At 60.8% G+C, this 55,951-nt stretch carries 56 protein-coding genes (2 of these 56 cut by a window edge); 19 read left to right on the plus strand and 37 right to left on the minus strand.

Annotation, left to right across the window (positions count from 1 at the left end):
• The 3 genes in view from AC097N_RS08835 to AC097N_RS08845 are tightly spaced (at most 51 nt apart) and all read right to left on the minus strand, a layout consistent with a single transcriptional unit that may run on beyond the window.
• Window positions 1–361, minus strand: the beginning of a protein-coding gene (locus AC097N_RS08835; RefSeq protein ID WP_479580568.1) for an NYN domain-containing protein. 563 nt of this gene lie to the left of the window's left edge; only the first 361 of its 924 coding nucleotides appear in the window; the start codon lies at window positions 359–361; its stop codon lies beyond the left edge, outside the window.
• Between the two features lie 51 nt (window positions 362–412).
• A complete protein-coding gene (gene pyrC / locus AC097N_RS08840) occupies window positions 413–1,447 on the minus strand; it encodes a dihydroorotase (protein WP_479580571.1) in 1,035 nt (344 codons plus the stop codon).
• A 21-nt stretch (window positions 1,448–1,468) separates the two neighbouring features.
• Complete coding sequence (locus AC097N_RS08845) at window positions 1,469–2,443, minus strand: LysR substrate-binding domain-containing protein (protein WP_479580573.1); 975 nt, start codon at window positions 2,441–2,443, stop codon at window positions 1,469–1,471.
• A 149-nt stretch (window positions 2,444–2,592) separates the two neighbouring features.
• Here AC097N_RS08845 and AC097N_RS08850 point away from each other — a divergent pair, with 149 nt between their 5' ends.
• Window positions 2,593–3,285: a hypothetical protein gene (locus tag AC097N_RS08850; RefSeq protein WP_479580575.1), complete on the plus strand. Its 693-nt coding sequence runs from the start codon at window positions 2,593–2,595 to the stop codon at window positions 3,283–3,285.
• A 22-nt stretch (window positions 3,286–3,307) separates the two neighbouring features.
• Here the strand turns inward: AC097N_RS08850 and AC097N_RS08855 are convergent, their stop codons facing one another.
• The gene (locus tag AC097N_RS08855; protein ID WP_479580577.1) at window positions 3,308–3,979 is read right to left on the minus strand and encodes a hypothetical protein; all 672 of its coding nucleotides are present in this window, start codon (window positions 3,977–3,979) and stop codon (window positions 3,308–3,310) included.
• A 121-nt stretch (window positions 3,980–4,100) separates the two neighbouring features.
• Entirely contained in the window at window positions 4,101–5,927 is a 1,827-nt protein-coding gene (locus AC097N_RS08860) for an ABCB family ABC transporter ATP-binding protein/permease (protein WP_479580579.1), read from the minus strand.
• Between the two features lie 40 nt (window positions 5,928–5,967).
• Here AC097N_RS08860 and AC097N_RS08865 point away from each other — a divergent pair, with 40 nt between their 5' ends.
• Window positions 5,968–6,420, plus strand: a complete 453-nt coding sequence (locus AC097N_RS08865; protein WP_479580581.1) for an acyl-CoA thioesterase — start codon at window positions 5,968–5,970, stop codon at window positions 6,418–6,420.
• An 81-nt stretch (window positions 6,421–6,501) separates the two neighbouring features.
• On the opposite strand, the gene AC097N_RS08870 is transcribed toward AC097N_RS08865, so the two are convergent.
• Together AC097N_RS08870 and AC097N_RS08875 are read right to left on the minus strand one after the other, a co-directional pair.
• Window positions 6,502–6,990: a thioesterase family protein gene (locus AC097N_RS08870; protein ID WP_479580583.1), complete on the minus strand. Its 489-nt coding sequence runs from the start codon at window positions 6,988–6,990 to the stop codon at window positions 6,502–6,504.
• Window positions 6,990–7,658: a TetR/AcrR family transcriptional regulator gene (locus AC097N_RS08875; RefSeq protein ID WP_479580584.1), complete on the minus strand. Its 669-nt coding sequence runs from the start codon at window positions 7,656–7,658 to the stop codon at window positions 6,990–6,992. Before AC097N_RS08875 ends, AC097N_RS08870 begins: the two co-directional genes overlap by 1 nt.
• 218 nt (window positions 7,659–7,876) lie before the next feature.
• On the opposite strand from AC097N_RS08875, the gene AC097N_RS08880 reads away from it, so the two are divergent.
• The 6 genes from AC097N_RS08880 to AC097N_RS08905 all read left to right on the plus strand — a co-directional run bounded on the left by AC097N_RS08880 (window position 7,877) and on the right by AC097N_RS08905 (window position 12,546).
• Window positions 7,877–8,266 (plus strand): nuclear transport factor 2 family protein, encoded by a 390-nt coding sequence (locus AC097N_RS08880; RefSeq protein WP_479580585.1) that lies wholly within the window; start codon window positions 7,877–7,879, stop codon window positions 8,264–8,266.
• Window positions 8,267–8,294: 28 nt separating this feature from the next.
• The gene (locus tag AC097N_RS08885; RefSeq protein WP_479580586.1) at window positions 8,295–8,774 is read left to right on the plus strand and encodes a VOC family protein; all 480 of its coding nucleotides are present in this window, start codon (window positions 8,295–8,297) and stop codon (window positions 8,772–8,774) included.
• Between the two features lie 252 nt (window positions 8,775–9,026).
• Entirely contained in the window at window positions 9,027–9,428 is a 402-nt protein-coding gene (locus AC097N_RS08890; protein ID WP_479580587.1) for an XRE family transcriptional regulator, read from the plus strand.
• Window positions 9,425–10,717 carry a type II toxin-antitoxin system HipA family toxin gene (locus AC097N_RS08895; RefSeq protein WP_479580588.1) on the plus strand — a complete coding sequence of 431 codons (1,293 nt, stop codon included), beginning with the start codon at window positions 9,425–9,427 and terminating at the stop codon, window positions 10,715–10,717. Before AC097N_RS08890 ends, AC097N_RS08895 begins: the two co-directional genes overlap by 4 nt.
• A 282-nt stretch (window positions 10,718–10,999) precedes the next feature.
• Window positions 11,000–11,875 (plus strand): DUF6920 family protein, encoded by an 876-nt coding sequence (locus AC097N_RS08900; protein ID WP_479580589.1) that lies wholly within the window; start codon window positions 11,000–11,002, stop codon window positions 11,873–11,875.
• 149 nt (window positions 11,876–12,024) lie between these two features.
• Complete coding sequence (locus AC097N_RS08905) at window positions 12,025–12,546, plus strand: hypothetical protein (protein ID WP_479580590.1); 522 nt, start codon at window positions 12,025–12,027, stop codon at window positions 12,544–12,546.
• A gap of 113 nt (window positions 12,547–12,659) precedes the next feature.
• Here the strand turns inward: AC097N_RS08905 and AC097N_RS08910 are convergent, their stop codons facing one another.
• The 18 genes from AC097N_RS08910 to AC097N_RS08995 form a co-directional block, all read right to left on the minus strand.
• A complete protein-coding gene (locus tag AC097N_RS08910; RefSeq protein ID WP_479580591.1) occupies window positions 12,660–13,049 on the minus strand; it encodes a thiol-disulfide oxidoreductase DCC family protein in 390 nt (129 codons plus the stop codon).
• Window positions 13,046–13,576 carry a DUF4166 domain-containing protein gene (locus AC097N_RS08915; RefSeq protein WP_479580640.1) on the minus strand — a complete coding sequence of 177 codons (531 nt, stop codon included), beginning with the start codon at window positions 13,574–13,576 and terminating at the stop codon, window positions 13,046–13,048. The genes AC097N_RS08910 and AC097N_RS08915 overlap by 4 nt, the downstream gene beginning before the upstream one ends.
• Before the next feature lie 11 nt (window positions 13,577–13,587).
• Entirely contained in the window at window positions 13,588–14,703 is a 1,116-nt protein-coding gene (locus AC097N_RS08920; protein ID WP_479580641.1) for a saccharopine dehydrogenase family protein, read from the minus strand.
• A gap of 168 nt (window positions 14,704–14,871) precedes the next feature.
• Window positions 14,872–15,105 (minus strand): hypothetical protein, encoded by a 234-nt coding sequence (locus AC097N_RS08925; RefSeq protein WP_479580592.1) that lies wholly within the window; start codon window positions 15,103–15,105, stop codon window positions 14,872–14,874.
• Between the two features lie 44 nt (window positions 15,106–15,149).
• Complete coding sequence (locus AC097N_RS08930) at window positions 15,150–15,641, minus strand: hypothetical protein (RefSeq protein WP_479580593.1); 492 nt, start codon at window positions 15,639–15,641, stop codon at window positions 15,150–15,152.
• Window positions 15,642–16,039: 398 nt separating this feature from the next.
• On the minus strand, window positions 16,040–16,804 hold the full coding sequence (locus tag AC097N_RS08935; RefSeq protein ID WP_479580594.1) for an enoyl-CoA hydratase: 765 nt from the start codon (window positions 16,802–16,804) through the stop codon (window positions 16,040–16,042).
• A 36-nt stretch (window positions 16,805–16,840) separates the two neighbouring features.
• Window positions 16,841–17,647: an acyl-CoA thioesterase gene (locus AC097N_RS08940; protein ID WP_479580595.1), complete on the minus strand. Its 807-nt coding sequence runs from the start codon at window positions 17,645–17,647 to the stop codon at window positions 16,841–16,843.
• 95 nt (window positions 17,648–17,742) lie between these two features.
• The gene (locus tag AC097N_RS08945) at window positions 17,743–18,939 is read right to left on the minus strand and encodes an acetyl-CoA C-acyltransferase (RefSeq protein ID WP_479580596.1); all 1,197 of its coding nucleotides are present in this window, start codon (window positions 18,937–18,939) and stop codon (window positions 17,743–17,745) included.
• A gap of 12 nt (window positions 18,940–18,951) precedes the next feature.
• The gene (locus tag AC097N_RS08950; RefSeq protein WP_479580597.1) at window positions 18,952–21,351 is read right to left on the minus strand and encodes a 3-hydroxyacyl-CoA dehydrogenase/enoyl-CoA hydratase family protein; all 2,400 of its coding nucleotides are present in this window, start codon (window positions 21,349–21,351) and stop codon (window positions 18,952–18,954) included.
• Between the two features lie 18 nt (window positions 21,352–21,369).
• Complete coding sequence (locus tag AC097N_RS08955) at window positions 21,370–21,804, minus strand: DUF2147 domain-containing protein (RefSeq protein WP_479580598.1); 435 nt, start codon at window positions 21,802–21,804, stop codon at window positions 21,370–21,372.
• A 46-nt stretch (window positions 21,805–21,850) separates the two neighbouring features.
• Window positions 21,851–23,647 (minus strand): acyl-CoA dehydrogenase C-terminal domain-containing protein, encoded by a 1,797-nt coding sequence (locus AC097N_RS08960; RefSeq protein ID WP_479580599.1) that lies wholly within the window; start codon window positions 23,645–23,647, stop codon window positions 21,851–21,853.
• A 5-nt stretch (window positions 23,648–23,652) separates the two neighbouring features.
• On the minus strand, window positions 23,653–24,372 hold the full coding sequence (locus AC097N_RS08965; protein WP_479580600.1) for a TetR/AcrR family transcriptional regulator: 720 nt from the start codon (window positions 24,370–24,372) through the stop codon (window positions 23,653–23,655).
• An 83-nt stretch (window positions 24,373–24,455) separates the two neighbouring features.
• Window positions 24,456–25,166: a nucleoid occlusion factor SlmA gene (gene slmA / locus AC097N_RS08970; RefSeq protein WP_479580601.1), complete on the minus strand. Its 711-nt coding sequence runs from the start codon at window positions 25,164–25,166 to the stop codon at window positions 24,456–24,458.
• Window positions 25,167–25,228: 62 nt separating this feature from the next.
• Complete coding sequence (locus tag AC097N_RS08975) at window positions 25,229–26,668, minus strand: sensor histidine kinase (protein WP_479580642.1); 1,440 nt, start codon at window positions 26,666–26,668, stop codon at window positions 25,229–25,231.
• Window positions 26,669–26,686: 18 nt separating this feature from the next.
• A complete protein-coding gene (locus tag AC097N_RS08980) occupies window positions 26,687–27,394 on the minus strand; it encodes a response regulator (RefSeq protein WP_479580602.1) in 708 nt (235 codons plus the stop codon).
• A gap of 58 nt (window positions 27,395–27,452) precedes the next feature.
• Entirely contained in the window at window positions 27,453–28,343 is an 891-nt protein-coding gene (argB, locus tag AC097N_RS08985; protein ID WP_479580603.1) for an acetylglutamate kinase, read from the minus strand.
• A 68-nt stretch (window positions 28,344–28,411) separates the two neighbouring features.
• Window positions 28,412–28,786: an H-NS histone family protein gene (locus AC097N_RS08990; protein ID WP_479580604.1), complete on the minus strand. Its 375-nt coding sequence runs from the start codon at window positions 28,784–28,786 to the stop codon at window positions 28,412–28,414.
• Between the two features lie 240 nt (window positions 28,787–29,026).
• Window positions 29,027–31,024, minus strand: coding sequence for an SDR family oxidoreductase (locus tag AC097N_RS08995; protein ID WP_479580605.1), 1,998 nt, complete (start codon window positions 31,022–31,024; stop codon window positions 29,027–29,029).
• Window positions 31,025–31,240: 216 nt separating this feature from the next.
• Between AC097N_RS08995 and AC097N_RS09000 the strand changes: the two genes are divergently transcribed.
• The 4 genes from AC097N_RS09000 (at window position 31,241) to AC097N_RS09015 (ending at window position 34,709) form a co-directional block, all read left to right on the plus strand.
• A complete protein-coding gene (locus AC097N_RS09000) occupies window positions 31,241–31,837 on the plus strand; it encodes a phasin family protein (protein ID WP_479580606.1) in 597 nt (198 codons plus the stop codon).
• 158 nt (window positions 31,838–31,995) lie between these two features.
• Window positions 31,996–33,249: a patatin-like phospholipase family protein gene (locus AC097N_RS09005; protein WP_479580607.1), complete on the plus strand. Its 1,254-nt coding sequence runs from the start codon at window positions 31,996–31,998 to the stop codon at window positions 33,247–33,249.
• Window positions 33,243–33,905 carry a TetR/AcrR family transcriptional regulator gene (locus AC097N_RS09010; RefSeq protein ID WP_479580608.1) on the plus strand — a complete coding sequence of 221 codons (663 nt, stop codon included), beginning with the start codon at window positions 33,243–33,245 and terminating at the stop codon, window positions 33,903–33,905. The genes AC097N_RS09005 and AC097N_RS09010 overlap by 7 nt, the downstream gene beginning before the upstream one ends.
• Before the next feature lie 30 nt (window positions 33,906–33,935).
• Window positions 33,936–34,709, plus strand: coding sequence for a hypothetical protein (locus AC097N_RS09015; protein WP_479580609.1), 774 nt, complete (start codon window positions 33,936–33,938; stop codon window positions 34,707–34,709).
• Between the two features lies 1 nt (window position 34,710).
• Here the strand turns inward: AC097N_RS09015 and AC097N_RS09020 are convergent, their stop codons facing one another.
• On the minus strand, window positions 34,711–36,102 hold the full coding sequence (locus tag AC097N_RS09020) for a wax ester/triacylglycerol synthase family O-acyltransferase (RefSeq protein ID WP_479580610.1): 1,392 nt from the start codon (window positions 36,100–36,102) through the stop codon (window positions 34,711–34,713).
• A 242-nt stretch (window positions 36,103–36,344) separates the two neighbouring features.
• Between AC097N_RS09020 and AC097N_RS09025 the strand changes: the two genes are divergently transcribed.
• Window positions 36,345–36,599, plus strand: a complete 255-nt coding sequence (locus AC097N_RS09025; RefSeq protein ID WP_479580611.1) for an acyl-CoA-binding protein — start codon at window positions 36,345–36,347, stop codon at window positions 36,597–36,599.
• A 37-nt stretch (window positions 36,600–36,636) separates the two neighbouring features.
• On the opposite strand, the gene AC097N_RS09030 is transcribed toward AC097N_RS09025, so the two are convergent.
• Window positions 36,637–36,960: a polyhydroxyalkanoic acid system family protein gene (locus AC097N_RS09030; RefSeq protein WP_479580612.1), complete on the minus strand. Its 324-nt coding sequence runs from the start codon at window positions 36,958–36,960 to the stop codon at window positions 36,637–36,639.
• A gap of 19 nt (window positions 36,961–36,979) precedes the next feature.
• On the minus strand, window positions 36,980–38,035 hold the full coding sequence (locus tag AC097N_RS09035; RefSeq protein WP_479580613.1) for an aminopeptidase: 1,056 nt from the start codon (window positions 38,033–38,035) through the stop codon (window positions 36,980–36,982).
• A 63-nt stretch (window positions 38,036–38,098) separates the two neighbouring features.
• Between AC097N_RS09035 and AC097N_RS09040 the strand changes: the two genes are divergently transcribed.
• Together AC097N_RS09040 and AC097N_RS09045 are read left to right on the plus strand one after the other, a co-directional pair.
• Complete coding sequence (locus tag AC097N_RS09040; protein WP_479580614.1) at window positions 38,099–39,082, plus strand: sulfurtransferase; 984 nt, start codon at window positions 38,099–38,101, stop codon at window positions 39,080–39,082.
• On the plus strand, window positions 39,048–39,893 hold the full coding sequence (locus AC097N_RS09045; protein WP_479580615.1) for a PA4780 family RIO1-like protein kinase: 846 nt from the start codon (window positions 39,048–39,050) through the stop codon (window positions 39,891–39,893). The genes AC097N_RS09040 and AC097N_RS09045 overlap by 35 nt, the downstream gene beginning before the upstream one ends.
• Window positions 39,894–39,944: 51 nt before the next feature.
• Here AC097N_RS09045 and AC097N_RS09050 read toward each other — a convergent pair whose 3' ends face one another.
• The 8 genes from AC097N_RS09050 to AC097N_RS09085 all read right to left on the minus strand — a co-directional run bounded on the left by AC097N_RS09050 (window position 39,945) and on the right by AC097N_RS09085 (window position 49,415).
• Entirely contained in the window at window positions 39,945–40,931 is a 987-nt protein-coding gene (locus AC097N_RS09050) for a tripartite tricarboxylate transporter substrate-binding protein (RefSeq protein WP_479580616.1), read from the minus strand.
• A gap of 105 nt (window positions 40,932–41,036) precedes the next feature.
• Entirely contained in the window at window positions 41,037–42,293 is a 1,257-nt protein-coding gene (locus AC097N_RS09055; RefSeq protein WP_479580617.1) for a phenylacetate--CoA ligase family protein, read from the minus strand.
• Window positions 42,294–42,350: 57 nt separating this feature from the next.
• A complete protein-coding gene (locus AC097N_RS09060) occupies window positions 42,351–43,160 on the minus strand; it encodes an ABC transporter ATP-binding protein (protein WP_479580618.1) in 810 nt (269 codons plus the stop codon).
• Window positions 43,161–43,271: 111 nt separating this feature from the next.
• On the minus strand, window positions 43,272–44,600 hold the full coding sequence (locus tag AC097N_RS09065; RefSeq protein ID WP_479580619.1) for an ABC transporter substrate-binding protein: 1,329 nt from the start codon (window positions 44,598–44,600) through the stop codon (window positions 43,272–43,274).
• Between the two features lie 39 nt (window positions 44,601–44,639).
• Complete coding sequence (locus AC097N_RS09070; protein ID WP_479580620.1) at window positions 44,640–45,716, minus strand: branched-chain amino acid ABC transporter permease; 1,077 nt, start codon at window positions 45,714–45,716, stop codon at window positions 44,640–44,642.
• A gap of 9 nt (window positions 45,717–45,725) precedes the next feature.
• On the minus strand, window positions 45,726–46,655 hold the full coding sequence (locus AC097N_RS09075; protein ID WP_479580621.1) for a branched-chain amino acid ABC transporter permease: 930 nt from the start codon (window positions 46,653–46,655) through the stop codon (window positions 45,726–45,728).
• Between the two features lie 10 nt (window positions 46,656–46,665).
• Window positions 46,666–47,451, minus strand: coding sequence for an ABC transporter ATP-binding protein (locus AC097N_RS09080; RefSeq protein WP_479580622.1), 786 nt, complete (start codon window positions 47,449–47,451; stop codon window positions 46,666–46,668).
• A gap of 17 nt (window positions 47,452–47,468) precedes the next feature.
• Window positions 47,469–49,415, minus strand: coding sequence for an AMP-dependent synthetase/ligase (locus AC097N_RS09085; RefSeq protein WP_479580623.1), 1,947 nt, complete (start codon window positions 49,413–49,415; stop codon window positions 47,469–47,471).
• Between the two features lie 223 nt (window positions 49,416–49,638).
• On the opposite strand from AC097N_RS09085, the gene AC097N_RS09090 reads away from it, so the two are divergent.
• The 4 genes from AC097N_RS09090 to htpG all read left to right on the plus strand — a co-directional run bounded on the left by AC097N_RS09090 (window position 49,639) and on the right by htpG (window position 54,818).
• Complete coding sequence (locus tag AC097N_RS09090) at window positions 49,639–50,349, plus strand: Crp/Fnr family transcriptional regulator (RefSeq protein WP_479580624.1); 711 nt, start codon at window positions 49,639–49,641, stop codon at window positions 50,347–50,349.
• A 57-nt stretch (window positions 50,350–50,406) separates the two neighbouring features.
• Entirely contained in the window at window positions 50,407–51,357 is a 951-nt protein-coding gene (locus AC097N_RS09095) for a pseudouridine synthase (RefSeq protein ID WP_479580625.1), read from the plus strand.
• Between the two features lie 118 nt (window positions 51,358–51,475).
• Window positions 51,476–52,756: an esterase/lipase family protein gene (locus tag AC097N_RS09100; protein WP_479580626.1), complete on the plus strand. Its 1,281-nt coding sequence runs from the start codon at window positions 51,476–51,478 to the stop codon at window positions 52,754–52,756.
• A gap of 91 nt (window positions 52,757–52,847) precedes the next feature.
• The gene (gene htpG, locus AC097N_RS09105; protein ID WP_479580627.1) at window positions 52,848–54,818 is read left to right on the plus strand and encodes a molecular chaperone HtpG; all 1,971 of its coding nucleotides are present in this window, start codon (window positions 52,848–52,850) and stop codon (window positions 54,816–54,818) included.
• A 110-nt stretch (window positions 54,819–54,928) separates the two neighbouring features.
• On the opposite strand, the gene AC097N_RS09110 is transcribed toward htpG, so the two are convergent.
• A protein-coding gene (locus AC097N_RS09110; RefSeq protein ID WP_479580628.1) for a hypothetical protein crosses the window boundary here: on the minus strand, window positions 54,929–55,951 show its 3' portion. Its footprint extends 123 nt past the window's final position; 1,023 of the gene's 1,146 nt are visible here — the last part of the coding sequence; its start codon lies off the right edge, out of view; the stop codon is at window positions 54,929–54,931.

Here is a 55,951-nt window from a genome sequence, read left to right on the forward strand (position 1 = left end):
TCTTGCCCCGCTCCGACACACACACCACGCGGATACCGCGTTCACGCAGGCGCACCACCAAGGGCACAAAGTCGGCGTCGCCCGACCCGATGACCATCATCTTCGGGGCCGGGCTTTGGCAGGCGAATTCCATGGCGTCAACCGCCAGGGCGATGTCGGTGGTGTTTTTCGTCAAAGACAGGTTGACGAACGGGCGCACCGCCCAGGCCCGCAGCACGTCGGCCAGGCCTTTCAGGTTTTCGGCGCTGCCGTAGGCGCGGCGCACCGGCATGAGGCCTTCGGATTCATCCAGGATGCGAAAGGCCTCATCCACCCAGGCGCCCGAGTTCAGGTTGTCGGCATCGATCAAAAAGATGTTCACGGCAAATCCTTTCTGGCGTCGGGGCGGGGCGGGCGTTGGGGCAACGTGGGATCAGGGAAGCAGTTTCCAGGGCAGGTCTTCACCCGAGCGCAAGGGCTTGAGTTGCGCTTCGCCAAAGGCAAAACTCTCGGGTGGGGTCCAGGCTTCGCGCTTGAGGGTGATGGTGCCGGTGTTGCGTGGCAACCCATAAAAGTCAGCGCCGTAAAAGCTGGCAAAACCTTCGAGCTTGTCGAGCGCGCCCACGGAGTCAAACGCCTCGGCATACATCTCGATGGCCGCATGCGCGGTGTAGCAACCGGCGCAACCGCTGGCGTGTTCCTTCAGGTGCGCGGGGTGGGGTGCGCTGTCGGTGCCCAGGAAGAACTTGGGGCTGCCGGAGGTGGCGGCCTTCACCAGCGCCACACGATGCGTTTCACGCTTCAGGACCGGCAGGCAGTAGTAGTGCGGGCGAATGCCGCCGGTGAAGATGGCGTTGCGGTTGTAGAGCAAATGGTGCGCCGTGAGCGTGGCCGCAGTGAAACGGTCCGCCTCAGCCACGTACTGCGCGGCCTCGCTCGTGGTGATGTGCTCGAACACGATTTTGAGTTCAGGAAAATCACGGCGCAAGGGAATGAGCTGGGTGTCGATGAACACGGCTTCGCGGTCAAACAGGTCGATGTCGGGCGAGGTCACTTCGCCGTGCACCAGCAGCAGCAGGCCCTCGCGCTGCATGGCTTCCAGCGTTTTATAGGTCTTGCGCAGGTCGGTCACGCCAGCGTCGCTGTTGGTGGTGGCGCCTGCGGGGTAGAGCTTGGCGGCGACCACGCCAGCATCGCGGGCACGTTTGATTTCGTCGGCGGGCAAGTTGTCGGTGAGGTAGAGCGTCATCAGCGGCTCAAAGCGCACACCGGGCGGCACGGCGGCCTGGATGCGGGCCTTGTAGGCCAAGGCTTGGGCGGCCGTGGTCACGGGCGGGCGCAGGTTGGGCATGATGATGGCGCGGCCGAATTGGGCGGCGGTGTGCGGCACCACGGTGTTCAGGGCATCGCCATCGCGCACATGCAGGTGCCAGTCGTCGGGGCGGGTGAGGGTCAGGGTGTTGGTCATGGGACGTATTTTCTCAAATGCTCACGGGGCAACCGTCTGGGCCACCAAAAAATCCCACAGTGCCTGCGCGTTGCGTTTGGGGCCGGGGCTCGCGGCCCGGTTGGTGTGCACGCCGGATTTGCCCGGCTCCTTGCCGGACGGCCGCTCGCGGTAGGCCCGCACGTCCATGGTGATCTGGAAGCCCTTCATGCCCTCGGGCACGGCGCTGACCAGCTTTTTGGCACGCAAGTCTTTCTTGACGGCGCTGTAGGGCAGAAAGGCCACGCCATGCCCCTCCAGCGCCATGGCCTTCAGGCCTTCGGCCATGTCGGTCTCGTACACGCGGTCAAAGTGAATCGCGGTGCCGGCCTGCTTGAGGATGAGTTCGACCATCTGCCCCAGGTAGGCGCCCGGTGCGTAACTCAGGTAAGGCAGGGGCTGGCCCACACGCCCCGGCAGCGGAAACAGGGGCGCCCCATCCGCATCGGGCCTGGAATACGGGGCGATGACCTCTTCGCCCAAGCTCACCATCTCGTAACGGTCCGCATCAAGCTGGTAGGGCTGCGAGGGATGGTGGTAGGCAATCAGCAGGTCGCAACTGCCCTCCACCAGGCGCATCACGGCGTCGTGCACGTTGAGCGCAATCAGGCGGCTTTTGATGGGGCCGAACTTCTCGCGCAAGGCCGACACCCAGGCCGGAAAAAACGTGAACGCCAGCGTGTGCGGCACTGCAAACTCGATCACATCCTGCCCCGCCGCGGTGTGGCCGCGCATCATGGCGCGCGTGCTTTGCAGTGACTGCAACACCTCCAGCGATTGCGAGTACAGCGTCTCGCCCGCGGGCGTGAGCCGTGTGGGGTAGCTGCTGCGGTCCACCAGGTCGGTGCCCGCCCAGCCTTCCAGCGACTGGATGCGCCGCGAGAACGCCGGTTGCGTGACGTGGCGCAGCTGGGCCGAGCGGCTGAAACTGCGGGTTTCAGCCAGCGATACGAAGTCTTCAAGCCATTTTGTTTCCATCGCAAGATTATGCGCGGATTGCATATCCGGAACAGGCTTGACCGGTTGACGCATTGTCGAGTTCAGTGGTGCGGTGGCACACAGACAGACCGTTCACTCATGAAGATGATCAGGCATCCGATCCTGGCCACACCTCAAGGAGTGTCGACATGCTGAATCAAACCCAAACCCAATACCTGGTCATTGCACTGGGATCGTCGCTACTCGTGGCTTGCGGCGGGGGTGGAGGTGGAGGTGGAGGCTCTGCGGCCCCGACAGCGGTATCCGTCACAACCATCCCAGCCGTCTCGCTCGCCATACCGGCACTCGCCAAATACGAGGGGGTGTGGCGCCAGGACTGTGTAGCCCACATACGCATCACCACCACCCTGACGGCCACCAACGGCAACACGTTCACTGCCACCCCCAAAGAAGAACACTTTGCCAACGCCGACTGCACAGGGGCGGTGGTGGCCACCGGCAGCTACGGCGGACCCCAAGAGACGGTGCAATATGCGCCAGAAATGGCCAACACATCCGTCAGGATGATCAACGGCGACCTCATCACCGCAGATATCAATCCGGCCACTTCCACCCTGGCGGTAGCGAACTTCACGTTCACCGGTAGCGGTGTGAGGTCCAGCTCCGATATCAGAGACGTGACAACAAACAAGATTACGGGTACCTTGACTTTCATAGAGTACCCCGACCGAACGGTGGTGCCCATCACACGGCTTTCGATGGACGGCAGCACCACACAAGGCGGCCTGCTCCTGCGCAATGATGAATTGCTGGCGCTGGTGTCGATTGCCCCATCCACCACCGACTTTCAGGTCAACCAACGCTACGTTCGATCGCCTTAAATGAAGCCTTGCCCGGTCAGCGCTATTTGAAGATGGTGTAGACGCCGGGCAGTTGTGTGACCCCGGGCTGGGTAACCAGAAAATCGCGCACAAACTCCATCAGCTTCAACCGGCACAGGGCGCGGGTGGCCTCTTCAGCGGCCACGGTGGGGGCGTACCACTGAGCCAGGTTGGGGAGCTTGTCATGCACCTCTTTGATGGCCGCGCGCTCGTCGAGCAGCACGCCAACACCCGAGATATCTTGTGACAGCGGTTTGACCACGGGTGTGCCGACGAGAATGGGCCGGCCCATCTGGATCTCGACTCCAGCGGTGGTGGGAAGAATCTCAAAGTTGCCGGACCTCAAATCAGAGCCAAAGGTGAACTCCACCGAGTACCAGACGATCACGCTGGTGTCCGAATCGTGCTTGAGCTTGTCCTTCGTGATTTTCTCCACGTGAACGTATTCACGCACCACTTTGCCAACCAGGGACTTCGAGTGGTCGGCCACCGCCACCTTGCCCGCCGCCAGGTAATCCAGGTACTTGCTGTAGCCCTCCAGTTTTTTGTTTTTGGCGGCAACTTCGGCCTGAACGCGCAGCATGTTGGCAAGCGCCTTGTCGCGTTCGCCGTGGGCGCGGTATTCCATGAACAGATAGACCACACTGGCGCATAAGACGCAGGCTGTGATGGAGAAAAACATGACGGTATCCATTGGGTTTCCTTAAAACCAATCCAGGCGAGGCTGCACAGGTGGAACAAACGAGGAATTGCTATTAATAATATAGCTATCTGCGAAGGTACCACCGGGGCTAGAGCCCCAAAACATCTTAAATTTACTCGGCACTCTGCTGCAGCGCCCACATCGACGCATAACGCCCGTTGGCGGCCAGCAGTTCGGTGTGGGTGCCGCGCTCCAGGATGTGCCCGGCGTCCATCACCAGAATCTCGTGCGCGTCCACCACGGTGGACAAACGGTGCGCAATCACCAGCGTGGTCTTGTTCTGCGCCACGCTTTGCAGCTCGGCCTGAATGGCGCGCTCGTTGGCGGAGTCCAGCGCGGAGGTGGCTTCATCGAAGATCAGAATCGGCGGATTTTTCAGCAGTGTGCGGGCAATCGCCACGCGTTGTTTTTCACCACCCGAGAGTTTCAGCCCGCGCTCACCCACCATGGTGTCGTAACCCTTGGGCGTGGCGCTGATGAAGTTGTGGATGTGCGCGCTGCGCGCGGCCTCCTCCACCTGCGCGCGCGTGGCGCCGGGCTTGCCATAGGCGATGTTGTATTCCACCGTGTCATTGAACAGCACGGTGTCTTGCGGCACGATGCCAATGGCCTGGCGCACCGAGGCTTGCGTGACCTGTTTGATGTCCTGCCCGGCAATCAGGATCTGGCCCTGCTGCACGTCGTAAAAGCGGAACAGCAAGCGGGCCAGCGTGGACTTGCCCGAGCCCGACGGCCCGACCACGGCCACGGTTTTGCCTGCAGGAATCTCGAAGCTGATGTCGTGCAGGATGGGCCGCGCCGGGTCGTAGGCAAAGCTGACGTGGCTGAACGTGACGCTGGCGCCCTCCACGCGCAGCGGCTGGGCGCCCGGCACGTCGGCAATTTCGCGGTCGCGCTCCATCAGGGTGAACATCTTGTCCAGGTCGGTCAGGCTCTGCTTGATCTCGCGGTACAGCACGCCCAAGAAACCGAGCGGAATGTAGAGCTGGATCATGAAGGCGTTGACCATCACCAGGTCGCCCAGCGTCATGCGCCCGTCCACCACGCCTTGCGTGGCGCGCCACAACATGGCAATCAGGCCGGTGGCAATGATGAGCTGCTGCCCGGTGTTGAGCAGGCTCAGCGTGCGCTGGCTTTTGAGCGAGGCAATGCGAAAACGCTCCAGGTTTTCGTCGTAGCGGTGCGCCTCGAAGTCTTCGTTGTTGAAGTATTTGACGGTCTCGAAGTTGAGCAGCGAATCAATGGCACGGCTGTGGGCCTTGGAGTCCAGCTCGTTCATCTGCTTGCGAAACTGGGTACGCCATTCGGTCACCATGACGGTGAAGCTGATGTAGAACACCAGCGCAATCAGCGTGATCCACGCAAACCAGACGTCAAACTTGACGGCCAGCAGCGTGAGCACCATGGCCACCTCGATCAGCGTGGGAATGATGCTGTAGAGCGAATACGAGATGAGCGAGTTGACCGCCCGCGTGCCGCGCTCGATGTCGCGCGTGAGGCCGCCGGTCTGGCGCTCCAGGTGAAAACGCAGGCTCAGGGCATGCAAATGGCGAAACACCTGCAGCGAGATGGTGCGCGAGGCGCCCTCGGTGGCCTTGGCAAACACCAGCTCGCGCAACTCGGCAAACAGGGTGGTGGACAAGCGCAGCAGCCCGTAGCCAAACAGCAAAGCCACCGGCACCACCAACAGGGTGCTGGCGTCAATGCCGGGCTTGGGGTTCATCGTGTCGACCAGCTGCTTGAGCAGCAGGGGCACGCTGACGTTGGCCATCTTGGCCCCAATCATGAACGCCAGCGCGGCCATCACCCGCCACTTGTAGTCCCACAGGTAGGGGAACAGGCGGCGCAGGGTGGCCCAGTCAGAACGGGGGGTGGCAGCGGTAGGCGCCGAGGGGGCGCCGTGGTGGAGGGAGGAGGCGGATTCGCCAGAGCGGCGCATGGGTGACAATCTCAAAGCTTGAACAACCCTGATTGTGCCCATGTCTGACCTCCCCAGCCCGAACACCTCCGCCCACCCCGGCGCCAACCCCGCCACGGCGGGCGTGCAACTCCCGACCGACCAGGAACTGGTCCTCAAGGTCATTCCCATGCCAGGCGACTGCAACGCCAACGGCGATATTTTTGGCGGCTGGGTGATGGCCCACGTGGACCTGGCCGGTGCCGTGGTGCCCGCGCGCTACGCAGGCGGCCGCATGGCCACGGTGGCGGTGAACGAGTTCGTCTTCAAGCACCCGGTGCGGGTAGGCGATATTTTGTCGTTCTTTGCCAAGCTGACCCGCATTGGCCGCACCTCCATCACGGTCAAGATCGAGGTCTTTGCCGAGCGTTTTGGCTCACAGGGCGAGTACACCAAGGTGACCGAGGCCTCCCTGACCTACGTGGCCATTGACGAAAACGGCAAGCCGCGCGAGGTACCGCGCAAATCAATCTGAAAACGCTATATTTTTAATAGCTGCCTGCGCACGTTCTACCTGGGCTACAGCCCGATTCTCCATAAATCAAGCCGCCCACGGTCAGGACACGATGTAAGCAGCTGCCCCGGTCGACAGCAGCTTGCCGTCGGCCCCCAGAAACTCCATGCGCGTAGACGCCACGCGCGAGCCCAGGCGCATCACTTCGGCGCGCAATTCAAAGTGCTCGCCAATGCCGGGGCGCAGGTAGTCCACCCGCAAATCAATGGTGCCAAGTTTGCCAAACCGGTGCAGGCGTTGCGCGGGCGACTCGTCCATGTGCCGCGCGCCAATCGCGGCCATCACGGCCAGACCGCCCATGGCATCCAGCCCGGCGCTGATGACGCCGCCGTGAAGGCGGTTGTGGCCGTAGTGGCCAATCAGGTCATGCTTCATGTCGATACGCGCCCGGACCTGTGTGGGTTTGAGTGAGGTGATCTTGAGCCCCAGCACGTGGTTGAAGACGATCAATTCCTCAAATATCTTTTTAAGACCGGCCACGAATTCGTCTTCGAATTCCATTTCCGCTTCAGCGGCAAGGAGTTGTGTCATCAAGGTTCCTGAAAAAAGAGGGACATAGCGGCGTCGGTCAGTTCGTCCAGCGACGCGCTTTTATCGGCATCAAACCACTGCACGGACCAGTTCAGCGCGCCCAGAATCAACAGCCGGGACAGACCGACCGGCGCACGCAAATGGCCTGTTGTGTGCAGGACCTCCAGCACCGGCGTCCAGACCGATTCGTAGTCCGCCTGCAGCCGCGCCAGCGCCAGCCGCTGCGTGGCGTTCAAGGCGCGGGCCTCGTACAGCATGACGGGGACAAAGTCATTGCCCGGCCCCAGCAAGGTGTCAAAGTGCGCGCTGACCAGCCGCCGGATCAGCGCCAGGGGGTTCTGCGTCGCGCTGAGGGTGTCGTTTGGCGCGCGTCCCGCCACCGCATCGGCTTGCCGGGCCAGCGCAGCATGCATGCCCTGCTCCATGACGGCAAACAGCAGGGTGTCTTTGCTTTTGAAGTGGTAGAACGGCGACCCGCTGTGCATGCCCACCGCCGCCGCAATGTCACGCGTGCTGGTGCCGTCAAAACCTTTTTCGCGAAACAGGCGGGCCGCGACCGCCAGCAAGGGCTGGCGCCGATTGCCGTCGTCACGCTCAAGCTCGGTCTTGGGAGGCCGGCCACGGGGGCGGCGAAGGACTGGGTCGGGGGGCTCGTCAATGGCGGTCATTGACCCCGAGCATACCCAGATTGCCTATTTATGACAAGCATATGCTTGGTGTAAATAACAAGCCCTGTTCTGGACGAATCAAGTCGTCAACAGGCGGCCCGCGCCGTCCGCCAACGTGCAGGTGTCGGCGGATTCCTACAACCGCATCAGCGCAGTCCGATAGACGGAAGTCCCTGCGACGAGGACGATGGGAGCCCTCTCATTGCAAGGAGACCGAAATGCAGAACCCAAGCGCGACCCTGGTCGACCTCGAGACCAAGTTTTGGCAATCGATGGTGGACCAAGAGACCGATGTGGCGCTGAACCTGCTCTGCGAGCCAGCGCTCATGGTCAGCTCCCACGGCGCAATGAAATTCGACCATGCGGGCTACCGCCAGATGGCGGACCACGGCTCCAGGGGGGTCACCTCGTTCGAATTCAGCGACATGGAGGTCCTGTTTCCGAACGACTCGACGGCGATCCTGTCCTACCGCGTCAAGCAGGGTGTCGCGCCGCGCGGCAAGGGCGCCACCACGGAACAGGAGATGCGCGACACCTCGACCTGGGTCAAGACCGACCACGGATGGCGCTGTGCCATGCACACGGAGACGCCGATCGCTGCTCGCTGAGCATCTTCAACTTTTCAGGAGAAACGAAATGGTCAGCAAGAACACGATCTGTCTCTGGTTTGAGGGCACCGCCGTGGACGCCGCAAAGTTCTATGCCGAGACCTTCCCTGACAGCGCGGTTGGCACCATCTACCGCGCGCCGGGCGACTATCCCGATGGCAAGCAAGGAGATGTCCTCACGGTCGAATTCACGGTGACCGGCATCCCCTGCCTCGGGCTGAATGGCGGCCCACAGTTCAAGCACAACGAGGCGTTCTCGTTTCAGATCGCGACCGACGACCAAGCCGAAACCGACCGCTTGTGGAACGCGATTGTCGGAAACGGCGGCCAGACGAGTGCCTGCGGTTGGTGCAAGGACAAGTGGGGACTGTCGTGGCAGATCACGCCACGCGCCCTGACGGCCGCGATCGCCGATCCTGATCAAGCGGCGGCCAAGCGCGCGTTCGAAGCGATGATGACGATGGAAAAGATCGACATCGCAGCGATAGAGGCGGCGCGGGCGGGTTGACGCCTCATTTCAACGCCAGTGACTTCGATCTAGTCACTATCAAAACAATAGCAATATACGTAGACAGGACGTTGGCTACAGCCCGTTTTTCCTTAAACAACCGAAAAATCAGGTTTGCGCTTTTCCATGCGTCGCCTCGGGGCACAAGCCCAGGTTGACAAACGGCATGGAGAACTGCGCGTTGTCGCCCGCGTGAACCACATAATTAACATATACTTTACTGAATTAGCTAAAAACGCTAAACTATATGTTATGACAAAAGCATCTTCCGCCCTCACGCAGCTACCGCCATCGACGGTTGCGGCGCTTGAGCAGCTCGGGGCCGACCTGGCCGTGGCCAGGCTTCGCCGCAAGGAATCGCTCAAAACCTGGGCCAAACGCATTGGAATAAGCGTCCCTACGCTTCTGCGCCTGGAGGCCGGCGAACCCGGCGTGAGCCTTGGCGTGCTGGCGACCGCCCTGTGGCTCATTGGCCGCGACGGCGCGCTGGCAACTTTGGCAACGCCCAAGGAAGACCGGGGAGCGCTTGAGCTGGATGTGCGTCAGGCAGAAGCACTTGGCAAGGCCAGGGTACGCGCCACGGCAGAGGCAAAAATGAAAAAGGCCGCGATGCGGCAGAACCAGCAAGCTGACGCGGCCCGAGAAGGTACATGAGACACAACGACCTGACCCTGTGGTTCCTCTCAAACCCGGTTGCGCCGCGTTACGTGGGCAGGCTGCGGCTGGTCGACGCTGGCAAGGGCGTCTCCCTTCAGTATGGCGCCGATTGGCTGGCCAGTGGATTTCCCCTCAGCGAAGACTTATTTCTCGTTGACATCGAACAGCTGCCGCGATGGAAGGGCATGGCGGTCGGTGCCGTTGACGACGCCCGACCCGACCGCTGGGGGGAGCGCGTCATCCAATACCTCGACAAGCCTGCGCGCTTGTCCATCATGGAGTATTTGTTCTATGCGGGCGACGACCGCTTCGGGGCACTCGGCGTGTCGACGTCGGCTGACACCTACGTCCCGCGCACCCAAAGCCCGCTGCCGCGGCTGGCGCAGGCACAATACTTGAGCGAAATCGTCCGCAAGGTCAGCGCCAAGGAACCGGTCAACGACATCGAGCGAAAGATGTTGGCCGCTGGCGGCAGTTTCGGGGGGGCCAAACCCAAAGCACTCATCGACATCGCCGGTGAGCAATGGATCATCAAGTTTTTCAACAACGAGCCCATCGACGTGCCACTCATTGAGCACGCGTCGATGACGCTTGCCCAGTTGGCTGGCATCCAGGTAGCCGAGACGCAAGTGGTGCCGCTCGTCGGTGAGCACGCGCTGGCGGTGCGCCGTTACGACAGGAACGGCGTCATGCGCATCCATTGCATCTCGGCAGGTACCGCCCTGCGCGCAGAGACCGTCGCAGGGCAGGAGCCGGTGCTGGGCTACCCAGGCCTTGCGCAGCTGCTGCGGCGCGCTGGCGTAGCTGAACAGGGCCTCAACCTGCTCGACATGCAGGAGCTTTTTCGCCGCATGGTGTTCAACATCCTGATCGACAACACCGATGACCACGAGAAGAACCACGCGCTGATGGTGGTCGCGCCGACGCGGCAGGGAAAGTATCGGCTGGCCCCCGCTTACGACGTGCTGACCACGAATTCAGGTCAGGGGTACCAGGAGTTCATCGTCGGAACCGACCTGCGGGACTCAACGCTCTCCAATGCCATGTCGCAGTGCGAACTTTTCGGCTACACCCCGGCCCAGGCCGCCTCCGAAGTCGTACGCGTTATCAAGGTGGTGGACGGGTGGCGCCAGCACTTCAGGCAATGTGGCGTCTCGGACGCCGACCTTGAGAGCCTGGCAGAACGCATAGACGGCGACCCATTGCTTGGCCAAAGGCAGAGCTTCAATCCCGCAGACTATGCGACCCCTGCGCGCCCACGGCGTCGCAGCCCGTTTGCCACATAGCGGACCTTTAGAAAAAGATTTGGAACCCCGAGGCGCGGGAGCGCCTGACGCATCACTTGGGTATGTCCCCAGGTCTGGGAGCGTCTGTTGCGGACCGGGCTATGTGTGGTGGACTGAAGCGGCGGAGCCTTCCTGGAAGGCTAACCGTCCTGGGGAGAGGCGGATGATTCAGCTGTATTGGGAGCTGGTCTTTGATGAGTGGTACCTCTGTTCGCAGGCGAACAGACCGCGCGACAAATAGCGCCCAAAATCAAGGGAATGGTTAAGGACAAAGGAACTCGAATGACATGGCTGCTATGGCTTGGACTGGTTCTATGCTCGCTGGCAGTCGTTGCTGTTGGCCTCGCTGCCTATGGGGCCACACGGTGGACCGAGGCCAGGCGGACACTGGCCAACGGGCTCGATACCGCCCGAATCACTGAGAAAACTCAGTCGCAGTCCCCGGCCCACTACGACTCGCGCGAACTCGAAGGCTTGCCCGCGCCGGTACAACGCTACTTTCGGGCTGTGCTCAAAGATGGCCAACCCGTCATAGCCGCCGCCAATATAGACCTCGCCGGTACTTTCAACATGTCCACTACTGATGAGCAGTGGAGGCCCTTCACGTCACGGCAATGGGTCGTCACCCGACGCCCGGGGTTCCTGTGGGACGCTCAAGTGTCCATGCTGCCCGGTTTGACGGTGCGAGTGGTCGACAGCTACATCGCTGGCAAGGGCCTGTTGCACGCGGCAATCCTGGGCTTGTTCACCATGGCCGACATGAGTGGAGGCGGCGAGATTGCCCGTGGCGAATTCATGCGCTTCTTGGCCGAAGCGGCGTGGTACCCAACCGCACTGCTGCCCAGTCAGGGCGTGCGATGGGAGGCGGTCGATGACCGTTCCGCGAACGCCACCATCGTGGATGGCCCGCTCACGCTGACGCTATTGTTCAGGTTCAACGATGCCGGCCTGATTGACTCGTTCCGCGCCGAAGCGAGGAGCGCCACGACTGGCAAGGAAACAGTCGTGCTCCCCTGGGAAGGTCGCTGGTCCAATTACCAGATGCGTGATGGAGTGACTGTGCCGTTCAGTGGCGAAGTTGCTTGGATGCGCCCGGATGGCCGTAAGCCGTACTTCCGCGGCACCGTCACCTCGTTGACCTATGAGTTCGCACCATGATATTGGTCACTCCACTGCTGCGGCGACCTTGATATACCTATGTATTTGAGTTGTGACCCCTGTAACACCATGTTGTCAAATAGATTTCTCCGTTTCGATGAGTCATATGATTCAGTAGTTTTGCGGGACATAGCAAAGATAGTCATCCTATGCTGACGCCGCTGCTTGCTCGAATGCCCGTCGCACTAATCGCTGCGGCATTTGCACTGCTGTCGCCGGTTGCGCGCTCAACGTCCATATGTCGCTGGGTGGACGATACCGGGCGGACGCAAATGTCAGACGTCGTTCCGGAAAAGTACAAGAACTCGTCGACCTGTAGTGACTCGCGAAAGTACGAACTCTCGACGGAGCAAAAACGCGAAATTGAACAGCGAGCAGCCGAGGAGAAAATAAGGAAACGCCACGAAATGGCGGCCCCGCCTAAGAAAACGCCTTCAAGCCCAGCTGATAGCACGAAGGCCGCGACTCAGCCCAGTGAAAAGAGTGCGAAGCGGCCAACAGAGGTCATCACCGACGAAACGGACTGCCCAACGCGGTGGCGCATCTACGATGAGAGCGTCGAGTGCTTCGGCCCGTACAGAACGACGCGAGGGGCCACCAAGCCAGAAGCCTTCGATAAATGCATCGACATCCCCAGTCCCGAAATCATGTGCGGACCACGAAGGAACTGAGGCGAAGACGGTCATGTCAATGGGTGAAGGGACGCTTTGGGCTTGGTTCTGGTAGGCACTTGCCGACCAGGAGCGGACATTCGCACGACGACACCCCGCCGTACCCTGCTAAATCAATCCAGGAATCGTGCGGAAAAATTAGGCGCTGGTAGGAGGCACGACTCAGAGCGACCAAAAAGCCAGTACCGGTTTCGGGCAACCAAGCGATACATTGCATTGCGTACGGGTGCGGGAACCAACCAACCTATCCAAGCGAGCCGCCAAGGCCAGCCAAGCGCGTGCAGCACCCGAAAAATTGCTGCAGTATGCTGCCAAGTAGTTGGCCCATCTACTAAGAGCAGTGTCTGTAGACCTTCCACCTGCAACCCGGCGTCGCTGAGCAATGACTGACCCGTCGCGCCCTGAATGGAGGCAAACTGAAACAAACCCTCTCGGTCATGTTTCAACAAAAACTTCACCCATCCGTTGCAGAGAAGGCACTTGGCATCGAATACGACAATCACGGACGGTCCTCGCTGGGCATATTAAGGTACCCACTGTAACTGGCAACTGTACCAACGAGGGGAAGCGACGCCTTCACTTGGAAATTGAGCGAATCAGCCATGCCTGACTCCAATGCGACGACCTGGGGCATCAACCACAAGGGGCAACGGATTCCTAAAAAATGGAGGCACTCCAAACGCATCTCAAGCGCTCCCGCAACCTCTATAAGCTCAAAAGTCAAGCGAGCCAAGCCAAGACGTTCAACAACCCGGTCACTTTTTTTCGTTAAAGTTGAGGTCATACGCTTGGAGGGAAAGAACCGGGTCCAACTCTCGGACTCGGGCCCTGCGTTGAGTTCAAATCGAATCGTCCCGCTTGAGGCACTCAAAGGTGTCCCAAGACAAAGCGCCATTAGTTTGGCAAGGACTGCCCCCGGGGCATGCACCTCGACCCAGCCGTCAAACTCGTGCCGACCCGAAAGGCTATGAAATTGTTGGACAGAATGGTCTAGCCGATTGAAAGCTGGGCCCATCACATTTCGGTACATGGACAAGGATTTCACTCAGCGCTTTCAGAGGTCACTATGTCGAGACCTTGCATCTCAACAGTGAAGTCTTCAAGGGACAACAAACCAAGGCAAGGCATTGCCCCCAATGTCTGGAGACTGCGGTTTGAGATTTTTCGAATCAGCGCTGATGCTGCCAATGTTGGAACATACGGCCCATCACCGCGCGTAGCCAATAGCTCCCAGGACCGCCATATCATGTGCCCGTCGTCAGCTAGCCCCTTAACCGAGACATGCATTGCCCCCGCGTCAGTCCCCCATGTTTTGAATAGGTCAGCTGCACGTTTGAGCCATTGCGCATACTCGGACCAGTCTTTTACTAGACGATGATGAGCCATCCATGCCATCAAATTCATGCCGCGATGCAGGGCTTCCAACTCAAGACCAGCAGCAAATCTGACCTCTGGTTGCCCCGGGTACCTGCTTGGAAGCAATGCCAGATCGGGCACATCACAAGGTGAAAGCAGTCGTGAGCCCACCGGGCTCGAATAGGAGTGTCGGTACGAACCGAGCCAACCTATGGTTGCGTTCGGAGAAGATGTTGGCAACGCCTGGCCGCAATAGCTGAGGATACCCCGCACGGTCGAAAGCCCTCGTTCTGTGCGGTTACCTGGGCTAATTCCGATTTCAATCGAATGCACCGAGCAAAGTCCGCGTACGAGATGGTCCGTAACTGCACTGGAGAAGGCTGGTACTGAGCTGGCGCCACTTGCCACCAGGACGCCAGCAGTTTCTGCAGCCTTGTTCAAGCTGCCAACTCCGGTCACAAATTCACGCCCGTCCGCCAGGTCAATGTAGTGGGCACCCACAGTAATGCAAGCCTCCGCTACCCGATAATCCTGGCCTTGAAACGGGCCGGACGCATTGACAACCACCGTTGGGCTTAAGCGCCGCAATTTGCTCACGAAAGCTGGCGACATCGCATCCATGGTTGCGCTATGCAGTTCCGAACTGCTCGAGGGCTGTAAAGTTTTCACCAAGGACTCTCCCGCCTCCCGGGAGCGCCCAGCAACTGTTATGTCCAGGCCAGCTTGCTTGGAAAGGCGTTCTACGAGCCTGCGCCCGAAAAAGCCATACCCCCCCACCACCAATACTCGTGTCTTCTTCATACTCAAGTCTAGCGAATCGTGTTTAGTCTTAGATGTTCGCGTTGACTATCAATCGGGCCAATTGAACGCCATCCTTGCTTACAGACATTTCACCATCCCGGCCCGCGCGAGGAACTCCCGACAATGAGCGGACGGTCAGCATGCGCTGCGCGGCCCCGCCTACGACAGTTATGCATTCTTACCTGGCATTTTTTGCGCCAAGAATCTGTCGAATGACCCGTACTTGTGAAACGACTCCAGGACTTCATCTTTGTCAGCTACCGAGCCATTTGTGACCATTGTTTCAAGAAATTCAACTATCTCTTTGCCTGCTGGGTCATCCGTAGTTAACTTTTTCAGGTCGACAAGATGTGCCAGCGCAGCCGCGGTAAGCTCTGCCCTTTTTTCAGTATCCAGTGCCATACGGCTCCTTGGTTCACCCTTGTGAAAGGGGCGTTGAAATCAAATTACCTTGGGGTTTTGGCCGCTGATTTGGCAGCTTTCTGGGTTTGCTCACGCTGAATATCAAATAACTCGCGGATACGGTCTGCCATTGCGGAGTAAGTCACGGAATCTGCTTCGTCTGCATCTGCGGCATTGATGAATGCATTGAAGTGCCGGTCGTTGACCCAGAACGTTCCTTCGTCCGCGTACTCATCAAGTGCGTCGGCAAAGTTTTGCACGTCTTTATCCGTTGCAAAGAAGTCTTTGAGAAAAGTTGCTGGTGTTCCCAAGCCGGCTTCCACAGCTGCGGTCAGGCTGTCGAGCATTTCGTTTATCAGGCTCTCATCAAAATCATTGCTGATGTTTTTGAAGGGCGTCAACTTGCCGGTCCGTGGGTCATAACCACCCCTCGTCTCATGCCTGTCTAGGAGCTCAGGCAATTCCCCCGAAGGAGTATTGCTGTCAATGCCGTCGTAAGAGATGGGCGTAAATTGTGGCTTGTATGCTGCGACCATGGGGGCCTTGGTGAATTGTTGACAGTCCATAAACATTGAGCGACCGTGCCCAGTTGTCGTGGCCGAGGGGATGCCTCAACTGTAACCACTGAAAGGGGCACCGTCCCTAGGCCACGTTCGAATCTTTCCTCGCGCTCTGGAACCCCAATGGAAACCGTAAACCCTAGACTTCACCCGCTTCAGTAAACAAAATGCATGGCCTCGTGGTCAACACTCGACCTTGGGCGAATCGCGCCGACAGCCTGTTGCCAGGCTGAACGGGCTATTGGAATCAGCCTTGCAATCCAATGGACATCCGTCAAATTGAAGCGGTTGACGACGATAACAACTCCGACCCAACCACTATCAAAACAATAGCATTTTCCGAAGGCAGGACGTGGGCTACAGCCCGTTTCACCTTAAACCGTTGAAAAATCAGGTTTGCGCTTTTCCATGAAGGCCGTGAAGGCCTCGCGTGCCGCCGGTTCGCGCAGCATGCGCCCGAAGCTGGCGCCCTCTTCCACCATGCGCTCGGCCACCACCGTGGCCTGGCCTTTTTTCATCAACCGCTTGGTCTCGATCAACGAGCTGATCGGTTTTGCCGCCAGTTTTTGCGCCTGGCGCTGCGCCAGTGCGGCGGCCTCGGACGGCGGCACGATGCGGCTGATCAGCCCCATCTCCAGCGCCGCCTCGGCCATGAAGGGGTCACCCAGCAACAAGGCCTCAGCCGCCCGGCCATAGCCCATGCGCTGGGGCGCCAGGTAACTGGACGCCGCCTCAGGGCACAAGCCCAGGTTGACAAACGGCATGGAGAACTGCGCGTTGTCGCCCGCGTAGACCAGGTCGCAGTGGAACAGCAGGGTGGTGCCGATGCCTACCGCCGGGCCACACACGGCCGCCAACACGGGCTTGCTGAAGGTGCTGATGCCCCGCAAAAAGCGGAACACCGGCGCGTCCTGCGTGGCGGGCGGTGCGTTCAAAAAATCGCCAATGTCGTTGCCGGCGCTGAAGATGGTCTCGTGCCCCTGGAATACCACCGCACGGACGGACGCGTCCGCCTCGGCCTGCGCCAGCGCGTCGGCCATGGCGGCGTACATCGCCGCGGTAAGGGAGTTTTTCTTCTCCACGCGGTTCAGGGTGATGGTGGTGACGCCACCGTCGATATGAATCAGGATGTCTTGCATGGTCTGTATCTCAAGAAAAGGTGTGCCCGAAGGGGGTCACTGTTTGTAATAGACGATCTGGTGGGTCGTCACCAGCAGCACGCCCGCCTCATTCCAGAGCTGGCTGCTCTGGTCGAAAAAGCCGTTGCGAAATGCCTGCGCCTGGGCTTGGCCCAGCAGGTAGCCCGTGCCTGTGGCGGCCAGCTGCGCGGCACTGGCGTGGAAGTACACCGTCAAAGACACGGTGCCCACCGGCACATGGGTGGCACGCCGGATGAACACCCGCGGAAAAAAGATGTCAGAGATGCAGGCCAGCGAAGTGAAGTCCAGCGGACGCGGCGGGTTGTCGCGTATCCATATTTGCGACAGGCTGCTATGGCCCGAACCGTCCCATACGGACGGGATGTTACCCATGATGGCACGCTGCTCGTAGCGCTGCACAAAAGCCATGGGCGCGGTGAGGGTGGGCAGGGGCACCTCATGCGGCGGCGGGCACACGGGCATGGGCTCTTCATCCACACCCCAGGTGTCGCGTCGCACAGCGGTCACGGCCGTGGCGGTGGCCACGGTCTGGCCGTCCTGCAGCATCTCAAGGGCCCAATGCTGGGTGGAGCGGTTGGTGCGCGCAGGCCGGGCCTGCAGCGTGAATACGCCGTCAGCCACTGCCGCGCAGAAGTTGACGGTGAGCGAGATCGGCTCGCCCAAAAGGTCCGGGTGCTGGAGCACGGCGTTGAGCATCTGCGCCGTAGTGATGCCACCGAAGGGGCCCACCATATTGGCATAGGGCGCGCTGGTTTGGCCCAGCCAGCTGCCATCAGCCTGCGGCTGCAAGGCAATGGCGGTATCAAAAACATGTGAAGTCATGCCATCTTTCCTGGGTTGCAGAGATCGCTCTGCAAAGCGCAACGTAGCGCAAAGCAAAAAAAGACCACCCGAGGGTGGCCCTTGACAGTCAGCGCCTAGACGCGCTCAAAGATACCCGCTGCGCCCTGCCCCATGCCCACACACATGGAGACCATGCTGTAGCGCAGCTTGTTGCGGTGCAACGCATGGATGGCGGTGGCCGCGCGGATGGCGCCCGTGGCGCCCAGCGGGTGGCCCAGCGCAATGGCGCCGCCCATGGGGTTGACCTTGGCCGGGTCCAGGCCCAGCGTGTTCATCACGGCCAGGCTTTGGGCGGCAAACGCCTCGTTGAGCTCGATCCAGTCGATGTCGTCCTGCTTGAGTCCCGCGTAACGCAGCGCGGCGGGAATGGCCTCGATCGGGCCAATGCCCATGATATGCGGCGGCACGCCTTTAGAGGCAAAACTCACAAAGCGGGCCAGCGGCTTCAGGCCGAACTGCTTGACGGCTTTTTCGCTCGCCAAAATCAGCGCGCCCGCGCCGTCGGAGGTTTGCGAGCTGTTGCCCGCCGTCACGGAGCCGCGTGCCGAGAACACAGTGCGCAGCTTGCCCAGGCCGTCCATCGACGTGTCAGGGCGGGCGCCTTCGTCCAGGCTGACCACCCGCTTTGTCTCGATGACTTCACCGGTCGCCAGATTCGGCGCACGGTCAATCACCTCCACCGGGGTGATCTCATCCGCAAAGTGGCCCGCCGCCATCGCCGCCAGCGCCTTCTGGTGGGAGGCGACGGCGAACTGGTCCTGCGCCTCGCGGCTGACCTTCCACTGCGTGGCCACTTTTTCGGCGGTCAGGCCCATGCCGTAAGCAATGCCAATGTTCTCGTCGTTGTTGAACATGGCGGGCGACAGCGAGGGCGCGTTGCCCATCATCGGCACCATGCTCATGCTCTCCACACCGGCGGCGATCATCACGTCGGCTTCCCCGACACGAATGCGGTCGGCCGCCATCTGCACGGCACTCAGCCCCGAGGCGCAAAAGCGGTTGACGGTGATGCCGCCCACGCTGTTGGGCAGGCCCGCGAGCACGGCGCCAATGCGGGCGATGTTCAGGCCTTGCTGGGCTTCCGGGATGGCGCAGCCGCAGATCAGGTCTTCAATCGTCTGGGGGTCCAGCGTCGGCACCTGGGCCAGCGCCGCCTGCAGCGCCTTGACCAAGAGGTCATCCGGGCGCGTGTTGCGGAAGAACCCGCGGTGCGAACGCCCGATGGGGGTGCGCGTGGCGGCAACGATGTAGGCTTCTTGAATTTGTTTCATGTGGATCTCGAATCAGTTGCGTACAGGTTTGCCGGTGGACATCATGCCCATGATGCGTTCTTGCGATTTGGGGTGCACCAGCAGTTCACAAAAGGCACGGCGCTCCAGCGTCATCAGGTAGTCCTCGGTCACGAGGCTGCCCGCGTCGACGTCACCGCCACAGACCACGTGGGCAATCAGGCTGGCAATGTGAAAATCGTGCGCGCTGATGAAGCCACCGTCCCGCATGTTGACCAGCGAGCCCTTGATGGTGGCCACGCCACTGCGCCCCGCCACCGCAAACGTGCGTTTGTGCGGTGCGCGGTAGCCCGAATCAAACAGGGCTTTGGCCTCGTTGATGGCGACAAACAGCAACTCATCCTTGTGCGGCACCACCACATCGCTCTCCAGCAGGTAACCGAGCTTGCGGGACTCCAGTGCGCTGGTGCCCACCTTGGCCATGGCCGCGGCGGTAAAGCCTTCGGTCAGGAAAGGCAGCAGGTCTTTGCCGGTCGAGGCTGCGGCGTTTTCGGCCGCGCGCCGCGCAATGTAGGTCAGGCCACCGGCGCCGGGCACCAGGCCCACGCCCACTTCAACCAGCCCCATGTAGCTCTCCATCGCCACCACCCGTTTGGCCGAGTACACCGCCAGTTCACAGCCGCCGCCGAGTGCCAGACCGCGCACGGCCGACACCACGGGCACGCTGGCATAACGCAGGCTCAGCATGGCCTGCTGCATTTCGGCCTCGGCGCCGTCAATGGCGCTCACGCCCGCCATCATGAAGGCGGGCAACATGGCCTGCAGGTCCGCACCCGCCGAGAACATGTCGTCGGGCGACCAAATGACCAGCCCCTTGTAGTCGGCCTCGGCCAGCGCCAGGCCCTGCATCAGGCCTTCCACCACCGCGGGGCTGATGGCGTGCATTTTGGTCTTGATGCTGGCAATGAGCACCTCTCCATCCAGCGTCCACAAGCGAATGGCGGCGTCCTCGTGCACGGTCGTGCCCGCCACTTCGGCCTTGGGCGCATTGGCACCCAGCACGCTCTCGGGGAAATGCTGGCGCGCGTAGACCGGCAGGCTGCGCGGTTGCACAAACGTCTGCAGCGTCGGGTTCCACGAACCTTGCGGAGTGTGCACGCCGCCAGCATCGGCCACGGGGCCTTTGAACACCCACTCGGGCAAAGGCGCCTTGCACAGGGCTTTGCCGGCGTCAATATCTTCCTGGATCATGGTGGCTACGGTCAGCCAACCGGCTTCCTGCCACAGCTCGAACGGGCCTTGCTGCATGCCAAAACCCCAGCGCATACAGAAATCCACATCCCGCGCGTTGTCGGCAATCGAGGCCAGGTGCACGGCGGCGTAATGAAAGCTGTTGCGCAGAATGGCCCACAAAAACTGCCCTTGCGCGCCTTCGCTATTGCGCAGCAAGGCCAGGCGTTCGCCCGCGGACTTTTTCAGCATGCGGCCATAGACCTCATCGCCTTTTTCGCCACCGGGCACATAGGCTTTGGTGGCCAGGTCAAAGCGCAGAATATCGCGCCCTACCTTCTTGAAGAAACCGGCCTTGGACTTTTGCCCCAGGTTGCCCATCTCCAGCAAGGTCTTGAGCACCTCGGGGGTGGCAAAACTCTCGTAAAACGGGTCCGTCTCCAGGCTCAGCGTGTCCTGCAGGGTCTTGATGACGTGCGCCATCGTGTCCAGCCCCACCACATCGGCCGTGCGGAAGGTGCCCGAACTGGCGCGGCCCAATTTCTTGCCGGTGAGGTCATCGACCACGTCATAAGTCAGACCGAAATTGGCGACCTCTTTCATGGTGGCCAGCATGCCGGCGATGCCCACCCGGTTGGCGATGAAGTTGGGCGAGTCCTTGGCCCGCACCACGCCCTTGCCCAGGTTGCGGGTCACAAAGGTTTCAAGATCGTTCAGAATTTGAGGCTGCGTGGTGGGGGTGTTAATCAACTCCACCAGCATCATGTAGCGGGGCGGGTTGAAGAAGTGAATGCCGCAAAAGCGCGGCTTGAGGGCTGAAGGCAAGGCTTCGCTCAGCTTCGTGATCGACAGGCCCGAAGTGTTGGACGCGATGATGGCGTGCGGCGCCAGGAACGGCGCAATCTTTTTGTACAGGTCCAGCTTCCAGTCCATGCGCTCGGCAATGGCTTCAATCACCAGGTCACAGTCCTTGAGCAGGTCCATGTGCTCTTCGTAGTTGGCCTGTTGAATCAAATCAGCATCCTCGACCACTCCGAGCGGCGCGGGTTTGAGCTTTTTCAGGCCCTCAATCGCACGCGTGACGATGCCATTCTTGGGGCCTTCCTTGGCGGGCAGATCAAACAGAATGACCGGCACCTTGACGTTGACCAGATGGGCCGCAATCTGCGCCCCCATCACACCGGCGCCGAGCACGGCAACTTTTTTGACTTGAAAGCGGGACATGTTGTTTCCTGAAAAATATTACTGCGCGCGAACCCAGGTCTGGGTCCGCCCCAGCAGGGCAAAGCCCACGAAGCCACGGACTTCGAGCTTCTTGCCTTCGTCCACCGGGGTCAACTTGAGTTTGTAGACGGTGCCACTGTCGGGGTCGACAATGCTGCCGCCCTCCCAGACGTCCTTGCCCTCGGCCTTGTGCGCACCGCGAATGATCTCCATGCCGAGCTTGGGCTTGCCCTTGCGGTCATCGGTGCATTTGTCGCAATTGGGCTCCGGGCTGGTGACCAGGGCTTTTTCGACCACCCCGGTGAGCACACCGGCCGTGTCGATGATGCGCACTTCGGAGCGCACGGCACCGGTTTTGTCGTCGATGGTTTTCCACAATCCCACAGGGGACATTTGCGCCATGGCAGAGACACACGACACACCCAACACAATGGCAATAGCGGTACGGAACATGAGAACTCCTCGTTGTTAAATAAAGCAGACTGACAGGAATGACTATTTACGCGAGCGCGGCGTCGGTATCGATCAACACCTTGCTGCCGGCCCGGGCCGTGCGCATCAGCGTGGCGGTCTCGGGGAACAGCTTGGCAAAGTAAAAGCGCGCGGTCTGCAGCTTGGCCAGATAGAACGGGTCGGTGTTGCCCGCTGCCATTTCACGCAGGGCCACTTGCGCCATGCGCGCCCAGAAGTAGCCAAACACCAGGTGCCCGGCCACGCGCAAGTAATCCACCGCGGCAGCGCCCACTTCGTCGGGGTTCTGGAAGCCCTTGAACCCGATCTCGGTGGTGAACTTGGTCATCTGCTCACCCAGGATGGCAATGGGCGTGATGAACTCGGCCATCTTTTCGTTGACGCCTTCTTCAGCCACCAGTTTGCCAATGAGCTTGCCAAACTTTTGCAGTGTGGCGCCGTTGTTGCCCAGAATCTTGCGGCCCAGCAGGTCCAGCGACTGGATGGTGTTGGTGCCTTCATAGATCATGTTGATGCGGTTGTCGCGCACATACTGCTCCATGCCCCATTCCTTGACAAAGCCGTGGCCGCCAAAGACCTGCATGCAGGCGTTGGTCGAGATGTGACCGTTGTCCGTGATGAAGGCCTTGACGATGGGCGTCAGCATGGCCAGTAGTTCACCCGAATCCTTGCGCACTTTTTCATCGGAGTGGCTGTGTTCTTTTTCAAGCAGCATGGAGCTGAAACACATCAGCGCGCGGCCGCCTTCGGCGTAGGCCTTGGCCGTGAGCAACATCTTGCGCACATCGGGGTGCACGATGATGGGGTCAGCAGGCTGGTCCTTGGACTTGGGGCCGGACAGGGAACGCATCTGGATGCGGTCTTTGGCGTAGGCCAATGCGTTTTGGTACGCCACTTCGGTCAGCCCGAGCGACTGATTGCCCACGCCCAGGCGGGCTGCGTTCATCATCACGAACATGCCGTTCATGCCCTTGTTGGGCTGGCCCACCATCGTACCGACCGCACTGTCGAGTACGATCTGCGCCGTGGCGTTGCCGTGGATGCCCATCTTGTGCTCCAGACCACCGCAGTACACGCCATTGCGCGCGCCCAGCGAACCATCGGCATTGACCATGAACTTGGGCACGATGAACAGACTCACCCCCTTGATGCCGGGAGGCGCATCGGGCAGGCGGGCCAGCACCAGGTGGATGATGTTGCCGGCCATGTCGTGCTCACCGGCGCTGATGAAAATCTTGTTGCCGGTGATCTTGTAAGTGCCGTCCGCCTGAGGCTCGGCCTTGGTGCGCATCAGGCCCAGGTCGGTGCCGCAATGCGGCTCGGTCAGGCACATGGAGCCGGTCCACTCCCCGCTGGTCATCTTGTGCAGGTAGGTATTCTTCTGCTCGTCCGTGCCGTGCGTGTGCAGCGCGGCGTAGGCGCCGTGCGTGAGGCCGGGGTACATGGTCCAGGCCTGGTTGGCGCTGTTGAGCATTTCATAAAACATCTGGTTCACCACCAGGGGCAAGCCCTGCCCGCCAAAAGCCGGGTCGCAGGCCAGGGCCGCCCAGCCGCCTTCGATGTACTTGGCATACGCCTCTTTGAAGCCGGTGGGCGTGGTCACGGCGTGCGTGGTTTTGTCGAGCTGGCAACCCTCGGTGTCACCGCTGATGTTGAGCGGGAAAATGACCTCGGACGCGAACTTGCCGCCTTCTTCGAGCACCGCATTGATGGTGTCCACATCCATGTCAACGTGCTGGGGCATGGCCTTGAAGTCGTCAGTGACCTTGAACACTTCGTGCATCAAAAATTGCATGTCGCGCAGGGGCGGGTTGTAGGTAGGCATGCTGATTAGTCCTTAGAGTGGGTTTTTGATTGTGGGGAAGAAACCGTACGGGGCGCGATCGTGCCGGACTGGCCGTAACGCAGGAGAATGTTTTCAAAACCGACGTTGGCGCGGGCCATGGAATTCGGGTTGTTCAGAAAGCGGGCTTCGTAGTGCAGGGCCAGAATGAGGCCGTGAATCTCGAAAGCCATCTGCTCTTCGCTGGCATCAGCATCCAGGTGGCCTTCTTCTTTGGCCTGCACCACGGCGCGGTACATGGCGGCCAGCCAGGTCTTGACGGAACTGGCCAGGGCGTCGCGCACGGGACCGGGGCGGTCGTCAAACTCCGCTGCTCCGCTGATGAAGATGCAGCCCGACTGGATTTCAACCGCAACGCGCTTCATCCAGTTGGCAAACAGGGCGCGCACGCGCGGCAAGCCCCGAGCCTCCTCCATTGCCGGAAAAAAGACTTCTTCAGAGAAACGTGCGTAGTACTCCCGGATCACGGAAATTTGCAGTTCCTCGCGCGATCCGAAATGGGCAAAGACACCAGACTTGCTCATCTGGGTGACCTCCGCGAGGACACCAATACTGAGACCCTCCAACCCAATTTGCTCCGCCAGACCCAAAGCGGCGTCGATGATGGCCTGTTTGGTCTGTTGGCCTTTTTGCAGCGCCCGCCCGCCCCGTGAGGCGGTGCGGCTGCTGGGCGCGTTGGGTTTGGCGGGTAATTCGGAAATGGTCATGGCACACAAAAAAGAACGATCGTTCTATTTTGCCGTACTTTTGGCCGGCCACCCGGTGGCGGGGTGCCTCTAGGGGCATTTTTCTAGGATGACCTAGGGTTTACCCGCGAAAAATCAGTCAGCATCAGGGCCAGGCTGGCGTCCAGGTGTTCCGAGGGCAGGCGTTTGAACGCCGTGCGCGCAAACCGCTGCAGCCGCCCGACCACAAAAGCCGTGAGCACCGACGCACGCACCTGCGCATCAACGCTGGGCGTGGCCGAGCCGCTGAGTTCTGCCGCGCCGCGCAGGCTTTGTTTCAGGGTCGCCTCGATCTTGTCAAAAAACAGGTTCATGCGCTGCTGCAGGCGTTCGTTCTCAAACACCAGGGCATCGCCCACCATCACGCGGGTCATGCCGGGGTTTTTCTCGGCAAACTGCATCAGCATGGCAATCACCTTGCCCGCCTGGCGCGCCCCCGCGCTGGCATCCGGCGTAGCGCCTGCCGTGTCCCGGTCGATGATCTGGTTGATGAGCGAGAACACCGCGTGTTCGATGAAGTCCAGCAAGCCCTCGAACATTTGCGCCTTGCTGGCAAAGTGGCGGTACAGGGCGGCTTCGCTGACCTCCAGCCGCGCCGCCAGGGCCGCCGTGGTGATGCGCTCGCTGCCGGGCTGCTCCAGCATAGCCGCCAGCGTCTGCAAAATCTGCACGCGTCGCTCGCCGGGCTTGGGTCGTTTACGCACGGGCGCAGCCACTTCATCGCCTGAAAGCACGTGGGAAGCGGAGGATGAAAAGGCGGGATCAAGGTCGGACATGGTGCGCAGTGCAGGAGGTTAAATTTGATTCTCGCACAGCGAACCCAAGGGTTTTGGCAGGGTCAGGCAGGGAATATCAGCCTGATGCGGGTGCCCTTGTTGCCCCGCCCACTGTCCACCACCAACTGGCTGCGATGCACCCGGGCAATCTCTTCGGCGATCGCCAAACCCAGCCCGTTGCCCTCGCCCCGGGTGCCCGGCACGCGGTAAAACCGCTGCAGCACCCGCACACGTTCCTGCTGCGGCACCCCCGGCCCGTCGTCCTCCACCTCCAGAAACGCCAGCCCGTCGTCCGGCGTGTGCGCGCAACGCAGCGTGACGCTGCCGCCCTCAGGGGTGTATTTCAGGGCGTTGTCCACCAGGTTGCCCAACAACTCGCGCAACAGCCATTCATGACCGGTGACCTGCACCGCCTGCGCATCGAGCCCCAGGTCGATGTGTTTGGCGAAAGCAGCGTCCAGGTGCTGCTCCAGCAGGCTTTCGCACAAGGCCTTCAGGTCCACCTGCTGCAGGGGTTGGGCGTCGAGGCTGCGGGCATCGGCCCGGGACAGCGCCAGCAACTGGTTGGCCAATTGCGAGGTACGGCGCACGGCATTGCGCATGTGGTTGACCTGATCTGCTCCTAAAATAATAGCTGCTTGCACACGTTCTGCGGGGGCTACAGGCATTTTCTCTATAAAAACCGGGTGAATCGAACCGGCGGCGGTGGTGTTGACCGCCTGCGCCCAGGCCTCCACCTGCGCCTGCAGGCCGGCCAGCGGGGTGCGCAACTGGTGAGCGGCATCGGCCACAAAGCGGCGCTGGCTCTCGGCCTGCGCGTTCACCAGGTCAAACAGGCGGTTGAGCGATAGCACCAGCGGGCGCACCTCTTCCGGAGAGGCCTCCACGTCAATCGGACTGAGGTCGCGCGAGGCCCGGTGCTCCACCGCTTCGCGCAAGGCCAGCAACGGCCGCAGTGCCCGCCGGACCGCCCAGTTGACGACAAATACGGCCGCCACCATCAGCACCACGTTGGGCAGCAAGACCTTGAACAGCACGCCTTTGACCCATTGCTGGCGCGGATCAGACCCGTCCGCCAGACGCACCACCAGTTCACCCGCCGCCGTGTGCACCCGCTGGGAGACGATGCGGTACGTCACCCCGCCCTCTTCTTCGCTCAAAAACTCAGGCTCGCGCGTGGTGGGGGGCACGGCACTCAGCCAGGCATCGCCCAGCAGCACCTGACCGTCCAGGCGGGCCACCGCAAAGGCCGACAGGCCGACCCGGTCCTTGAGGAATTCATCGATGGCCGGTGCGGTCAGGAGTACCGGCGCGTCCTCGGGCCGACTGCCCGCGGCCACGACGGAATCCGCCATGAGGGGCACCAGCTTGAGCAACTGCCGGTCCTGTTGCAGGGCCGCGTCGTCGGCGGAGCGGTAGTCAACCCAGGTATTGACGCTGGCCAGCAGAAACAAGGGGATGAGCAGCAGCAGCAGCAGGCGCCGCTGCAGCCCGGAGGACATGGCGGCCAGCGGCATCGGTCAACCGGCGGTGGGGACGGGATCGATCGCGCCGTCGAGCGCCATCTCCAGACGGTAACCAAAGCCGCGGATGCAACGCAGCGCAATGCCATGGGGTTCGAGCTTGCTGCGCAGGCGGGAGATATAGACCTCCACCGCGTTGGGCGTGATCTCCTTGTCCCACCCGGTCAGGGCCTGCAACAACTTGTCTTTGTTGGCGGGCTTGGGCGCGTTGATGAGCAAATACTCCATCACCGTCCATTCGCGCGGGCCCAACTCAATGGGTGCGCCATGCGGGCGAATGCAGGCCAGCCGGGTCGAGGTGTCCAACTCCAGCGGACCAAAACTCAGCACGGCCGAGGTGGCCGCCTGGGAGCGGCGCAACAAGGCGCGCAAGCGGGCCAGCAACTCGGGCAGCTCAAAGGGTTTGATCATGTAGTCATCGGCCCCGATGTCGAGCCCCTGCACCCGGTCATTCAGGGCGTCGCGCGCGGTGAGGATGAGCACTGGCATGGCATGGCCCTCCTTGCGCAGGCGCTGGGTGAGCGCCAGACCATCCATGCCGGGCAAGCCAATGTCGATGATGGCCGCATCAAACGCCTCCCGCACGGAGACCTCTAGCGCACGTTCGCCACTGCCCACCCAGTCCACCGCATAACCGGCGTCCGTGAGGCCCAGCTTGATGCCGCTGGCCACCATCACATCGTCTTCCACGAGCAGGAGTCGCATAAAAAATCCCTCTAGCCCTTGTACAGCGTACGCAAGCAGCTATTAAATTAATAGCAAATCAATGAGAGCGGATCATCGTGCCAAAGGCCTGATCCGTCAAAATTTCCAGCAGCAAGGCATGCGGCACCCGGCCGTCAATGATGTGCACCGAGTTCACGCCGCTCTTGGCCGCATCCAGCGCACCGGCAATCTTGGGCAGCATGCCGCCGCTGATGGTGCCGTCGGCAAACAGCTCGTCGATCTGGCGCGCGGTCAGGTCAGTAAGCAGCTTGCCTTGCTTGTCGAGCACACCGCTGATGTTGGTCAGCATCATCAGCTTTTCGGCTTTCAGCACCGTGGCCAGCTTGGCGGCGACGACGTCGGCATTGATGTTGTAGCTCTCGTTGTTTTCCCCAAATCCGATGGGGCTGATGACCGGGATGAACGCGTCATCCTGCAGGGCCTTGACCACGCTGGGGTCGATGCTGACGATGTCACCCACCTGGCCCACGTCATGCTCAATGCTGGGGTCGGTGTGGTCCAGCATCTTGAGTTTTTGCGCGCGGATCATGCCACCATCGCGGCCGGTCAGGCCCACGGCTTTGCCACCGGCCTGGTTGATCAGACCCACAATGTCCTGCTGCACCTCGCCGCCCAGCACCCACTCCACCACTTCCATGGTTTCGGCATCGGTCACCCGCATGCCCTGAATGAACTCGCCCTTTTTGCCCAGCCGCTTGAGCGCGGTTTCAATCTGCGGCCCGCCACCGTGCACCACCACGGGGTTGATGCCGACCAGTTTGAGCAGCACCACGTCTTCCGCAAAGTCAGCCTGCAGGGCCGGGTCCGTCATGGCGTTGCCGCCGTATTTGATGACCATGGTTTTGCCATGGAATTTGCGGATGTAAGGCAGGGCCTGGGCCAGAATTTCGGCTTTGTCGCGGGGAGGGATATAGGAAATATCGGTCATGGTGAGGGTCAAAAAAGGTGGCGGTCTGCCCGACGGGCATCACATGACTGTAATGCCCGCAGGTTCGTTCAGGGCTGAACGGAAAACGCTTCTTTGGATTGCCCTTGCGCCACCAGCGCCGCCAACCAGCGCGGTGTCAGGCCACGACCGCTCCAGGCTTCACCATTGGGTCCGCGGTACTTGGCCGCGACGGGGGTGGTGCTTTTCACTTTGGGCGTTGCGCCTTCGCGCTTGACCTTGGGGGTAACAGCCACTTTGGTCGTCTTGCCCTTGCCCTTGGCGCCGCGCGTCTTGGGCGGCTGCAAATCCTTCAGGGTGATACCGAAAGCCTGCATCCTGGCCAAAATATCCTGCACCGTTTTATCAAACTCGCGGGTTTTAATTTCGCTGGCCTGCTTTTGCAGCTTTTCGATTTGAGTCTGGATTTCTATCAGGTTGTTCATGGACAAATATTTATCAAAATTACATAACCCCCAAATTATTCGAATACCTATTTGTTAGGCTTTTATTATTAAGCCAGATTATCCCACTGATTAACCAGAAGATATTGAAAGTATGGGTATGAATTAATGTAAATACCGGGATTCAGGTTAATTAATATCTACCCAACAGATAACCGATACTCCGTTGCCAAAAAAAAAGGCGCCTGCCGCGCCTCTTTTGAGCTTGCTTGCGTTGGCAGTTCAAAAGTGAATGCCCCGCATCATTTGCTGCATGGCGACCGCCTCGGCAGAGAGTTGCTGCTTGACCGGCTTGTCGCCTGGCTTGGCCCCCTTGGCGGCGCTGGAATCGGGGAACATGCGAAAGCTGGTATTCATCGCAATTTGGGCAATGCGCGGCAACACGGCGTGCAACAACTGCCCGGTCATGCCCAGGCGGGTGGCAATGCGCACGGGTTTGAAGATACAGGCCTGCGCAATCATGTCCGCCGCTTCTTCGGGCGAGAGCGTGGGCACGTTGTTGTACAGGCCGGTCGGCGCAATCATGGGGGTGCGCACCAGAGGCATGTTGATGGTGGTAAATGACACCCCCTGGTCCGCAAACTCGCTGGAGGCGCAGCGGGTCCAGGCGTCCAGAGCCGCCTTGGACGCCACATAGGCACTGAAACGCGGCGCATTGGTCAACACGCCAATCGAGCTGATGTTGACGACATGGCCTTTTTTCTTGCCCACCATGCCGGGCAGCAGGCCCATCGTCACCCGCAGGCTGCCGAAATAGTTGAGTTGCATGGTGCGCTCAAAATCATGGAAGCGGTCGTAGCTGCCTTCAATCGCCCGGCGAATGGAGCGCCCCGCGTTATTGATAAGAAAGTCCACACTCCCGTGGTCCTCCAGCAATTGCTTGATGAAACGGTCGCAGTCCGCCATGTCGGCAATATCCGCCGCATAGGCCACAAAGCTGTAACCCTTGGCTTTGGCTTCCTTGCAGGCTTCTTCGAGCTTGTCGACATCACGGCCGCAAATGAGGGTGGTGGCCCCGGCTTCGGCAAACTTGTGCGCGGCCGCCAGGCCGATGCCCGATGACCCGCCGGTGACCAGTACCACCTTGCCCGCCACCGTGCCGCGCAGGGAGCGGTCAATGTGCAGGTCCGGGTCGAGGTGGCGCTCCCAGTAATCCCACAGGCGCCAGGCATAGTCTTTCAGGTTCGGGCATGCCACGCCGGTGCCCTTGAGTGCGGCCAGGGTTTCGCGGCAATCAAAGCGCGTGGGGTAGTTGACAAAGGTCAGCATATCCTCAGGCAAGCCCAGGTCGTTCATGATCGCATTGCGCACGCGGCGTACCGGTGCCAGTGCCATGAGGCCCTTGGTCACGCTGCGGGGAATGAACCCCAGGAGCGCTGCATTGATGAACAGGTTCATCTTCGGGGCATGAGCGGCCCGGCTGAAGATATCAAGCACATCGCCTACGCGATAACCCACCGGATCCACCAGCTGGTAGCATTTTTTCTCGATGCCCTTCTGGTGGCTGATGGCATCCAGCGCGGCCACCACAAAGTCCACCGGCACGATGTTGATGCGCCCGCCTTCCAGGCCAATCGACGGCATCCACGGCGGCAGCAACTGGCGCATGCGCTGAATGAGCTTGAAGAAGTAGTAGGGCCCATCAACCTTGTCCATCTCGCCCGTGGTGCTGTCGCCCACCACGGCGGCGGGCCGGTAAACCGACCACGGCACCTTGCATTCCTTGCGCACGATTTTTTCGCTCTCATGCTTGGTCATGAAGTACGGGTGGTCGTAGTTTTCGGCCTCTTCGAACATGTCTTCGCGGAACACACCTTCATACAGGCCGGCAGCGGCAATCGAACTCACGTGGTGAAAGTGCCCGGCGTCAATCGCCTGGGCGAACTCCACCGTGTTGCGCGTGCCTTCGATGTTGACCGCGATCTGGCTCGCTGCATCGGCCCCCAGGTCGTAAACGGCGGCCAAATGGTAGAAATGGTCAATCTGGCCTTTGAGTTGCTTCACATCGTCCGCCGCCACGCCGAGCCTCTTGGTAACAAGGTCTCCAAAAACCGGCACGACCCGCGCCGCGCTCACGCCCCAAAACTTGCGCAAGCCGGCGACCTTGCCCTCGCTTTCCTTGCGAATCAGGAAGTGCACCACGGAGCCCTTGCGTTCGAGTAATTTCTTAACGAGCCGCTTGCCAATAAACCCGGTGGCGCCGGTGACGAAATACTGCATGAAAACCTCCCGTTGAATAGCTCATTCTTGCCGAATTCATGGACCCGTCTATTCAGCATAAACCCGTGCATTGCTAGAGCTGAACCTCTATGGTTTTAGGAGGCTCTACCTACACGCGGGCCAGGCGGAGCCTTACAGTCGTTCGACTGCATCACCTGATCTGCCGCGAGACAGCGCAATGACGGCCCCCCCCCCCTTAACTCACTGGAGCATCCCATGGTCACCAAACTCAAAAAAAGCACCTCGTCCAAGAAGACCGCCACGCCATTGACGGGCTCGGTCAAAGACTCGGCACAGCAGATCTGGCAAGCGGGTCTGGGTGCCTTCAACAAGGCGCAGGCTGAAGGCACCAAGGCCTTTGAAGCCCTGGTCAAGGAAGGCGTGTCACTGCAGCGCAAGACCCAGTCTGCGGCCGAAGAAAAGCTTTCCGAAGCCACCAGCAAGATGTCACACATGGCCACCGACATTTCATCCAAGGCCTCAGGCCGCTGGGACAAACTGGAAAACATTTTTGAAGACCGCGTGGCCAAGGCCTTGAATAAGTTGGGGGTGCCGTCTGCCAAGGACGTCAACGCCCTGATCGCCCGCATTGAAGAGCTGAACAAGAGTGTTCAAAAACTCTCGGCCAAGAGCGCTGCCCCTCAAGTCGCCCCCAAGGCACCTGCCAAAGCGGCGCCCAAAGCAGCAGCCAAAAAAGTCGTCAAAGCAGTGGCCAAGCCCGCCGTGAAAGCCACACCCAAAGCTGCGGTCAAACGTGCGTCGACCCGCAAGATCTCACCCGTTGAAGCGGCTGAGGCAAGCACTGCGGCCTGATCGGTCAGACCGCAAGCAAGTGATGGCGAGCCCCGTACAAAGCATCGGGACTCTATACACAAATAGGGCGCTCAGGCGCCCTATTTTTGTTTCCACCTGGTCACGCCTTGTTGCAACGCAACAATTTTTGAACGGCGCGCGCCCTACACTTTGTGACTATGAAGCGTAAAAATAACTCATCACCCAAAATTGCCCTGGCACTTTCGGGTGGTGGTCCCTTGGGGGCCATTTACGAAATCGGAGCCCTGTGTGCACTGCAGGAATCGCTGAACGGCATTGATTTCACCAAGCTGCACCACTATGTGGGCGTGTCAGCGGGCGGCTTTATTGCCGCAGGTCTCGCCAACGGCATGACGCCGCAGCAGCTGTGCACCCTGTTCATTGAAAGCGATGAAGAGTCAGCCGAGACCTTTGATCCGGCCTGGCTCCTCTCGCCCGCCTATGGCGAGTTTGCGCGACGAACCCTCATGCTGCCGGGCTTGGTGGTCTCAGCCTGTTGGCAGCTGACCGTGGGCCGCAAATCGCTCACCCATGCATTGGAGTTATTAGGCCCGGCCCTGCCCACCGGCCTCTTTTCCAACAGCCTGATCAACACCGAAATGGCGCGGCTGTTTTCACGCGCGGGCCGCACCAATGATTTCCGGCAACTCCGCACCCAGCTCACCCTGGTGGCCACCAACCTGGACAGCGGCGAAGCCGTGCCCTTTGGGCGCCCGGGTTGGGACCACGTTCCGATCTCCCAAGCCGTGCAGGCCAGTTCCGCCCTGCCCGGCCTGTTTCCCCCGGTGGAAATAGATGACAGCTACTACGTTGACGGTGCCTTGAAAAAGACCATGCATGCATCCATCGCACTGGAGGAAGGCATTGACTTGCTACTGTGCCTGAACCCGCTGGTGCCATTTGACGCCACGGCACCCCAGGTGGCGAAGGTGATGCGGCGCGGACTGTCCCCGGAAAAACACCCTATTCCGCGCATCGTGGACGGCGGCCTGCCAGCCGTCATGAGCCAGACCTTCCGTTCCATGATCCACTCGCGCCTGGTGCTGGGCATGAGCCAGTATGAACGCAGCTATCCCAACACCGACATCATTCTCATTGAACCCGACCACCGGGACCCCGAGCTCTACCTCGCCAACACCTTCAGCTACGCCCAGCGCCGCCACCTGGCCGAACACGCGTACCAACAGACACGCCAGATGCTGCGCTCGCGCAAGACCGGCCTCGCGGCCAAACTCTGGCGCCATGGCATCACCTTGCACCATGAGGCGTTGGACGATCCCAAACGGCACCTCACATCACCGGTCAAGGCGCCCACTCGTCTGGGCCGGTCCCTCGGCAAGCTGCAGGAAATCATGGACGACCTGGGGCACACCGTGCGTTCTGCGGCACACAAGGAATCCCCATCATGGTAAAAAAGGCGCCCAGGCGCACCGCCGAGCGTATTCTGGAAGTGACATTGGAATTGTTCAACCGGTTTGGCGAACCCAATGTCTCCACCACCCTGATTTCAGCCGAACTCGGCATCAGCCCTGGCAACCTCTACTACCATTACCCCGCCAAAGAAGAACTCATCAACTCGCTCTTTGACCGCTACGAACGGGCCCTGAACGAGTTGCTCAACGCCAGCGACGGTGTGCGAGACGTGGAGGACGCCTGGTTCTTCATGCACACCCTGTTTGAGTTGATCTGGCAATACCGGTTTCTGTACCGCGACCTGAACGACCTGCTTAGCAAAAACCGCCGCTTGGAGACGCATTTTCAGTCGGTGCTGAAAAACAAGACCCGCGCGGTAAAGGCTTTGCTGGATGGCATGAGCCGCACAGGCGCCGTGTCCATCGATTCGCGCGAGGTAGATGCCACCGCCACCAGCATGGTGGTGGTGCTCACCTACTGGCTCAGTTACGAGTACGTGCGGGACCCGAGAAAAGCGCTGGAGCCCGAGAATGCACAAACCGCCCTGATGCGCGGTGCGCAGCACGTGCTGAACCTGCTGGCGCCTTATCTGGAACAAGGCCAGCGCATGCATTTCCTCCAGCTGGTGGGAGCCTACAATAACTCCGACAAGTAAAAAACCGGACACCGGATTCAGGAGACAACAATGGCCACATGGACCGCGTTCCCCTACGCCGGGGACTACAAGTTTGATGCCGCCAGTGTCAAAAAAAACTGGGCCAGGCTGCATGCAGGCGACGCCGAACCCCTGCCCACGGACACCAAGGTGCTGGAAGCCTGGGCCTTGTTCCACAGCGGTGAATTCCAGAAAGCCATGGACATGGGCCTCAAGATTGGCGGCGCCGGTCTGACGGTGGCGAACAAGTCCGCCTGCATCTACGCGACCTACCTCGAAAAGAAAGAAAAAGCTCGGCTCGACCTCTACATGGAAGTAGCCAGCCGCGCTGAAGCGCAAGCCAAAGTAGACCCCCAAAACGTCAATGCCCTGTATTGGCAAGCCTATGCGCTGGGGCGCTACAGCCAGGGCATCAGCGTGGCCAAGGCGCTGGCGCAAGGTCTGGGTGGCAAGGTCAAGGGCTCGCTGGAGAACGTCATCAAACTCCAGCCCAAACATGCCGATGCCCACATCGCGCTCGGCATCTTCCATGCCGAAGTGATTGACAAGGTGGGTTCACTGATTGGCGGCATGACCTACGGCGCCAAGAAAGACACGGGCCTGGCGCTGCTTCAGGAAGCCCTCAAACTGAATCTGGAGTCCGCCATTGGCATGGTCGAATACGCCAACGCCATGGTCATGCTCGAAGGCGAAAAGATGATGAAAGAAGCCACCCGCCTGTACCAGCGTGCCGCCGACGCCAAGCCGATGGATGCCACCGAGCGCCTGGACGTGGAGATGGCCCGGGTCGAACTGGACAACTGAGTTACTCGCCCCAGGGCAACATCAGTGTCAGCAGGGTGAGTTTGGCAAACTCCGGCTCGAACATTTCAATGATTTTGTGGGGGTTGGGGCACAGCGTGGTGTCGGTGATCACCCCGAACTGCACGCCACCGCCATAACTCAATATCGACACCCCTAAGCCCACCGTGCCCGACTGCGGCACCCACACCATTTTTTGCTCCAGCGTGGCGCCGCAAAACTTGAGCTTTTCGCGCGGCCCAGGCACATTGGTCATGACAGCCGTGGTCTTTTTGGAGAACAGGTTGAGCATGACGTCCTGCGCCGGCTTGATCAACAAACCGGCCACCGCCAGCAAACCAAAAGCCAGCAGGGGCTGCATGCTGCCCTTCATCTCCCCCATGCGCCGGCGCACCTCGTAGACACGCTCCACCGGGTTCTCGATGCCCACGGGCAACACCACCGGCGCCAGGCCGAAGCGGTTGCCCAATTTGTAGGCGTCTTCGATCGGGCGCAGGTTCACCGGTACCATGGCGCGGATTTCCTTGCCCGTGACATCGTCGCCAAACGACTTGAGGTAACCCCCGAGCGCGCCCGCCACGCAGCTCAGCAACACATCGTTGACCGAACAGTTCAGCGCCTTGCCAATCGCCTTCACCTCTTCCAGCGGAATCGGCTGGCACCACGCCACCCGCTTGGTCGTGCCGGGGATGCCCTTGAGCCGGGTAGGCGAATCGTCCGGCATGAGCGCCAGGGCTGCGCCATCGCGCACCACCTGGTAGGCCATCCTGGCCAGATCGACGGACCCGGCGAGGCCCATCTCCACACTGTGTTTGGGCTCACTCATCATTTCCAGGGCCTTGACGGCGGCCTGGGTCAGCGGCCTGAGCAGGGCGTCGGCAATCCACTCCTCGGCCCCGTCGAGCCCTTCGGCATGAGGCGCTCTGGCACGAGGCTGCGGCGGTGCAGCACCGCCGTCCACCATCGACTGAGTCACGGCAATCAGGGCGATGCCATCGGCAATGCAATGGTGAATGCGCACCATCAGGGCCGAGCCGCCCTGGTAATGCTCCACCAGGTGGAACTGCCACAGCGGGTGACGGCGATCCAGCGGCTGCATGGCCAACTCGCCCAGACGGTCTTGCAGGGCCTGCTGCTCGCGGTCTTTGGTGGTGCGGGGCAAGGTCTCGATCACCACATGGTCGTGGATGTCAAAGTCAGTCGCAGTGACCCAGGTGGCCCCGGTGGCGTCTTGCTCCACGCGCTGCCCGAAACGCGGGTACTTGAGCAAACGCTCCTCAATGCGATCACAGACCGCGGGGTAACTCACACCCGGCTTCATGATCCATACGCCCACAATCATCATCAGGTTCGAGGACGAGTCCATGCGCAACCAGGCCGTATCGACTTTGCTCATGCGTTCGCTGGTGGGCCGAGGTGGCTTGGACGAAGACGCCGTCTGCTCAGGGCCGGTCGCGCCAACGCTTGATTTTTCGGCTTTTGGGGCCTTGGTTCGGGTCACCATACATACTCCAGATGGGGCCAGCGACGAGCGCAAGACATGACTTGGGTGCTGGCTCTATTCTGCAGGCAAAGCACACCGTAAGATACTGCGCACTTACCCCAACTGTGTGGGTAATCCCCCTATCCGGAGAAAAAATGTCTGATCTGCAAGCCCAATTTGATGCGGCCGTTGCCCATTCCAAAAACCTGACTGAACGCCCCGACAACGGCACGCTGCTCAAGCTCTACGCGCTTTACAAGCAGGGCAGTGCAGGTGACAACACCGAGAAAAAACCCGGCTTCAGCGACATGGTCGGCCGCGCCAAATGGGAGGCCTGGAACGGCCTCAAAGGCACCTCAGGCATTGATGCCATGCAGCAGTACGTGGACCTGATCGAGTCCTTGAGCTAAATCCCATGCCCCCCGGTGTGACTGTGAAAACCCGCGCCTACTTGTGTTTGGGCTTGCTGGTTTTGGCCGCCTTGGGCTTGAGAAGATCGTCAAGGTTTTTGACGATCTCGCTCTCGATCACATCTTTGAATGCGCCCACCAAAAACCCCAGTTTGGCCTCAAGTTCAAACTTGTCTTGGGTCACGGCCAGCGTGCCATGAACGCCTGAGCGGGTGAAAGACACCTCGTCATGCAGCACCCCTTCTTCGTAGGTACAGCTCATGCCGAACTCCTGCTCGGCGTGCTCGGCCCATTTGAACGCGATTTTTCGGGCCTCATGCAGCCCCAGGGTGTGTTCACGAACGATATGCAGATCAGCCACTGGTCAACTCCATCGATGATTATTGGAGGGCGCGAGCCCGTTCTGCGGCAGGCATCTGTGCCAACCGCTTGACTGCATCATAGAACCGCGGCCAGTCTTGGCCTTCGCGGACAAACAAGGCCTCAAACGCAGGCACGAGTTCATCGTAGGCAGCCTGTGCGCCAAAGGACGCGTTGTTCGCTCCGGCCACCCACGGGTCGTAGCCTGCGTGGCCACCCCAGCTCTTCTTGAGCAGCTCGTAGTCCTGTCGAAACGTCGAAATTGCTCTCTTTTTCATAGCTATCTGTATTGATGGATCGGGGGCTACAGCCTCATTTACCTTGTAAATTGCGCTCAAACGACGCCGTACGGTCTGGGTCAGCGCGCGGAACTGGCGACGTCGATCATCAAATTCGGCGTAGGCCTGCTGCGCAGCGGCGGAACCCTGCGAGGCCAGCCAGCGCCCGCCGCCGAGCCGCTCCACCGCGGTGGCAAACGACTCGTTGAACAGCATGTCGTCCTTCACATACAACACCTGGTGCGCCAACTCGTGAAAAATCATGCGGGCCAATTCGCCTTCGGGGTATTGGATGAAGGTGTTGAGCAGGGGATCCCCACCGGCCCAGTTCATCCAGCCCAGTGTCGAGTAGGCGGGAACCCCGTAGACACTCACCTCCAGTCCGGTGGCGGCCAGCGCCCGGGCTTCGTCGCGCGCCTGCGCCTCGTCGAAATACCCGCGGTAGCCCACACACCCGGCCACCGGGAAGCACCAGGTTTTGAGCGTCAGCGACAACTCGGGGGCGGCCACCACGTTCCACACCACCGAACGACGCTGCAGGTCCGCATACCGTTGGTAGCTGGCGTTGTCTGGCAACTGGAGTTCACGCACGGCAAAGGCACGAATGCGCCGGGCCAGAACGAGCCGAGCCTTCAACTCGGGGGTGGCGGTGGCGTCGTCCAGCCACTGCTCCACCGGCCGCGCCGCCTGCAACATGTGCATATGACCACCGACGGATTGCAGGTAATAGCGAAAGTCGGCACACCCGATCAGACCGAGGGTGCCCATGAGGATGACGAGGGCCTGAAGGGTTCGCATGCTGCGCAGTTTACGCGGCCTAAAATCAAACCGCGACACCATGAACCGGTGCACCGCTGTCCTTTGAGCACCACACCCACGCATCCCGCACCCCTCTTTCGCGACGACCTGCCACGCTGGCAACAGCTGGTCAGGCCGTTGTGGCTGCACGGCCTCCTGCAAGGCGATGAGATCGTGGCTGCGCCAGCGGTCAACTGGCGGCTGATTGAAGTGGGCTGCGGCGCCGCAGACGCGTTTTTGCGGGGCCATATTCCAGGCGCCACCTACCTTGACACGCGAGACCTGGAACAGGCGCCGTTCTGGAACAAGGTGGACGACGACACACTGCTGACCCTTTTGATGAACCTCGGCATTGCCCATGACACGACGGTGGTCCTGTACGGACGCCTGGCCACGGCCGCTGCCCGGGCGGCGCATTTGATGCTGTATGCCGGGGTTCGGGACGTGCGCTTGCTCGACGGTGGCGTGGCCGCCTGGCGGCACGCGGGTCTGCCCCTGGCCCAAGGCCCCGCACCGCGCCACGCCCGGGTGACCGGCTTCGGCGCCACCTTCCCGGGTTGTTCGCATTTGCTGATCCACACGCCGCAGGTCAAGACCCTTCTGCTGCAAGAAGACAGTTCACTGGTGAGCATTCGCTCACGGGATGAGTTCATGGGCAAGACGTCAGGCTACAGCTACATCGACGCCAAAGGCGACATCCCCGGTGCGCGCTGGGGCCATGCCGGGGATGGCCGCGATGTCAACAACATGAGCGCCTTCCAGCAGCCCGATGGCTGCATGAGGCCTGCGCAGCAGATCGAACGTTTCTGGCGCGACGCCGCCATTGAACCCACGCACCCAACCGCTTTCTATTGCGGCACGGGCTGGCGAGCCTCACTGGCGTTTTTCTATGCCTGGCTGATGGGCTGGGAGCGCATCAGTGTTTATGACGGCGGCTGGTACGAGTGGAGCAGCGACCCGCTGAACCCGCGACTGCTGCGCTGTCATTCGGTCGTGGGGCAAAATGGGCCTCATGAAAGCACCCCCAAGACTGCAAACCTTAATTGAAGAAGGCCTGATCGACACCGTTGTCCGCCAGCTGATGAGCGGCAAGGAAGCGATGGTCTACGTGGTGCGCATCGGTGACGAAACCCGCTGCGCCAAGATCTACAAAGAAGCCACCAACCGCAGCTTTCGCCAGGCCGTGGACTACACCGAGAACCGCAAGGTCAAGAACTCTCGCCAGGCCCGCGCCATGGCCAAAGGCACCAAGTTCGGCCGCGAGGCCCAGGAGGCCGCCTGGCAGAGCGCCGAGGTCGATGCCTTGTACCGGCTGGCCGATGCCGGTGTGCGGGTGCCCAAACCCTACAACTTCTTTGAGGGCGTCTTGCTGATGGAGCTGGTCGCCGACGAGCACGGCGATGCCGCCCCGCGGCTCAACGACGTGGCGCTCACCCCTGACCAGGCGCGCCTGTTTCACGGCACGCTGCTGGTCGAAGTCGTGCGCATGCTGTGCGCGGGGGTGGTGCATGGCGACTTGTCCGAGTTCAACATTTTGCTGGCCCAGGACGGGCCGGTGATCATCGACCTGCCCCAGGCCGTGGACGCGGCCGGCAACAACCACGCGCAGCGCATGCTGCTGCGCGACGTGGCCAACCTGCGCGGCTTCTTTGGCCAGTTCGCGCCCGAGCTATTGAAAACCGACTTTGGCCCTGAAATTTGGGACCTTTACCAGCGCGGCGTGCTGACCCCTGACACCGCCCTCACCGGCCGCTTTGTACACCAGGCAGGTGCGGTCGATGTGGGCGGCCTGATGCGCGAGATTGATGATGCACGGGCCGAAGATGCCGCCCGGCGCCTGCGCATGGCGCTTCCATGAAAAAAGCCGCCGGACACAGGTCGGGCGGCTTCACCAGTGGCGCGGAGAAGATCAGTCGGCGAACTTGCCTGCGGCTTCGATCAGGGGCTTGAGTTTCGCGATTTCAGCAGCCACAAAGGCCTTGTGCCCGGCGGGCTCCATGCGTTTGTCGGTGACGACGATGGCACCCAGGCCTTCCTGCTTTTTGATGAAATCAGGGTCCTTCAGTGCCAGTTTCATGGCGTCATTGAGTTGCTTGAGTACGGGGGCCGGCGTACCCTTGGGGGCATACAGGCCGTGCCAGATGGTCAGGTTGAAGTTCTTGAGCCCCATCTCCTGCAACGAAGGGTAGTCCTTCAACAGCTTGTGGTTGTTCAGCCGGCCCGCCGTGGTCACGGCAAACGCCTTGACCCGGCCCGACTCGATCTGGGCCGTGGTGTTGGTAGTCTGGTCACACATCAGGTCGACCTGGCCGCCAATCAGCGCCGTCATGGCCGGCGCGGTGCCGCCAAAAGGAATCGTGGTCATGGCCTCTTTGGCATTCACGGCCGACTGCCACATCAGGCCGCACAAGTGGGAGGCAGAACCGAGACCCGCATGGGCAATGTTGAGTGAGCCACTGTTGGTCCGGATGTAGTTTTCAAAATCGCGGTAGGTATTGGCGACCAGCTGGGGCTTGCCAATCAGGGTCATGGGCACGTCGTTGACCATGCCCAGGTATTCAAAATCTTCCAGCGGCTTGTACTGCAGCTTGCGGTACAGGCCAGGGGTGGCGGCCATGCCGATGTGCCACAGCAGCAGGGTGTAACCATCCGGGTTGGCCTTGGCCACCTTGGTGGCGCCAATGGTGCCACCGGCGCCGTTGACGTTTTCCACCACAAAATTGGCACCGCCACCCATGGTCTTGCGCATGGCTTCAGCCAGGTCACGCGCCACACGGTCAGTCGGGCCACCGGCCGCAAAGGGCACCACCAAAGTCACAGGCTTGGCACCAGGGAAACCCTGGGCATGGGCAAACAATGCCGTCATAGCGGCAGCAAGAACCAGAAGACGTTTCATTTAAAACTCCAAATCAATCAGAAACAATAGCTTAGACAGTTGCAGCGCCCTGTGAAGTGCGGAAACTACCTATAAATATCGCTCCTGAGCGGCCGTTAAAGCCGCTTATTTGTAGCTTCGCGCGTCTTCGATCACCTTGCCATCGTTGGGCAGGCTGCCGGGGAGCACCAGTTCGACATGGCCGCGCAGTTTAGTGACATCCCGAATGGCCTCGCCCAGCCGGGTGGCCAGGGCGTCCGGGCCACTGCAGGCGGTCTCGACCTTGAGCGTCATGGTGTCATTGGCCATTTCGCCGGTGACCACCAGGCGCGCCCGAGCGACCTCGGGAAAGCGCTTGACGATGTCAGCCACCTGGCCCGGGTGCACAAACATGCCCCGGATCTTGGTCGTTTGATCCGCCCGCCCCATCCAGCCCTTGATGCGGGTGTTGGTGCGCCCTGTCGGGCAAGGCCCGGCCAGCACGGCCGAGAGGTCTCCGGTGCCAAATCGAATCAACGGGTAGTCCGGGTTGAGCGTGGTCACCACCACTTCACCAACCTCGCCCGGTGCCACGGGGTCACCGGTGCCTGGCCGCACGATTTCAACAATGACGCCTTCGTCCAGCACCAGGCCTTCACGGGCCGCGGTCTCGTAGGCGATAGAACCCAGGTCTGCGGTGGCATAGCACTGGTAGCCGGCGATGCCGTGCCCGGTAAACCAGTCACGCAAAGAGGGGGGGAACGCTTCGCCGCCAAACATGGCTTTGGTCACGCTGGGCAATGCCACGCCCATCTCAATGGACTTTTCGACAATGATTTTCAGAAAACTTGGGGTGCCAATGTACCCGGCCGGCTGAAGTTGCGCCATGGCCTGCACTTGTTGCTCGGTCTGGCCGGTTCCGCCGGGGAACACCGTGCACCCCAGGGCGTGAGCGCCGGACTCCATCATCGAACCCGCGGGCACAAAGTGATAACTGAACGAGTTGTGAATCAACTCACCCGGCCGAAAGCCCGCTGCAAACATGGCACGTGCCATGCGCCAGTAGTCAGGTGCGACCCCTTCGGGCTCATAAATGGGTCCGGGGCTGGCAAAAACACGGGGCATACGCCGACCGAACCCCACCGCACTAAAGCCACCAAAAACATCGCCACCCGTGGCGCGGGTTGCCTGCTGCAACTCCAGCAATTCATGCTTGCGGGTCACCGGGAGGCTGGCCAGTGCTTCGCGCGTGGTGATCGTGGCCGGGTTGACGCCGTTCAATAGGCCAGCAAAGGCCGACGATGATTGCTGGGCATGGGCCACCTGGCCTGGCAAAGCGGCCAGCAGCGCGACCTCTCGGGCCTGGCTGTCGCGCGTTTCCAGCCCATCGTAATGTTCATTCATGTTTGTTTTCCTGTGAGGCCCTGAGGCCAGGCGTCGGCGAAAAGTGTTGCTTGTGTTTCAGGCCAGCCAGCGCTTGCGGCGCTTGTAGCTCTTCACGTCCTTGAAGCTCTTGCGTTCACCGCCACCCATGCCCAGGTAAAACTCCTTGACGTCTTCGTTGTTGGCGAGGTCATTGGCAGCGCCGTCCATCACCACCCGGCCTGACTCCATGATGTAGCCATAGTCGGCGTACTTCAGGGCCATGTTGGTGTTCTGTTCGGCCAGCAGGAAAGTGACTTTTTCCTTTTGATTCAGGTCTTTCACAATCTCGAACACCTCTTCGACGATCTGCGGAGCAAGGCCCATGGAGGGCTCGTCGAGCAACACCATGCTGGGGTTGGCCATCAGGGCGCGGCCAATGGCGCACATCTGCTGCTCACCGCCCGAGGTATAGGCCGCCTGGCTGGTGCGCCGGGTTTTCAGACGCGGAAAGTAGTTGTAGACCTTCTCCAGATTGCGGGCGATTTCACCCTTGTCTTTGCGGGTGTAGCCCCCGGTCATCAGGTTTTCTTCAATGGTCAGATGGGCAAAGCAATGCCGCCCCTCCATCACCTGCACAACGCCGCGTTGCACCAGGTCGGCAGGCGAGAGGTTCTCGATACGCTCGCCACGCAGTTCGATCGACCCTTTGGTGACCTCTCCGCGCTCGCCCTTGAGCAGGTTGGAAATGGCGCGCAAGGTGGTGGTTTTGCCCGCCCCATTGCCGCCGAGAATGGCCACGATCTTGCCCTCGGGCACATTCAGGGAAACCCCCTTCAGCACCAGGATGACGTGGTTGTAAATGACTTCGATGCCATTGACGTTAAGAACGATATTTGGAGTGCTCATGATGAATGTGTGGTTGCCAGCCGGTAGCGCAGCCACGCTGCACTTTCGGCTGGAGGCTCGCAAAAACCTCCACCGTCCCCGGACTCACGCCCGGGAACAGCTTGTGTGAGATCAGGACTGGCAGTCTGCCGAGGTACGGGGCGTGAGCTTCTTCTCTGCCGCGTACTTGGCTGCTGTCGTCTTCACCAAAGGCTTGATGATTTGCTCATCGGCCTGCAACCAGTCAGAGGTGAATTTCCAGGCTTTGCCGTCCCAGGTGTGGATGCGGGCCCAGGAGGCGCCCATGTGGTCCACACAGGAGGTGCTGATCGGACGCATCACGCCGGCAAAACCCAGACCGTCGAGCTTGGCTTGCGTCAGGTTCAGGTTCTCCAGGCCCCAGCGCACTTGCTCGCCGGTCATGACCTTGCCTTTGCCAAAGCGCTCTTGGGCAGCGCGAACGCCTTCCAGTCCCAGCATCGCGCTCATGGCACCCCGCATGTACAACACTTGGCCAACTTCGTCCTTCGGCCCGGTTCCCTGGCCCTTGTCATGCACCATGGCCATCACGTCTTTCACCAGCCGGGACTGGGGCTCCGCACCGTGCTGCATGGTCACCGCGTTGTAGCCCTTGGCGCCATCCGCCACGTCCTTGACGTCAGGCTCGGCACCCGCCCACCACACGCCGTACATCTTTTCACGAGCGTAACCTGTGGCCTGTGCCTCTTTGATGGCGGTGGAGTTCATCACACCCCAACCCCACAGCACCACGTAGTCCGGCTTGCTCTGGCGTACTTGCAACCAGGTCGCTTTTTGCTCCACACCGGGCGCCGTGACAGGCAACATTTGCAAGGCAAAGCCATGCATGGCAGCGCGCTCCTGCATCAGGGGAATCGGCTCTTTTCCAAACGGGCTGTCGTGGTAGACCAGCGCGATCTTCTTGCCCTTGAGCTTGTCAAAGCCGCCTTCTTTTTTGGCAATGGCCTGCAGGATGGCGTCAGCCGCCACCCAATAGGTGCCGGCGATGGGGAAGTTCCACTTGAACACCGAGCCGTCCGCGCTTTCGCTGCGGCCATAACCCACGGTCACCACGGGGATCTTGTCCAGGGGTGCTTTCTCGGTGATGGCGAACGTGGCGCCGGTCGACAAAGGCTGCACAAACGAGGCGCCTTTGCTTTTGAGACGCTCATAACACTCCACGCTGCGGGCGGTGTCGTAGCCGGTTTCGCACTCTTCAAATGAGAGTTTCACGCCGTTGATGCCGCCGCGGGCGTTGGTCAGCTTGATGTAGTCCACATAGCCATTGGCCCACGGCACACCGTTGGGCGCGTAGGGTCCAGTGCGGTAGGACAGCACGGGAATGAATTGTTCCTTGGCCTGGGCGAAGGCGCTGCCCGCCACCAGGACGGAAGCACCAACCGCCACAAGGGCACTGGTGAGTACGATTTTGCGAAGCTTCATTTGTCTCTCCTAAAAATTAATATCGAAGCACAGGGGAAATCAGTGAGGGAAGGGCCACAGGCGCAGCTTTTGCTTGGCAATGGACCACAGCTTGGCCAGACCATGGGGCTCCACGATCAGGAACCAGACAATCAGTCCGCCAAACACCATGAGTTCAGCGTGCGCCACGCCGGCAGTCGAAATATCGACACCCACCACGCTGGCCAGCGCAGGCAGAAACTGACTCAGAAAAATGGGCAGCAGCACAATAAAGGCGGCGCCAAAAAAGCTGCCCATGATGGAGCCCATGCCACCGATGATGACCATGAACAGCAGCTTGAAGGACTGGTCTACAGAGAACGCCGCAGGCTCCCAGGCGCCCAGATAAATGAAGCCCCACAACGCCCCCGCCACGCCCACAATAAAGGAGCTGACGGCAAAAGCCGTGAGCTTGGCGTACATCGGCCGGATGCCAATCACCGCCGCCGCCACGTCCATGTCACGAATGGCCATCCACTCCCGGCCCACGGCACCACGCACCAGATTTTTGGCGAGCAAGGCAATGATGGCAAGCAACGTCAGGCAAAAGAGGTATTTCGACAAGGGGCTTTCAAGCGACAGGCCGAACACTTGCAGGTTGGACACCGAAACCGAACCCGAAGGCGAGTTGTTGGTGAACCACTGAATACGCAGGAACATCCAGTCCGCAAAAAATTGGGCCGCCAGGGTGGCCACCGCCAGGTAAAGCCCTTTGACCCGCAAGCTGGGCAAGCCGAACAGAATGCCAAAGAACATGGCACACACACCGCCCAAAATCAAGGCAACGATCAGGGGCATGCCTTCAATACGGACAAAGAAGTTGTACGCGGCATAGGCGCCGACCGCCATGAACGCACCCGACCCCAGTGAAATCTGGCCGCAGTAGCCCACCAGAATATTCACCCCGATGGCGGCCAGTGAAAAGATCAGGAACGGAATCAGAATGGCACGAAAGGTGTAGTCGCTGGCCAGAAAGGGCACGGCGCAAAAAGCGAAGGCCAGCAGCAGGTACAGGGCGACCCGGTCCTGCGCAATGGGCAGGATCTGCTGGTCAGCGCGGTAGCTGGTTTTAAATTGACCGTTTTCTCTGTAAAACATGGATATCTTTCAAACGCGATCAATGATCTTTTCGCCAAACAAACCCTGAGGACGAATCAGCAGGAAGCCCAGTGCCAGCACGTAGGCAAACCAGATCTCGATACCGCCCCCCACATACGGGCCCAGAAAGACCTCGGACAGCTTCTCGCCCACGCCAATAATCAGGCCGCCCACAATCGCTCCCGGCACCGAGGTCAAGCCGCCCAAAATCACCACCGGCAAGGCCCGCAGGGCTACTGTGGTCAGCGAGAACTGCACCCCCAGCTTGCTGCCCCAGATCATGCCGGCCACCAGGGCCACCACACCGGCCACGCACCACACAATGACCCAAATGCGGTTGAGCGGAATACCAATGCTCTGTGCGGCCTGGTGATCGTCGGCCACCGCCCGCAGCGCTCGACCGGTCGCCGTTTTCTGGAAGAAGACGCTGAGCAAGGCCACCAGGGCGGCGGCAATGATTGCGGCGTACAAATCTTCCTTGTTGATCAGGATGCCGCCTTCAAACATGCTCTCCAGAATCATCACCGGATCTTTGGGCATGCCGATGTCAATCTTGTAAATGCTGCTGCCGAAAATGCTCTGGCCCAGCCCTTCCATGAAGTACGCAATGCCCAGCGTTGCCATCAGCAAGGTGGTGCCTTCCTGGTTGACCAGGTGACGCAGCACCAGGCGTTCGATGACCCAGGCCACGACGAACATCACCACCCCGGCGGCCACAAAGGCCAGCAGGTTGGCCGCCACGGGATTCGTGATGCCGGTATACAAGGGAATCCACTCGGAAAAGCGGGCCATCGAGAGGGCCGCAAACAGCACCATCGCGCCCTGCGCAAAATTGAACACGCCGGAGGCCTTGTAGATCAGGACAAAGCCCAGCGCCACCAGCGAATACAGCATGCCGGCCATCAGGCCGCCGAATAAGGTTTCAAGAAAAAATGCCATTGCGTTCCCCTTAGTGGCTGGTGCCCAGATAGGCACTGATCACTTCTTCGTTGTTGCGTACTTCGTCGGGCGTGCCGTCGCCAATCTTCTTGCCGTAGTCCAGCACCACGACCCGGTCCGAGATGTCCATCACCACGCCCATGTCGTGCTCGATCAGGACCACCGTGGTGCCAAACTCTTCATTCACATCGAGCACAAAGCGGCACATGTCCTGCTTCTCTTCGACGTTCATGCCGGCCATGGGCTCATCGAGCAACAAGACTTGTGGCTCCATCGCCAGAGCGCGGCCCAGGTCAACCCGCTTTTGCAGGCCATAGGGCAACTGCCCCACGGGCGTTTTGCGGTAGGCCTGAATTTCCAGAAAATCGATGATGTGCTCGACCGCTTCGCGGTGCATCTCTTCTTCACGCTGCGCCGGCCCGATGCGCAGGGCTTGCCACAGCAGATTGCTTTTGATCTTCAGGTTGCGCCCGGTCATGATGTTGTCGATCACGCTCATGCCCTTGAACAGCGCCAAGTTCTGGAACGTGCGGCCAATGCCCATGGTGGCCACCTGGTGGCTGTCCATGTGGCTGAAGGTCTGGCCGCGAAAGGTAATGGAACCTTGCTGGGGCGTGTACACCCCGTTGATGCAGTTGAGCATGGAACTCTTGCCCGCACCGTTGGGACCGATGATGGCGCGCACTTCATGCTCGCGCACGTTGAATGAAATGTCGGTCAGCGCCTTGACGCCGCCGAAATTCAGGGAGATGTTTTTGACGTCAAGAATGACGTCGCCAATTTTTTTAGTCGCCATGGTGGTTCAGTGTGGGTTCAGGCTGCAGCCTTGACAGGTGCAAATGTTTTGGCGTCGTCGATTCGGAGCGTGGCGCTGACGCTGCCGGTGCGGCCGTCTTCAAACTTGACCACGGTCTCGATGAACTGGGAGGTGCGCCCTTCGTAGAGGGCATCCACCAGCGGCAGGTACTTTTCAGCGATGAAGCCACGGCGGACCTTGTTGGTGCGGGTCAACTCGCCATCATCCGCGTCCAACTCCTTGTGCAACACCAGGAAGCGGCTCACCTGGGAGCCGGCCAGCAGGGTGTCCACACTCAGGTCGGCGTTCACCTTCTCGACGCATTCCTTGATGAGCTGGTACACCTCAGGCTTCTGGGCCAAGTCGGTGTAACCCGCATACGGCAGGTTGCGGCGTTCGGCCCAGTTGCCGACGGCATCAAAGTCAATGTTGATCATGACGCACACCTTTTCGCGGCCATCACCGTAGGCCACCACCTCTTTGATGTGCGGGAAGAACTTGAGTTTGTTCTCGACGTACTTGGGGGCAAACATGGCGCCGTCATTGACACCGCCCTTGATGCGGCCCACGTCTTTCACGCGGTCGATGATCTTCAGGTGACCATGCGCATCCAGGAAGCCCGCGTCACTGGTGTGGTACCAGCCGTCGGCCGTCAACACCTCGGCGGTAGCGGCAGGGTTTTTGAAATACTCCTTGAGCAGGCCGGGCGACTTGACCAGAATCTCGCCGTTGTCGGCCACTTTGATCTCCACACCGGCACAGGGCACGCCCACCGTGTCGGCACGCGCTTCGTGGTCGGGCTGCAGGCAGACAAACACAGCGGTCTCGGTGGAGCCATACAACTGCTTGAGGTTGATGCCAATCGACCGGTAAAACGTGAACAGGTCGGGACCAATCGCCTCGCCTGCGGTGTAGGCCACCCGCACCCGGCTCATGCCGAGGTTGTTGCGCAGCGGGCCATACACCATCACATTGCCCAGGGCGTACAGCAGGCCATCGACCAACGAGACCGACTGCCCGCCCATCTTCGCGGGGCCGACACGCTGTGCCACGCTCATGAAATAGCGGAACATGCGGCGCTTGAGGGCACCGGCATCTTCCATGCGGATCATCACGCTGGTGAGCAGGCCCTCAAACACGCGGGGCGGCGCAAAGTAATAGGTGGGGCCGACTTCCTTCAGGTCGATGGTGACGGTGGCGGCCGACTCGGGGCAGTTCACCACATAGCCACAGGCCAGCCACTGCGCGTAACTGAAGATGTTTTGCCCGATCCAGGCCGGTGGCAAATAGGCCAGCACCTCTTCGGCATCGGTCAGCTTGTCAAAATCGGCACCGGCCTTGGCGCGGTTGAGCAGCGAGTTGTGGGTATGCACCACGCCCTTGGGGTTGCCCGTGGTGCCGGAGGTAAAAAACATGGCGCCGACGTCATCGGGCTTGACCTTGTCGACCTCGGCCTTGAAAAAGTCCGGATGCAAGCCCGCAAACACCTTGCCGGCCGCGGCCAGTTCGTCGAGCGAGGCCAGGCCCGTCTCGTCATAACTGCGCAGGCCACGCGGGTCATCAAAGTAGATGTTCGTGAGCTGGGGGCACTGCCCGCGAATCTCCAGCAACTTGTCAACCTGCTCCTGGTCTTCGGCAAAGGCAAAACGAACATCGGCGTTGTTGATGGGAAACACGCACTCCAGGGCGGCCGCATCCTGGTACAGGGGAATCGGGACAGCCCCCAATGACTGCGCCGCCAGCATGGTGGCGTACAGGCGCGGCCGGTTGGCCCCGACCACCACCATGTGCTCGCCACGGCGTAATCCGGCCTGATGCAGGCCGCAGGCCAGGTGGGTCACCATCGTCGCGAGATCAGCCCACGACAGGGCTTGCCAGATGCCGTACTCTTTCTCGCGCATGGCCGGTGCGGCCGGGCGCTGGGCGGCGTGGTTTAAAAGAAGTCGAGGAAAAGTGGTCTGCATCCCGGTACCTTGTCTTCAAACGAATGAACTTGCGGGACAAGACTTGCGCCCCGTCCTCATCTGACTATGAACAACCTGGGCATGTGCCCGGGGTTGCTGGAATGGACTGAATAATAGTCACTCATTTGACGTCAGGTTGTCGTTTCGACGACAATTCAGAGGTTTCAAAGTAGGTGTTTTCCCTTCACTTATTGTGAGCTTACAGAGCAACTCACCCACCGCCATGATCGCCGACACATCGCCTTTCCATCGCCGCCGCCCCCTGACCGAGGCGGAACTCGACGCCATCCCGTGGATGCATCTGCTGTTACCGGTTGAGCGTGAGCGCGCGGTTGAGGACCTGAAAGTCACCGACGCCAGCCCCGGCGAATACCTGTGTCGCACCGGCCGACCGGTGACCTACTGGTTTGGGGTGATCGACGGCCTGCTCAAGATGAGCAGCGACAACGCCGAAGGACAGACCATGACCTTCACCGGCGTGCCTCCCGGGGGCTGGTTTGGCGAGGGCACCGCCCTGAAGCGCGAAATCTACCGCTACAACATCCAGGCGTTGCGAAAAAGCATGGTGGCCGGGCTGCATGTGGACACCTTTCACTGGCTGCTGGACCACTCCATTGGCTTCAACCGCTTTGTCATGAACCAGCTCAACGAGCGTTTGGGACAGTTCATCGCGGCGCGCGAAATCGACCGCATGACCAACCCCGACATCCGCGTGGCCCGCAGCCTGGCCGCGTTGTTCAACCCGGTGCTGTACCCCGGCCTGGGTGAGGTGCTACGCATCACCCAGCAGGAGCTGGCCTACCTGGTGGGACTGTCCCGACAGCGCGTGAACGAGGCCTTGACGGCGCTGGCCGAGCAAGGCTCCATTCGTGTTGAATACGGCGGCCTACGGGTGCTGGACCTGCAGGCCCTGCGCTCCCGTGTATTTTTATAAAAAATAGGCCTCTAGCCCCCGTAAAATGTGCGCAAGCAGCTACAAAAGATATAGCAAATGACCGACTCCAAAACTCCCCCCACTTTCCGCCGTGCGGCACCACCGCCAAGCCGCGCCGCCCTGCCCGCCGGGCAATCCAACACAGCGGCCACAGGCCCCAATGGCACCCTGCGCCTGAACAAGCGCATGGCCGAACTCGGGCTGGCGTCCCGGCGCGAGGCCGACGAGTGGATTGGCAAAGGCTGGGTCAAGGTCAACGGTGAAGTGGCGACCATGGGCATGCAGGTGCTACCCAATGTGCGCATCGAAATCACCAAAGCGGCGCAAGGCCAGCAGGCCAACCAGGTCACGGTGCTGATCAACAAACCCATTGGTCTGGTCAGTGGCCAGGCCGAAGACGGCCATGAGCCCGCCATCGCCCTGGTGCAGCCGCAAAACCGCTGGGTGGAGGACAACGCGCGCTTCTTCTTTCACCCCAGCCAGCTCAAGAGCCTGGTGCCCGCCGGTCGGCTGGACATTGACTCCACCGGCCTGCTGGTGCTTACGCAGGACGGGCGCGTGGCACGCCAGCTGATTGGCGAAGACGCGGTGATGGAGAAGGAATACCTGGTGCGTGTGGTCTACACCGGCGTGGCCAACAGCGCCGCCGCCACCTCGGCCGCGGCCACCTATGGCGCACGCCCGGTGCCAACGCAACTCAGCCGCATCGACGATGACGACCCGGTCAGCACCGATGTGCAGTCGGTCTTTCCTGCCGACAAACTCAAACTCCTGCGCCACGGCCTGAGCCTGGACAACCAGCCGCTCAAACCCGCCAAGGTGGAGTGGCAAAACCCCGAGCAGCTGCGTTTTGTCTTGACCGAAGGCAAGAAACGCCAGATCCGCCGCATGTGCGAGCTGGTCGGTCTGAAGGTGGTGGGCCTCAAGCGCGTACGCATTGGCCACGTGATGCTTGGCAATTTGCCCGTAGGCCAATGGCGCTACCTGGCACCGCATGAGCGGTTCTGACACTTGATTCAGCGTGGTGCGCCTCACCTGCCACTAGGCACCCGCCTCTAACGCAACGCGGGTGGGCGCCCCCACAATGCACGGCAGGCTGCGATCTTTTATCCAGCCAGCCCACCGCATGGCCAAACCGCCCCCTTCTCATCCTCTCAAACACCTGCGGGTCTCGGACCTTCGCGGCATCGCCCAGCTGGCCACGCAGGCCACCGCCGGGGTGACCCGCATCGTCGAAGGGGTGAACCAATCCGTGTGGAGCACACTCGGGGTGCCAGGCGGCCAGGCTCCCGGCAAAACCCGCGGCCTCACCGGCCTGGTTTTCAAAGGCGTACACGGCGCGACCCAACTGCTGGGCCAAGGCGTGGACTCCCTGCTGGCCAAATTGCAGCCTGCGCTGGAGTCCCTCGAAGGCTCACCCGCCGAGACGCCCGAACGTCAGGCCGTGCTGGCCGCACTCAATGGCGTCATGGGCGATCGCCTCGCTGCCAGTGGCAGCCCGTTCGCCACCCCCATGACCCTGCGTTATCAGGGCGAGGCGCTTGACTGGACGCACCTGCCCGCCATGCCCGCCGCAACGGAGAAGGTTCTGGTGCTCATTCATGGCCTGTGCATGAACGATTTGCAGTGGCAAACCCGGCACCACGGCGAGGTGCACGACCACGGTGCGGCGCTGGCCCACGCCCTGGGCTACACACCGGTTTACGTGCGCTACAACTCGGGCTTGCACACCTCCGAAAATGGGCACGAACTCTCCCGGCAACTGGAGCAGTTGGTCGCGCACTGGCCCGTTGCCATCAAGGAAATCACCGTGCTTGCCCACAGCATGGGCGGCTTGTTGACGCGCAGCGCCTGCCACGAGGCGACGCAGGCAGGCCTGCGTTGGCCCACACTGCTCAAGAACATCGTGTTTCTAGGCACGCCGCACCATGGCGCTCCGCTGGAGCGGGCCGGCAACTGGGTGGATGTGATGCTGGGCAGCACCCCCTTCTCGGCCCCCTTTGCCAAGCTGGGCCAGCTGCGCAGCGCGGGGATCACCGACCTGCGCTACGGCCACGTGCTCGACGTGGACTGGCAGGGCCATGACCGTTTTCACCGCCAACCCGACAACCGCCAGCGCGTACCGTTGCCTGGGGGCGTGGCCTGCTACACCGTGGCCGCCGCCACGGCCGCCAAACGCAGCGCGCTGGCCGACCGCCTGGTGGGCGACGGTCTGGTCCCGCTGCACAGCGCCCTGGGGGAACACGACGACCCGACCCGCACGCTGCGGTTCGACAAGTCACACCAAATGCTGGCCTACCGCACCGGCCACCTGGCACTGCTGAGCAGCCCGGCCGTGACGCAGCAGATGGTGGCGTGGCTGACCCCGGGGCAGCGCCCGGCACGCGACGCCTGGCACCCCACTTGAAAGCAGGGTACATCGCCCATAATTGAGGATTTGCAGCGCCGGATTCGGGGCGCCCATTTCTCATTTCCTTTGTCAGCCCTTCAACACCAAAATGACCAAACAAACCCTTTCCTTCCAGGCCGAAGTAGCACAACTACTGCACCTCGTCACCCACTCGCTGTACTCCAACAAAGAAATTTTTCTGCGCGAGTTGATCTCCAATGCCTCCGACGCCTGCGACAAGCTGCGTTTTGAGGCCATCAACGACGGTGGCCTGTACGAGTCCGACGCCGAACTGAAGGTCAAGGTCACGTTCGACAAGGACGCCAAAACACTCACCATCACCGACAACGGTATCGGCATGACGGCGCAGGAAGCCATTGACCACCTGGGCACGATTGCCAAGAGCGGCACCAAGGACTTTGTCTCCAAGCTCAGCGGCGACCAGAAGGCCGACTCACAACTCATTGGCCAGTTTGGCGTGGGCTTTTACTCCGGCTTTATCGTGGCCCACAAGATCACGGTCGAGTCCCGCCGCGCGGGCATGAAGACGTCTGAAGGCGTGCGCTGGGTCAGCGGCGGTGCGGGCGATTTTGAAGTCGAAACCATTGACCGCGCCGAGCGGGGCACCAGCGTCATCCTGCACCTGAATGACGACGCCCTGGACTACGCCACGGCCTGGAAGCTCAAAGGCATCATCGCCAAGTATTCCGACCACATCAGCCTGCCGATCCTGATGGAAAAGGAAGAATGGAAAGACGGCGAACTCATCAACCCCAGTGACGAAAACGGCGGCCGCCAGCCCGGTGCCATGGTCAAGACCGGCGAATGGGAAGCCGTCAACAAGGGCAATGCCATCTGGGCGCGCGCCAAGAAGGACATCACGCCCGAGGACTACAACGAGTTCTACAAGCAGATCAGCCACGACTTCGAAGCCCCGCTGGCCCACACGCACAACCGCGTGGAAGGCAGCACCGAGTACACGCAACTGCTTTACATCCCCGGCAAGGCGCCGATGGACCTGTTCAACCGCGAGAAGTCGGCCGGCGTCAAGCTCTACGTCAAGCGCGTTTTCATCATGGACGACGCCGAGGCGCTGTTGCCCACCTACCTGCGCTTTGTCAAAGGCGTGGTCGATTCGGCCGACCTGCCGCTCAACGTGAGCCGTGAGTTGCTGCAGGAAAGCCGTGACGTGAAAGCCATCCGCGAAGGCTGCACCAAGCGCGTGCTGGGCATGCTGGAAGACCTGGCCAAGAACGACAAACTACCCGCCCCGTCAGCCGATGGCGTGACCGATGTGGTGTCTGAAGAAAACAAGGCCCAGGAAGGCAAGTACACCAAGTTCTACAGCGAATTTGGCGCCGTGCTCAAGGAAGGCCTGGGTGAAGACTTTGGCAACAAGGAGCGCCTGGCCAAACTGCTGCGTTTTGCCTCCAGCACCACCGACAGCGTGAGTGTGAGCTTTGCCGACTACAAAGCCCGCATGAAAGAAGGCCAGGAGGCCATCTACTACATCACCGCCGACAACGCTGCAGCGGCCAAGAACAGCCCGCAGCTCGAAGTCTTCAAGAAAAAAGGCATCGAAGTGCTCTTGATGACCGACCGCGTGGACGAGTGGGCCCTGAACTACCTGCATGACTTTGACGGTACGCCTTTGCAATCCGTTGCCAAGGGCGCGGTGGATCTGGGGTCGCTGCAAGACGAGGCTGAAAAGAAAGCCGCCGAGGAAGCCGCCGAGACCTTCAAGCCCCTGCTGACCAAGCTCAAGGAAGCCCTCAAGGACAAGGCCGAAGACGTGCGCGTCACCACCCGTCTGGTCGACAGCCCCGCCTGCCTGGTGGTGCAGGACCACGGCATGAGCACCCAGCTGGCCCGCATGCTCAAGCAGGCAGGCCAAGACGCCCCTGACGTCAAGCCGGTGCTGGAAGTGAACGCCGAGCATGCCCTGGTGAAAAAACTCGACGGTTCGGTGCACTTCAACGACCTGGCGCACATCCTGTTTGACCAGGCCCTGCTGGCCGAAGGCGGCCTGCCCGCAGACCCCGCGGCGTATGTGAAACGGGTGAATGCGCTGCTGGTTTGAAATATTGATGAAATAAGCCTCTAGCGCATACAGGACGCGCACTTGTAGCTATTAAAAATATAGCAATAAAATGAAAAAGCCCCGCAGTCGTTCTGACTGGCGGGGCTTTTTCACATCCGTGACCGTGGGCTGGCGGCGTGCGTTTCTGGCGTAGCCGCGTCTGTAGCAAGGGCCAGCGTCCGCCAGACGAAGGCATCGGGCTTCAAATGCTGCCGGTAGTACGCCTGATTGCTGCTCATCAGCCGCCCTCTCAGCGCCGAATCGGACATCAGGATCCCTGTCGCATGGACGCACTCTTCGGGCGTTGAAAATTCCAGGTAATGCTGCCCCTGCGCAAACCCTTCGGGGGGCACAAATTGCAGCTTCTCCGAAACTATGGCCCTCGAAAAGGCCACGTATTCGCCAAACTTCCAGCCCACCGAGCCGTGCAATCCCGTGGTGGCAATGCAGACGGGATGCGTCTTGAGGAGTTGCAGGTACCGATCTTGCCGGGCCAACGCCGGGTGTTCCAGCAGCACATCCGGGTAATGCCGGATGGCGTAGGGGGTGTGTGCAAACCCGCCCGTGAATCGCCCACCATAGGCTTTCCGGAGTGCCCGAACGCAGGTGGCACGCATCTCATTGACCGAGCGGCGGTCCTCCTTGACGGCCGCCGACAGGTCTTTTTCTTGCGCCGGGTCCCAGGCCCGCACCATGAACAGCGCGCGGGGCTCCAAGCCAGGCGCAGGGTCGGCGCACATGCGGGTGACCTCGGGAACAGACAAGAACGGACAGCCCGTGATTTGGCTTGCCAGCTGCACGGCAGAGCGAAAAAATGACCTGGAAAATGCCCGGTGGGCGATGAGCCGCTGGAGGTCATGCACACCGGGCGCATCCGGATAGACCTCGTAATTCAACCCCAGGGGCATCACCTTGTGCCGATGGAGGGCAGGCGTTGCTTCCAACGAATAGCTTCTTTTGAAATACACGCCAGCCACCTCCAGCGCCTGTGCATCCAGGTCTGAACCGTCGCGCAAATCGTAATAGGCCAGTACCCGGTCTTCAATCACCACGTACAGGCCACACACCGGCGGCTCCTTGCGGCGAATCAGACGGCCGTCCCACCGAAAGTCGCCATACTCGTACGTCAGCCG

It is taken from the genome of Rhodoferax sp. LS1R11, from assembly GCF_056521395.1.

Coding starts and splice junctions, on each gene's coding strand:
- pyrC (WP_479580571.1), bottom strand. CDS start 1,447: ATGACCAACACCCTGACCCTCACCCGCCCCGACGACTGGCACCTGCAT.
- AC097N_RS08845 (WP_479580573.1), bottom strand. CDS start 2,443: ATGGAAACAAAATGGCTTGAAGACTTCGTATCGCTGGCTGAAACCCGC.
- AC097N_RS08850 (WP_479580575.1), top strand. CDS start 2,593: ATGCTGAATCAAACCCAAACCCAATACCTGGTCATTGCACTGGGATCG.
- AC097N_RS08855 (WP_479580577.1), bottom strand. CDS start 3,979: ATGGATACCGTCATGTTTTTCTCCATCACAGCCTGCGTCTTATGCGCC.
- AC097N_RS08860 (WP_479580579.1), bottom strand. CDS start 5,927: ATGCGCCGCTCTGGCGAATCCGCCTCCTCCCTCCACCACGGCGCCCCC.
- AC097N_RS08865 (WP_479580581.1), top strand. CDS start 5,968: ATGTCTGACCTCCCCAGCCCGAACACCTCCGCCCACCCCGGCGCCAAC.
- AC097N_RS08870 (WP_479580583.1), bottom strand. CDS start 6,990: ATGACACAACTCCTTGCCGCTGAAGCGGAAATGGAATTCGAAGACGAA.
- AC097N_RS08875 (WP_479580584.1), bottom strand. CDS start 7,658: ATGACCGCCATTGACGAGCCCCCCGACCCAGTCCTTCGCCGCCCCCGT.
- AC097N_RS08880 (WP_479580585.1), top strand. CDS start 7,877: ATGCAGAACCCAAGCGCGACCCTGGTCGACCTCGAGACCAAGTTTTGG.
- AC097N_RS08885 (WP_479580586.1), top strand. CDS start 8,295: ATGGTCAGCAAGAACACGATCTGTCTCTGGTTTGAGGGCACCGCCGTG.
- AC097N_RS08890 (WP_479580587.1), top strand. CDS start 9,027: ATGACAAAAGCATCTTCCGCCCTCACGCAGCTACCGCCATCGACGGTT.
- AC097N_RS08895 (WP_479580588.1), top strand. CDS start 9,425: ATGAGACACAACGACCTGACCCTGTGGTTCCTCTCAAACCCGGTTGCG.
- AC097N_RS08900 (WP_479580589.1), top strand. CDS start 11,000: ATGACATGGCTGCTATGGCTTGGACTGGTTCTATGCTCGCTGGCAGTC.
- AC097N_RS08905 (WP_479580590.1), top strand. CDS start 12,025: ATGCTGACGCCGCTGCTTGCTCGAATGCCCGTCGCACTAATCGCTGCG.
- AC097N_RS08915 (WP_479580640.1), bottom strand. CDS start 13,576: ATGTACCGAAATGTGATGGGCCCAGCTTTCAATCGGCTAGACCATTCT.
- AC097N_RS08920 (WP_479580641.1), bottom strand. CDS start 14,703: ATGAAGAAGACACGAGTATTGGTGGTGGGGGGGTATGGCTTTTTCGGG.
- AC097N_RS08925 (WP_479580592.1), bottom strand. CDS start 15,105: ATGGCACTGGATACTGAAAAAAGGGCAGAGCTTACCGCGGCTGCGCTG.
- AC097N_RS08930 (WP_479580593.1), bottom strand. CDS start 15,641: ATGGTCGCAGCATACAAGCCACAATTTACGCCCATCTCTTACGACGGC.
- AC097N_RS08935 (WP_479580594.1), bottom strand. CDS start 16,804: ATGCAAGACATCCTGATTCATATCGACGGTGGCGTCACCACCATCACC.
- AC097N_RS08940 (WP_479580595.1), bottom strand. CDS start 17,647: ATGACTTCACATGTTTTTGATACCGCCATTGCCTTGCAGCCGCAGGCT.
- AC097N_RS08945 (WP_479580596.1), bottom strand. CDS start 18,939: ATGAAACAAATTCAAGAAGCCTACATCGTTGCCGCCACGCGCACCCCC.
- AC097N_RS08950 (WP_479580597.1), bottom strand. CDS start 21,351: ATGTCCCGCTTTCAAGTCAAAAAAGTTGCCGTGCTCGGCGCCGGTGTG.
- AC097N_RS08955 (WP_479580598.1), bottom strand. CDS start 21,804: ATGTTCCGTACCGCTATTGCCATTGTGTTGGGTGTGTCGTGTGTCTCT.
- AC097N_RS08960 (WP_479580599.1), bottom strand. CDS start 23,647: ATGCCTACCTACAACCCGCCCCTGCGCGACATGCAATTTTTGATGCAC.
- AC097N_RS08965 (WP_479580600.1), bottom strand. CDS start 24,372: ATGACCATTTCCGAATTACCCGCCAAACCCAACGCGCCCAGCAGCCGC.
- slmA (WP_479580601.1), bottom strand. CDS start 25,166: ATGTCCGACCTTGATCCCGCCTTTTCATCCTCCGCTTCCCACGTGCTT.
- AC097N_RS08975 (WP_479580642.1), bottom strand. CDS start 26,668: ATGTCCTCCGGGCTGCAGCGGCGCCTGCTGCTGCTGCTGCTCATCCCC.
- AC097N_RS08980 (WP_479580602.1), bottom strand. CDS start 27,394: ATGCGACTCCTGCTCGTGGAAGACGATGTGATGGTGGCCAGCGGCATC.
- argB (WP_479580603.1), bottom strand. CDS start 28,343: ATGACCGATATTTCCTATATCCCTCCCCGCGACAAAGCCGAAATTCTG.
- AC097N_RS08990 (WP_479580604.1), bottom strand. CDS start 28,786: ATGAACAACCTGATAGAAATCCAGACTCAAATCGAAAAGCTGCAAAAG.
- AC097N_RS08995 (WP_479580605.1), bottom strand. CDS start 31,024: ATGCAGTATTTCGTCACCGGCGCCACCGGGTTTATTGGCAAGCGGCTC.
- AC097N_RS09000 (WP_479580606.1), top strand. CDS start 31,241: ATGGTCACCAAACTCAAAAAAAGCACCTCGTCCAAGAAGACCGCCACG.
- AC097N_RS09005 (WP_479580607.1), top strand. CDS start 31,996: ATGAAGCGTAAAAATAACTCATCACCCAAAATTGCCCTGGCACTTTCG.
- AC097N_RS09010 (WP_479580608.1), top strand. CDS start 33,243: ATGGTAAAAAAGGCGCCCAGGCGCACCGCCGAGCGTATTCTGGAAGTG.
- AC097N_RS09015 (WP_479580609.1), top strand. CDS start 33,936: ATGGCCACATGGACCGCGTTCCCCTACGCCGGGGACTACAAGTTTGAT.
- AC097N_RS09020 (WP_479580610.1), bottom strand. CDS start 36,102: ATGAGCAAAGTCGATACGGCCTGGTTGCGCATGGACTCGTCCTCGAAC.
- AC097N_RS09025 (WP_479580611.1), top strand. CDS start 36,345: ATGTCTGATCTGCAAGCCCAATTTGATGCGGCCGTTGCCCATTCCAAA.
- AC097N_RS09035 (WP_479580613.1), bottom strand. CDS start 38,035: ATGCGAACCCTTCAGGCCCTCGTCATCCTCATGGGCACCCTCGGTCTG.
- AC097N_RS09045 (WP_479580615.1), top strand. CDS start 39,048: ATGAAAGCACCCCCAAGACTGCAAACCTTAATTGAAGAAGGCCTGATC.
- AC097N_RS09050 (WP_479580616.1), bottom strand. CDS start 40,931: ATGAAACGTCTTCTGGTTCTTGCTGCCGCTATGACGGCATTGTTTGCC.
- AC097N_RS09055 (WP_479580617.1), bottom strand. CDS start 42,293: ATGAATGAACATTACGATGGGCTGGAAACGCGCGACAGCCAGGCCCGA.
- AC097N_RS09060 (WP_479580618.1), bottom strand. CDS start 43,160: ATGAGCACTCCAAATATCGTTCTTAACGTCAATGGCATCGAAGTCATT.
- AC097N_RS09065 (WP_479580619.1), bottom strand. CDS start 44,600: ATGAAGCTTCGCAAAATCGTACTCACCAGTGCCCTTGTGGCGGTTGGT.
- AC097N_RS09070 (WP_479580620.1), bottom strand. CDS start 45,716: ATGTTTTACAGAGAAAACGGTCAATTTAAAACCAGCTACCGCGCTGAC.
- AC097N_RS09075 (WP_479580621.1), bottom strand. CDS start 46,655: ATGGCATTTTTTCTTGAAACCTTATTCGGCGGCCTGATGGCCGGCATG.
- AC097N_RS09080 (WP_479580622.1), bottom strand. CDS start 47,451: ATGGCGACTAAAAAAATTGGCGACGTCATTCTTGACGTCAAAAACATC.
- AC097N_RS09085 (WP_479580623.1), bottom strand. CDS start 49,415: ATGCAGACCACTTTTCCTCGACTTCTTTTAAACCACGCCGCCCAGCGC.
- AC097N_RS09090 (WP_479580624.1), top strand. CDS start 49,639: ATGATCGCCGACACATCGCCTTTCCATCGCCGCCGCCCCCTGACCGAG.
- AC097N_RS09095 (WP_479580625.1), top strand. CDS start 50,407: ATGACCGACTCCAAAACTCCCCCCACTTTCCGCCGTGCGGCACCACCG.
- AC097N_RS09100 (WP_479580626.1), top strand. CDS start 51,476: ATGGCCAAACCGCCCCCTTCTCATCCTCTCAAACACCTGCGGGTCTCG.
- htpG (WP_479580627.1), top strand. CDS start 52,848: ATGACCAAACAAACCCTTTCCTTCCAGGCCGAAGTAGCACAACTACTG.